Source organism: Pseudomonas triticicola (assembly GCF_019145375.1).
Lineage (GTDB): Bacteria > Pseudomonadota > Gammaproteobacteria > Pseudomonadales > Pseudomonadaceae > Aquipseudomonas > Aquipseudomonas triticicola.
In genome coordinates this window covers 1-56,824 of sequence record NZ_JAHSTX010000003.1, presented here as the reverse complement: position 1 = coordinate 56,824, position 56,824 = coordinate 1, and the positions used below count along the sequence as shown (strand labels likewise).

Below are 56,824 nucleotides of genomic sequence, written 5' to 3'. Positions count from 1 at the left end.
ATATGACTGACAGGCATCTGCTTGGACATGATCAACCCTCCATGAAATCGCGTGGCAGCCGGGGACGGGCTGCGACTGAAGCAAAGATTAAGGGCCGGGGCGGCTGCGCCGTTAGTCGATTCCTGCCTTCGCGTTGCACAATCCTGCGAGACTGCGCAGACGACCTGTAACAACCTGTAAACCCGCGCAACACGTCTGTCATACGCGTTTTGTGTAGGAGTTGCCAAAGGCTGCGATCTTTTGCTTTTGCCTTGAAGATCAACGGATCGCAGCCTTCGGCAGCTCCTACGCAATCGTATGGCGGGAGACCTGCGTGCACCTGCGGGCAGAATCAGGCAAGCATTTGGCAGAATGTGTCTACCGCCGTTGCTTGCACAAACATATGCTCTGCTGCATTCCCCCCCTCACTTGCCGAGGATGCCGTGCATGACGTCATTCGATCCTTTTCAAGCCGAACCCAGCGCCGACATGGAAAAGCAGCGTGCGGAGCTAGCGGCGATCATCCGCCGCAACACCAGCGACGATGGCAGCTACCAGACCGCGATCGGTTCGCTGGTAATGTCGCGCCACACCCAGTCCCATGACTTTGCCCCGGTGCTCGCGCAGCCGGCGCTGTGCATCATGGCGCAGGGGCGCAAAGAGGTCCGCCTGGCCGACGAGTTTTTCAACTACGACCCGCTGAATTATCTGGTGGTGTCGGTTTCGATGCCGCTCAGCGGCCGCGTGGTCAACGTCTCGCCGGAAGAACCGATCCTCGCCGTGCGTCTAGACATTGATCCGACCGAAATCACCGCGCTGATCGCCGACGCCGGCCCGATGGGCGTGCCGACCCGGCCGACCGGACGTGGTCTGTACGTGGAAAAAATCGACAGCGCCATGCTCGACGCGGTGCTGCGTCTGGCGCGGCTGCTCGACGCGCCGAAAGACATCGCCATGCTCGCGCCGCTGATTCGCCGGGAGATTCTCTATCGTCTGCTGCGCAGCCCACAGGGCCATCGTCTGTATGAGATTGCGATTGCCAACAGTCAGAGCCATCGCATCAGCCAGGCCATCAAATGGCTCAACGGCAACTTCGAGCAGCCGCTGCGCATCGATGATCTGGCGCGGGAAGTGAACCTCAGCGTGTCGACGTTGCATCACCGCTTCAAGGCGATGACGGCGATGAGTCCGTTGCAATATCAGAAGCAGCTGCGCCTGCAAGAGGCGCGGCGACTGATGTTGACCGAGGGGCTGGAAGCCTCGGCGGCAGGGTATCGGGTGGGTTATGAAAGTCCGTCGCAGTTCAGCCGCGAATACAGCCGCCTGTTTGGCGCGCCGCCGTTGCGGGATCTGGCGCGGTTGCGGCTTTCGGTGTGACCGTTAAAAGCCCCTCACCCTAGCCCTCTCCCAGAGGGAGAGGGGACAGATTGGGGAATATTGAAGAGGTTCACCGACTTGAACGATTACCTTTGAATCCATAATCGACTCGGTTTTTCAGGTCGACGGAGAACGCAAGACACCTCGGTCAGCTCCCTCTCCCTCCGGGAGAGGGCTGGGGTGAGGGTAGGCTTTTATACCGCTCGAACTACATGCTTGATCTCCTGAAACGCCGCCAACCCCCAAGGCCCCAGTTCGCGGCCGACACTGCTCTGCTTGTAACCACCCCACGCCGTCTGCGGGAAGATCACCTGCGGCGCATTGATCCACACCAGCCCCGCCTGCAAGGCGTTGGCCACGCGATCCGCCGTTGCAGCATCGCGCGTCACCACACTCGCGACCAGGCCGAACTGCGTGTCGTTGGCCAGCGCAATCGCCTCGCTCTCACTGGCGAAACTGCGCACACACACCACCGGGCCGAAAATCTCTTCACGCCATAACGCGCTGTCCAGCGGCACGTCGGTGAACACCGTCGGTTGCAGAAAATAACCGCGCGGCAAATGCGCCGGACGATTGCCGCCGCACACCAACCTCGCCCCGGCGCTCAAACCGCGATCAATATGCCCAAGCACTCGTTGGTACTGCGCCTGATTGACCAGCGCGCCCATCTCCACATCCGCATCAAACGGATCAGCGACTCGGATCGCCTCCGCACGTTTTTGCAGGCGCTGAAGAAATTCGTCCATCAATGCCTCGGCGACCAGCACCCGACTGGTGGCCGAGCACATCTGCCCGGCGTTGAAGAACGCGCCGCCACAGGCCAGTTCCACCGCCAGTTGCAGATCGGCATCCGCCAGCACCAGCAAGGAAGATTTGCCACCCAGCTCCAGGCTCACACCCTTCACGGTTTCGGCTGCGCGTTGCATCACCTGCACGCCAACCGCATTGCTGCCAGTGAAGGAGATCTTGGCAATGCGTGGATCGGCCGACAACGGCGCGCCCACCGCCAGCCCGGTGCCGCAGACCAGATTGAACACGCCGTCGGGCAACCCGCATTCAGCGATGATCGCGGCCAGTTCCAGCTCCGGCAACGGCGTCACTTCAGAAGGTTTCAGCACCACGCAGCAACCGGCGGCGAGCGCTGGCGCCAGTTTCCACGCGGTGGTGACCATGGGGAAATTCCACGGCACGATCAGCCCGACCACGCCGCAGGGTTCACGCCGCAGGCGTGCGCTGAAGTCATCGCTGGGCAGCGGCAAGTTGCTGTCCTGACCGGCGTCGAGGCCTTCGGCGAGTTCGGCGTAATAGTCGAAAGTGGCGATCACGTCATCGACATCGATGGCCGCTTCGAATTGCGGTTTACCGTTGTTGCTCGACTGCAGGTTCATCAAGTGTTCGCGACCATTGCGCACGCCTTTGGCAATGTTGCGCAGGATCGCAGCGCGTTCGGCGCCGGTGGTTTTCGACCAGTCTTCGAACGCCTCGCACGCGGCGCTGATCGCCTGGTCGACGGCCTGTTCGTCACCGCCATTGACGGTGGTCAGCAGCGCTTCGGTAGCGGGATTGATCACCCGTAGATGCTCGCGGCCCGACGACCATTGACCGTTGATGTAGAGCCCGTCGAGTGTGGTTGGAAAACTGATCATTGGGCCACCGCCTGCATCCACTGGTTCTGGTCGATTTCAATCAGCGTCGGGCCTTGCCGGTCCGTCGCTTTACGCAGCGCTGCGCGCAATTCGTCGATGCTGCTGATGGCTTGCGCGGCGCAACCGAGGCCCTTGGCCACGGCGACGAAATCCGGGGTGTAGATGTCCACGCCGACCGGTTCGATGGCGCGGTTGACCATGTACTTTTTGATTTCCTCGTAACCCTGGTTATTCCACAGCAGCACGATCACCGGTACCCGTGCTTCAACGGCGCTGGCCAGTTCCGGCAGAGTGAATTGCAAGCCGCCGTCGCCGATCAGGCACACCACTGGCGGGCGCGCGCCCTTATCGAGTTGGCCGCCGAGCCACGCACCGATCGCCGCCGGCAGCGCATAGCCGAGGGTGCCGTAACCGGTGGATGCGTTGAACCAGCGTCGCGGACGCCCGGGGTTGAACGTGAGGTTGCCGGTGTACACCGGTTGCGTGGAATCGCCGACGAACACCGCTTCGGGCAATTCGTGCAGCACGGTTTCGAGCAAACGCGTCTGCGCCAGCGTCGGCGCATCCCAGCTCGCCGCCAATTCATCACGCAGACGCGCGGCGCGGACCTGGCCCCAATCATTACGACGCTCGGCCAGCGGTTGGTGCGACAAGGCGCTGAGCAAGGCTTGTGCGGCGTTGCGCGAGTCAGCGACCAGTGCGACGTGCGGCGGGTAGTTGCGCACGGTCTGATCGGCATCGATGTCGATGCGCAGCAGCTTGCCGGGAATCTCGAAGCCGCCGGCGAAAGTGACGTCGTAATCGGTCTCGGCCAGCTCGGTGCCGATCGCCAGCACCACGTCGGCTTCAGCGACCAGTGCGCGGGTGGCGACCAGGCTTTGCGTCGAGCCGATCAACAATGGATGGCTGGTCGGCAGCATGCCTTTGGCATTGATGGTCAGCGCCACCGGAGCGTCGAGCAATTCGGCGAGTCGGGTCAGCTCCGGTGCCGCGTCGATAGCACCGCCGCCGGCGAGAATCAGCGGACGTTGCGCGGTGGCGAGCAGTTCGCTCATGCGGGCCACGGCTGCCGGTGCGGCGCCGGCGCGGTCGATATTCACCGGCAGGCTGGTGAGCAACTCATCGGCCTCTTCCACCAGCACGTCCAGCGGAATTTCGATGTGCACCGGACGCGGTCGCCCGGCCTGGAACAGCGCGAAAGCGCGAGCAAGCACCACCGGCAGTTCGGCAGCGGACATCAGCGTGTGCGAGAACGCTGCGACGCCGCCGACCAGTGCGCTCTGGTTCGGCAGCTCATGCAACTTGCCGCGCCCACCACCCAACTGACTGCGCGACTGCACGCTGGAGATCACCAGCATCGGAATCGAATCGGCGTAAGCCTGGCCCATGGCCGTGGTGATATTGGTCATGCCCGGGCCGGTGATGATGAAGCACACACCGGGTTTGCCGCTGGTGCGCGCGTAGCCGTCAGCCATGAACCCGGCGCCCTGTTCGTGACGAGGCGTGACGTGGTTGATGCTTGAACGGGCGAGTCCTCGATACAGCTCAACGGTGTGCACACCGGGAATGCCGAACACCTGCTCGACCGCGTAATTCTCCAACAGCTTGACCAGTACTTCGCCGCACGTTGCCATGTTGATTGCCCTTTCATTCACTGAACACTCCCTGTGGGAGCGAGCCTGCTCGCGAATAAGCGGTCCAGCCAACATCCGTGTCGAACCTTGAACCGTCTTCGCGAGCAGGCTCGCTCCCACAGGGTCCGTGGAGTGCCCATTGGAACGGCGCGCAACTGGCAGCAACAATCGATTAAAAGTCATACTAGCCATGTCCCCACGTCATACCTCGGATCGCCATGAAACGCCTGCCACCCCTTCCCGCTCTGCATACGTTCTGGATCACCGCGCAATGCTGCAATTTCACTCGCGCCGCCGAGCAGTTGCACATCACCCAGGGCGCGGTGAGCCGGCAGATCGCCGGGCTCGAAGAACAGCTCGGTTATCCGCTGTTTATTCGTCTGGCCCGAGGTCTGGCGCTGACGGCCGAAGGCCGCGAATGGCTGCCGCGAGTGGAAAAGGTCTTCGGGCTGATCAGTGAAGCGACCGAGCAGATCGGTCTGACGCGGCAAACCTTGCAACTCAAGGCACCGAGCTGCGTGATGCGCTGGCTGCTGCCGCGTCTGCTGCAATGGCAGAAGGAACGCCCGGACGTGCCGGTCAAATTGACGGCCTCGCTGCAACACGGGGTGGATTTTCAGCGCGAGCAATTCGACGCCGCGGTGATCTACGGCCCGCCGCCGGATCATTCGCCAGGCGCGCTGCATCTGTTCGACGAGCAACTGACACCGGTCTGCTCGCCGCAACTGCTCAAGGGCTCGCCCGCGCTGAATTCACCGCAGGATTTGCAAGAGCATTTGTTATTGCACCCGACCCACGACATTCAGGACTGGTCGGTGTGGCTCGATGCGGCGCGATTGCGACTGGACAACCTTGGCAGCGGGCAGCATTTCGAAACGCTGGATCAGGCGATGTCGATGGCCTCGCATGGGACAGGGGTGGCGATCGGGGACTGGTCGCTGATTGGTGATGATCTGAACGCCGGGCGGCTGGTGATGCCGTTTGCGTTGAAGGTGAAGACGGGGTTGGCGTATTACGTGGTGGTGCCTGCTGGAGCCGAGCCGTCGCCGCAGTTGGAAGAGTTGATGCTTTGGCTGGTTGAGCAGGCCTATTTGCGCTGAAGCCTCTCCCCTCACCCTAGCCCTCTCCCCAGGGAGAGGGAACTGATTGGGGATACTCAAGAAATTCATCGACCTGACACAGCCACGCCGAATCCATAATCGACACGGTCGTTCAGGTCAATGTGTAACGCAAGACAACTCGGTCGGCTCCCTCTCTCCAGGGAGAGGGAACTGATTGGGGATACTCAAGAAATTCATCGACCTGACACAGCCACGCCGAATCCATAATCGACACGCTCGTTCAGGTCAATGTGTGACGCAAGACAACTCGGTCGGCTCCCTCTCCCCCGGGAGAGGGCTGGGGTGAGGGGAAAAGGCTTGACTCAATACCCGACCGTATAACGCTGCCGCGAATGCTTCGGCGTTTCCACTTCGTCAATCAGCGCAATCGCGTAATCGGCAAATGTGATCCAGCTACGTCCTTCGCCACTGACCAACAGATGATCCTTACCCACCCGGAATGTGCCGCTGCGTTCACCCTCGACAAACTCCGCCGACGGCGACAGGAAAGTCCAGTCCAGTTCCTGCTCCTGACGCAACGCATCAAGAAACTCAGCACCTGCGCTCGCCTCGGCTTTGTATTCGGCCGGGAAACCGGCACTGTCGATCACCCGCGTGTCATCCGGCAGCAACAGCGAGCCGGCGCCGCCGACTACCAGCAAGCGCTTCACGCCCGCCTGTTTTACCGGTCCGACAATCGCCGAGGCCGGGACGGTGGCGAAATGCGCTGCGCTGATCACTGCGTCGTGACCGGCCACCGCCGCTTGCAGCGCCGCCGAATCCAGCACGTCGAGGCTCTTGCTGACGACACCGGCGCGATCACCGACCTTTGAGGTATCGCGGGCAATGGCGGTGACGCTGTGGCCGCGACGCAGGGCTTCTTCCAGCAGTTGGCTACCGGCACGGCCGGTGGCACCAATGATTGCGATCTTGCTCATGACATTCTCCAGTTGGCTTGAAAATGCTGCGTGTTCAGGTTCGGCTTACCACTGCATCTCGCCCTTGGCGACTTTCGCGCTGAGCTCCAGCGAACTTTCTTCGCCCAGTTGCGGGTAGCGCTTTTTCATCGCTGCGATCAGTGCAGCAGAATCTTTGGCCTTGGCGGTTTCGGCATCGAAGGCCTTGATGTAATCGGCGGTGAATTTCACGCTGGCCAGCGAGCGGCTGCTGTCACCCAGGTAATGACCGGGCACCACGGTTTGCGGTTTCAGGCTTTCGATGGTGTGCAAGGTGTGCAGCCAGTCGGCGTGGGATTGCGCGGTCTGGGTGTCGGCCATCCACACATGAATGTTCTCGGCGACCACTACGCCACCGACCACTGCTTTGAGCGACGGGATCCAAACGAAGCTGCAATCCGGCTGCTTGCCGTCGAGGCCGATCACCTGCAACTGCTTGCCTTCGAGGGTCAGGCTGTCGCCCTTGAGCACGTCCGGGACGATGGTTTTCGCCGGCACGTCGGCGCCCATTTTCGGTCCCCAGTAGGCCAGTTTGCCGTCGACGGTGTGCTTGATGTGATCGACGGTCGGCTGCGAAGCCAATACTTTCGCCTGCGGGAATGCTTTGGTCAGGGTGTCGAGACCGAAGTAGTAATCCGGGTCGCCGTGACTGATGTAGATGGTGGTCAACTGCTTGCCGCTGGCGCGGATCTTTTCCACCACCTGTTCGGCCTGGGATTTGCCGAATTGCGCATCGACCAGAATCGCTTCTTTCTCACCGCTGACCAGCACCGAGCTGACCGGGAAAATCGCTCGGGTGCCCGGGTTGTAGACATCAAGGCTCAGCTCGGCGGCGGATGCATGGGCGGCAAAGCCGAAAAATGCTGCGGCGAGCAGAACGCGTTTGAAAGGGGTGAAGCCGATCATTTGTTGCTCCGGATTACGAATGCCAGTCTGGCGATGCAACAGAGCTTAGTTGCCAGACTCAGTACAAAAAATGCGATGCTTGGACATAGTTTGTTTCTGAAAGCGGGCAAATCATGGATCGGCTTCAAGCAATGCGGGTATTCGTCACGGTGGTGGACTTGGGCAGTCAGTCGGCGGCGGCCGACCACCTCGACCTGTCGCGGCCCGTAGTGTCGCGCTATCTGGCGGAGCTGGAAGACTGGGTCGGCGCGCGGCTGATGCACCGCACCACGCGCAAATTGAGCCTGACCGCCGCTGGCAGTGAAATGCTCCCGCGCTGTCGGCAGATGCTCGACTTGTCGCACGACATGCAGGCCGCCGTCAGCGAACCCGATGACGCGCCGCGCGGCCTGCTGCGGATCAGCGTCAGCACCTCGTTTGGCCAGGCGCAACTGGCCGATGCGATGGCGGCATACGTCAAGCTTTATCCAGGCGTCAGCATCGATCTGCAAATGCTCGACCGCACGGTGAATCTGGTCGATGAACGCATCGATCTGGCGATTCGCACCAGCAATGATCTTGATCCGAATCTGATCGCCCGGCGCCTGACCGTGTGCCGCTCGGTGGTCTGCGCAGCGCCGGCTTATCTGCTTGAGCATCCGGCGCCGCAGACGGTTGAGGATTTGAGCCGACACAACTGCCTGACCCATTCCTATTTCGGCAAGAGCCTGTGGCATTTCGAAGAGGATGGCGAACCGGTTTCGGTAACGGTGCAGGGCAATATCAGCGCCAACGAGGCCAGCACCCTTCTGCGCGCTACCTTGGCCGGCGCCGGCGTGGCGATGCTGCCGACCTACCAGGCTGGCGTGCATATTCACAACGGCGAACTGCTGCGTTTGCTGCCACACGCAGAACCGCGCCAGATGAATATCTACGCGGTGTACGCCTCACGTAAACACATGCCGGCGGCACTGCGCAGCATGCTCGACTTTCTTGTGCAGCGCTTTCCCGAGGCCCCGGCCTGGGATGCCGGCCTGTAAACCCGATCCCTTGTGGGAGCGAGCCTGCTCGCGAAGAGGCCAGTACCTTCAACATTGATGTCGCTTGCACCACCGCCTTCGCGAGCAGGCTCGCTCCCACATGGGCATCAATTCGCTGAATGGCCGGCTAAATCCTCAAGCGCACTCGCTGGCAAGTGCGCGCCGCTGACCTATGCTCAAAGTAATACCGCAAGGTAGACGTTCAGAGGTCGAACACCATGAACATCAAAACAAAAAGATACGCCGCCATTTTCATCACCTGCGCCGCCACGCTGGCGCTGTACGGCACCGCTGCCTGGCGGGTCGAGCAGTTGCGCCAGCTGCCGCGCGAGTATGCGAGCTGCAACTACGAGCGGTGTATTCCGCACAATGCCACGCTGAACGCATTGCGCTGACAAGACTGACCTGGAATGCATCCCCTGTGGGAGCGAGCCTGCTCGCGAATGCGGTGTGTCAGTCAACCACGATGCTGAATGAAAGACCATATTCGCGAGCAGGCTCGCTCCCACAGGGGCTGGCGGTGTCCTCAGGACTGTTGCTCGGCCTTCAAGCGGTCGCGGAACGCCTTTGGCGAAATCCCCACCCGGCGGCGGAACAGGCGCGTGAAGTTGGTCGGATCGGAAAAACCCAACAACTCCGACATCTCGTAAATCGTCATGCTGGTGTAGGTCAGCAGGCGCTTGGCTTCCAGCAACTGACGCTCGTGCATGATCTGCAAAGCCGGTTGCCCGGCCAGTTCACGGCAGGTGCCGTTGAGGTGCGACACAGAGATGCCCAGGCGATGGGCGAGGTCTTCGACCTTGACGTGTTGGCGGTAAGTCTCTTCCACCAACTGAATGAAACCGTTGAGGTATTCGCGTTGGCGCTGCGGCCGTTGGCTGGCCTTGTGCCGGACGATCGCCTGGCGGCTGACCCAGACCATGATCACGCTGACCAGCGAATGCATGAGCATTTCCCGCGCCGGTTGATGGCCGTTGTACTCGGCCTGCAACGCTGAAAACAGGCTGTTGAGATAATCGCCATCCTTGCCGGCCGGATAGTTTTCCGCCCGAGCCAAGGCATGCACCGAATCGCCCAGTTGCGCCTGCAAATGATTGATCAGCGGTGTGGCCAAGGTGACGATGAAGCCTTCAACATCCTCGGAAAAACGAAAGCCGTGCACCGACAACGGTGGCAGCACCTGTATCGCCGGAGTCTCGAGTTGCGTGCGCTGGCCTTCGATTTCGAGCTCTGCCTGACCTTTGAAAACGAACAGCAGCTGGCACAGATCCGCGTGGCGGTGAGGTTTGATTTCCCATTGATGTTCGCGACTGCGCGAGGAAATGGTTTCACAGTGCAGCAAGTCCGGGGTCGGCCAGTCCAGGCTTTCACCATAGAGCTTGAACACCGGAATCGAAGGCAGGGCAGGCTTGTTCATACTTCAATCCAGGCCTCTGGTTTTTGGGCGATAATCGCACCGATTGGCAGAATGTACAGGTATCGGCTCAGTTTTCACCTTCAATTGACAGACCCGCAAGGGAAAAATGCAAGCACTCGATCCATAAAATCATTCACCGGTTGTTGCTGCGTGAAGCTTGCGAGTCATAAAAACAATGAAAACCCTGAAAACCCAAGTCGCCATTATCGGCGCCGGTCCTTCCGGACTGCTCCTCGGCCAGTTGCTGCACAACGCTGGCATCGACACCCTGATCCTCGAACGCCAGACGCCCGATTACATTCTTGGGCGCATCCGTGCCGGTGTGCTTGAACAAGGCATGGTAGAGCTGCTGCGTGAGGCCGGCGTCGGTCAGCGAATGGATGCCGAAGGACTGGTTCATGGCGGCTTCGATCTGGCGCTGGACGGGCGTCAGGTGCACATTGACCTGCACGCGCTGACCGGCGGCAAAACAGTAATGGTCTACGGCCAGACCGAGGTCACCCGCGACCTGATGGCCGCTCGTCGGGAGGCCGGCGCGCCAACAATTTATCAAGCGAGCAATGTCGTTCCCCATGGCATGAAAAGCGACGAAGCTTTTGTCACCTTCGAAAAGGACGGTGAAAGCTGGCGCGTTGATTGCGATTACATCGCCGGTTGCGATGGTTTCCATGGCGTCGCGCGACAGTCGATTCCGGCCGATTGCCTGAAGATTTTCGAGCGGGTCTACCCGTTCGGCTGGCTGGGCATTCTCGCCGACACACCGCCGGTCCACGATGAATTGGTCTACGCCCGCCACGAACGCGGCTTCGCTTTGTGCAGCATGCGTTCGGCCACGCGTACCCGCTATTACCTGCAAGTGCCGGCGGATGAAAACGTCGATGACTGGAGCGATCAGCGTTTCTGGGATGAGCTGAAAAAACGCCTGCCGGATGCCCTCGCGGAAAAACTGGTGACCGGTCCTTCGATCGAAAAAAGCATCGCGCCGCTGCGCAGTTTTGTCGTCGAGCCAATGCAGTACGGGCGCATGTTTCTCGTCGGCGACGCTGCCCATATCGTACCGCCGACTGGCGCCAAGGGCTTGAACCTGGCCGCCAGCGACGTCAGCACGTTGTTCAATATTCTGCTGAAGGTCTATCGCGAAGATCGCACTGATCTGCTGGAAAAATACTCGGAGATCTGCCTGCGCCGAGTATGGAAAGCCGAGCGGTTTTCCTGGTGGATGACGTCAATGCTGCATCGCTTCGACGAGCACGATGAATTCAGCCAGCGCATCAGCGCGTCGGAACTGGACTATTTTGTCAGCTCGCAAGCCGGGCAAAAAACCATTGCAGAAAATTATGTCGGGCTTCCGTACGAGGCTATCGAATAGCTTCCTACCGACTTACACTGCGAGCATCCACCCGCGCGCGATGGCCGCGCGGGTCCATCACTGCCCGCAGGTTTTCCGTGACCACTCTCAATCAGCCTGAAACGCCCAAACCGGCCATTCGCAGCGTGCTGGTCGCCTTGATGATGGCGATCTTCCTCGGTGCGCTGGACCAGACCATCGTCGCCGTGTCGATGCCGGCGATCTCCGAGCAATTCAAGGACGTCAGCCTGCTGGCCTGGGTGATTTCCGGATACATGGTGGCGATGACCGTGGCGGTGCCGATCTACGGCAAACTAGGCGATCTGTACGGGCGGCGCAAACTGATGCTGTTCGGTATGGGCCTGTTCACCCTCGCCTCGCTGTTCTGCGGCATGGCGCAGAGCATGGAACAACTGGTGCTGGCGCGAATCCTTCAGGGCATCGGGGCCGGCGGCATGATCTCGGTGAGTCAGGCGATCATCGGCGACATCGTCCCGCCGCGTGAACGCGGGCGCTATCAGGGTTATTTCAGCAGCATGTACGCCGTGGCCAGCGTTGCCGGTCCGGTGCTCGGCGGCTACATGACCGAATACCTGTCGTGGCGCTGGGTGTTTCTGATCAACCTGCCGCTGGGCCTCGGCGCCTGGTGGGTGGCGCGACGTAATCTGCGCGGCTTGCCGATTCCGCAGCGTAAACCGGTGATCGATTATCTCGGCACGGTGCTGATGATCATCGGCCTGACCGCGTTGCTGCTCGGCATCACCGAGGTCGGCCAGGGTCATTCATGGCGCAGCAGCGAAGTGCTCGGCCTGTTCGCCTGTGCCGTGGTGGTATTGGCGCTGTTCGTCTGGCATGAACGCCGGGCGCGCGAGCCGTTGTTGCCGATGCACCTGTTCGCCAACCGCAATGCCCTGTTGTGCTGGTGCACGATCTTCTTCACCAGTTTCCAGGCCATCTCGCTGATCGTGCTGATGCCGCTGCGCTTTCAAAGCGTCACCGGCGCTGGCGCTGACAGCGCGGCGTTGCACTTGCTGCCTCTGGCGATGGGCTTGCCGATCGGTGCCTATTTCGCCGGCCGCCGCACCTCGATCACCGGACGCTACAAACCGCAGATTCTCACCGGGGCGATCCTCATGCCGATCTCGATTCTCGGCATGGCCTTCAGTCCGCCACAAGCAACGCTGCTCAGCGGTCTGTTCATGCTGCTCAGCGGCATCGCCGGCGGCATGCAGTTCCCGACCTCGCTGGTCGGCACGCAAAACTCGGTGGAACAACGCGACATCGGCGTCGCCACCAGCACCACCAACCTGTTCCGCTCACTGGGCGGCGCGGTGGGCGTGGCGTTGATGTCGGCGCTGCTGCTGGCGTTGTTGCACGACTCCAGTTTCGCCCATCTGGCGAACAGTTCGCTGATCAGCGAGGGGCATTCGGGCAACGTCCTGCTCGATGGCCTGAACGCAGCCCCAGGCGAAGCGCAGAACGCTTTGCGCGCGGAGCTGCTGGTGACCTTCCGCCATTTACTCTGGGTCAGCACAGCGGTATCGCTGCTGGGGCTGGCAGCGGCGATTGCCATGCCGAACAACCTGCTGCGCGGGCGGGAGCACGGCGCGAAATAATTGCCGCAACAAATACCACTGTGGGAGCGAGCCTGCTCGCGAAGGCGGTGTGTCATTAACCAATGAATTTGGCTGACACGACGCTTTCGCGAGCAGGCTCGCTCCCACAAGGGAACGGTGTTCGCTCAAGGGCTGTAGTAGCCCACCGCGACGAGGAAATGCCCGACCTTTTTCAGGTACGCATGCTTGTCCTCGATCTTGCCGGTCACCGGGTTTTTCCAGCGGTATTCATATTCGCCTTCATCCTGCTTGCCGATCAGCGCCAGAATCGGCTCGCCCACCGGTTTGCCTTCCGGGTCCTTGACCTTGCCGAAATCAGTGTTGATCAAGCGCAGGTTGGTGCCGTGGGCGACATACCGCTGATTGTTCAGATCGACCACAAATACATACAGGTCATCCTGCAGATATCCACCCTTGAGCGAGTTGATCGCTACCAGCGTGCCCTTCTCGTCCTTGGTCAGATCCGTCGCGGCTTTGTCGAGCAAGGCCTTGGCCTGCTCAGCCGAGGCCCGTGGCAGGTAGTAACCCACCGCGAGAATGCGCTGCCCGACGCGCTGATAGAACACATGCTTGCGCTCGACCTTGCCGTCGGCCCAGTTCTGCCAGCGGTATTCGGCCTGCTGGATACCGTTGCCTTCCGGCACTTTCAGCGCATCCTTGAACGCCTTCTGCAGATCCGGCCCGAGCACTTCGCTGACATCACGACCGATCAGCGCCGACGACGGCCCGCCACTGGCAAGCATGACGCCTTTGGTGTCGAGGACGAACACGTAGCGATCCTTGTCGACGAACTCACCCTGGCGGCTGAAGGCGGCGAACGCCTTGTCACCATTGTCGTGGTAGTAGGCCAAGGCTTTTTCCAGCAGGGCAATGGCGGCCTGACTGTCATCCTTGGCGGCAGTGGCGGCGCTGGCCTGACCGAAGCCGGCCAACAACATCAGGCCGAGCCAGGCCACTTTATGCAAAAACCCCATAGCGCATCCCTCGTTCTTTTTGGTGTTTCAAGAGCGTAGACGGCTTGGGCTGATGTACGAGTATTCAGAATGATGCAGGGGATTACAGGCCCCTGTGGTGAGGGTATTTATTCCCGTTCGGCGGCGCATCCGGCTGACGCGTTTTACCTGAAGATCAGGACTGCCAGCCTTGGGGCTGCTTCGCAGCCCAGCGGGGATAAATCCCCTCGCCACAAAGCACTCCAGGCAACAGATCAGTCGCTACGGGCGGGAATTGATCTGCTGCTGGAGATTCTGGATCTGCGCCTGCAAGGTGTTGAGGTTGCGGGTCATCTGCGCGCGGAACGCATCGAACTCGGCGGTGTTGCCGCCACCCTGTGGCGCTGCCGGGCGGTTGTCCTGCTGACTTTTCAGCACCACGATGTCCTGCTCCAGACGATCGATCGCCGCGCTCGGGTTGCCCTGCTTCTTCAGCGCGGCGATATCGGCACCGAGGCTTTTGAACTGAGCGTCGAACGCTTTCAACTGGGCATCGACCTTGCTGGTATCGGCGGGTGTGCTTTTGATTGTCGCCAGCTCGGCACTCAAGGCTTTGACCTGCGCCTGCAACTGCGTATTGGCGTTCTGTTGTTCGGTGGTCTGCGCGGTCATCTGCGCCAGCCGCTTGTCCAGTTCGCTGGCCTGCCCGGCCACGCCTTGCTGCTGCTTGCTCTGGTCGAGCAACTTGCCTTCGAGTTGCTTGATTTGCAGCTTCAGCGCTTCGCTGTCGCTGCTGACGTTGCTCTGGCTGGCGACGACCTTGCCGGAAATATCCTGCAGGCGCCCTGCCGCCTCTTCGCTGATCCGCGCGAAGCTTTCCTGGGTGGCGACCAGTTGCTGCTCCATCAGCGAGATCTGCTGGAAGCTCCACCAGGCCAGACCGATGAAGGCAAAAAACAACGCGCCGACCAGCGCCCACAGCGGCCCGGTGCTGGCGGCCTTGACCTTGACCACTGGCGCGCTGCGCGAATGCACGGAAGTGCGGGGGCCGGGCGCGATGTCATCGTCATCGAACGGGTCGGCGCGCAGGCTTGGCACGTTGTCGAAATCGTCGTCGTGGGCATCGTTTCGCATGGACATTGAGGCAACCTTTGGCAAACGCGGTGATGGCTAAATGCTGCGAAGTATAACCGCCGCAGCCGCAGGCATTGACCCTCAACCCGCAAGGCGGTTCATTGCCGCCCGGCCGAATCGTTTCAACGGATGTCCTGGGCTTTCCACCACGCACAGAACTCATCGAGGGCCGCCCACAGGCTGACTTTCGGATCGTAGTCGAGATAATGCCGGGCGCGGCTGATGTCGAGGGTGAAATTTTTTTTCATGACCTGCATGCCCAGGCGCGACAGGGTCGGCTCAGGGCGTCCGGGCCAGAGCATGCACGCGCCTTCGTTGAGCGCCGCGACGCTGTAGGCCAGACCGTAGGAGCGATATTTGCGCACCTGATCGACGTCCATCCGCCGCATCACGTAATTGACCACATCCCACAGCGGCACCGGCGTGCCGTTGCTGATGTTGTAGGCCTTGCCCAGCGCCGAACCTTGCGCCAACAGGCTGCTGAGCATGGCTTCGTTGAGATTTTGCACGCTGGTGAAATCGACCTTGTTCAAGCCATTGCCGATGATCGCCAGGCGGCCCTTGCGCTGCATCTTCAGCAGGCGCGGGAAGATGCTCATGTCGCCGGCACCGGTGACGAAACGCGGGCGCAGTGCGATGGTTTCCAGACCGAATTCCTGGGCACCGAAGACCTTTTGCTCGGCCAGATACTTGGTCGCGGCGTAGGGATGCTTGAAGCGCTTGGGCACTTGCTCTTCGGTCAGGCCGAGATGGTCGCGGCCATCGAAATAGATCGACGGCGACGACAGATGCACCAGCCGCCGCACCCGCTGCTTGAGGCACGCTTCGACAACGTTTTCGGTGACTTCGACATTGCCCTGATGAAAGTCCTGATAACGCCCCCACACACCGACGGCACCGGCGCAATGCACCACCGCTTCAACGTCGCGGCACAGGTCGCGCACCAGGTCGGCGTCGGTCAGATCGCCCGGCACGAACTCCGCGCCCCGGCGCACCAGATGCTCGACGCTCTCGGCCCGGCGACCGTTGACCCGCACTTCAAGGCCCTGCTCCAGGGCGAAACGCGCAAAGCGCCCGCCAATAAAGCCGCTGGCGCCGGTAACCAAAATCTTCATCAAAAACTCCAGGGAAGCAGCTGCAAGCTTCGAGCTTTCAGCTGCAAGTTGAAACGGTGCGTGTTCTTGCCGCTTGCAGCTTGACGCTTGCAGCTGCGTTCAAGCCACTAGCCATTGCTTTGAGGAGCGCAGCAGTTGTTCGGTAAGCAGGTTCAGCAACTGGCCGCCATTGCGCCAATGATGCCAGTACAGCGGCACGTCGATCGGTTTATCTGGCAGCAATTCGCGCAGCACCCCGCGTTGCAACTGTTCGCGCACTTGCAGTTCCGGCACCAGCCCCCACCCCAGGCCGGCTTCGGTCAGGCGAATGAAGCCTTCGGAAGACGGGCATAAGTGATGCTCGAACGCGCCGTCGACGCCCAACAGCGCCAGATAGCGATGCTGGAGAAAATCGTCCGGACCGAACACCAGCGCCGGGGTGCGCGGCAATTGTTCGGCGCGCACGCCTTCGGGAAAATGCCGAGCGATGAAGGCCGGGCTGGCCAAGGCGCGATAACGCATGGCGCCGAGCAATACGCTGCGTGCGCCGGCCACCGGGCGCTCGCTGGCGCACAGGCACGCAGCCACTTCACCGGCACGCATGCGCTTGAGGCCGACGGTCTGGTCTTCGACGATCAGGTCGAGCAACAAATGCTGCTCGGCGCAGAAATCGCCGACGGCCGCGGCCCACCATGTGGCGAGGCTGTCGGCGTTGAGGGCGATGCGCAGGCGATCGGGCAGGCCTTCTTCGTCCAGCGCCGGCACAACTGATTGCAAATCGCGCTCAAGCAACCGCACCTGTTGCACATGGTTGAGCAAGCGCCGGCCAATTTCGGTCGGCGATGGCGGCGTTCCGCGCACCAGCACTGGCTGGCCGACCCGCGCTTCAAGCAATTTGATGCGCTGGGAGATCGCCGACTGCGACAGGCCGAGCACCTGTGCGGCGCGATCGAATCCGGCCTGCTCGACCACAGCGGCCAGCGCGGAAAGCAATTTATAGTCGAACATCAATTTTCCTAATGGGCGATCAGCACTATTGGTTTTTCTTATACAGCGTCACACCGGAGAATAGCCAGCAAGCACTCTCTTTCAAGGATCTCTCCCATGTGGCAAAGCTACGTAAACGGCCTGTTGGTGGCGTTCGGCCTGATCATGGCGATCGGCACGCAGAACGCTTTTGTCTTGGCGCAAAGCCTGCGCCGCGAACACCATTTGCCGGTGGCGGCATTATGCGTGGTGTGTGACGCAATTCTGGTCGCGGCCGGGGTGTTCGGCCTGGCGACGATCCTCGCGCAGAACCCGACCCTGCTGGCGATTGCCCGTTGGGGCGGCGCGACGTTTCTGATCTGGTACGGCAGCCAGGCGCTGCGCCGCGCCTGCTCGAAACAGAGCCTTGAGCAAGGCGAAAACCAGACCGTGCGTTCGCTGCGCGCAGTGATGCTCAGCGCTCTGGCGGTGACCTTGCTCAACCCCCACGTTTATCTCGATACGGTATTGCTGATCGGCTCGCTGGGCGCGCAGCAATCGGTGCCGGGCGCCTATGTGGTCGGCGCGGCGAGTGCATCGTTGCTGTGGTTTTTCACCCTGGCCCTTGGCGCGGCATGGCTGGCACCGTGGCTGGCCCGCCCGAGCACCTGGCGCATTCTCGATCTGGTGGTGGCGTTAATGATGTTCGCCGTGGCCGCGCAGTTGATCATCGCCGGATGAATAATTGCCAAAGGCTCTGGAACCTCTATCCCACACAGTTGTTGCGTGGTTAAGGCGCGACCCCGGTGCTATGATCCGAACCCTGCGCCGCAAAGAGTAAAAACTCGCCGGTGCATTTCCGGCCGCCCGTGATCGGCCTTGCGCTCACCGCAACAGACCTGATTAGGAGAATCATCATGGCTTTCGAATTGCCGCCGCTGCCTTACGCACACGATGCCCTGCAGCCGCACATCTCCAAGGAAACCCTGGAGTTCCACCACGACAAGCACCACAACACCTACGTCGTGAACCTGAACAACCTGGTGCCAGGCACCGAGTTTGAAGGCAAGACCCTGGAAGAAATCGTCAAGACCTCTTCGGGCGGCATCTTCAACAACGCCGCTCAGGTCTGGAACCACACTTTCTACTGGAACTGCCTGGCGCCAAACGCCGGCGGTCAACCAACTGGCGCCCTGGCAGATGCCATCAACGCAGCGTTCGGTTCGTTCGACAAGTTCAAGGAAGAATTCAGCAAAACCTCGATCGGCACCTTCGGTTCCGGCTGGGGCTGGCTGGTGAAAAAGGCTGACGGTTCCCTGGCCCTGGCCAGCACCATCGGCGCCGGCAACCCGCTGACCAGCGGCGACACCCCGCTGCTGACCTGCGACGTCTGGGAACACGCTTACTACATCGACTACCGCAACCTGCGTCCGAAGTACGTTGAAGCGTTCTGGAACCTGGTCAACTGGAAGTTCGTGGCCGAGCAGTTCGAAGGCAAAACCTTCACCGCTTAAGCTGCGCGCCAGATGAAAAACCCGGCTTCGGCCGGGTTTTTTTATGCCCGGCGCATGGCGTTTCTCGCACGGTAAAAGCAGCCTCGCGCCGTTTGCCGCCAGCCCCCAGCCGTCTACCATCACAGAAAGGAAAAAATCTTTGGCCCAGTGCTCAAGTTGAAGGCAATTGCAACCGACACAGTTAATTCAGAGCTATTACTCAAATGACGACATTGCGGCCAGGATCACGGCGACTTTTCCCGTGCCTGATTGTCCCTTTGACTGCCAACCCGGGATTGCCAATACTCATGGCAACTTGACGCTACCCGCACGGAACAAGGAATAACCCTTTGAAGCTGGAACTCAAGAACAGCTTGTCGGTGAAGTTGCTCCGGGTCGTGCTCCTGTCGGCATTGATCGTAGGCGTAGTCTTGAGCTGCGCGCAGATTGTCTTCGATGCCTACAAGACCCGTCAGGCGGTTGCCAGCGACGCCGAGCGCATCCTCGACATGTTCCGCGATCCATCGACCCAGGCCGTGTACAGCCTGGATCGGGAAATGGGCATGCAGGTGATCGAAGGGCTGTTCCAGGACGACGCCGTGCGTCAGGCCTCCATCGGCCACCCCAACGAGGCCATGCTGGCGCAGAAATCCCGCGAACTGCAGCACTCCAACAGCCGTTGGCTGACCGACCTGATTCTCGGCCAGGAACGCACCTTCACCACGCAATTGGTCGGCCGTGGCCCTTACAGCGAGTATTACGGCGACCTGAGCATCACCCTCGACACCGCCACCTATGGCGAAGGGTTTATCGTCAGCTCGGTGATCATTTTCATCTCCGGCGTACTGCGCGCACTGGCGCTGGGCCTGGTGCTGTATCTGGTCTATCACTGGCTGCTGACCAAACCGCTGTCGCGAATCATCGAGCACCTCACCGAGATCAACCCCGATCGTCCCAGCGAGCACAAAATTCCGCAGATCAAGGGCCACGAAAAAAACGAACTGGGCCTGTGGATCAACACCGCCAACCAGTTGCTCGAGTCCATCGAACGCAACACCCACCTGCGCCACGAAGCGGAAAACAGCCTGCTGCGCATGGCCCAGTACGACTTCCTCACCGGTTTGCCGAACCGCCAGCAATTGCAACAGCAACTGGACAAGATTCTCGTCGATGCCGGCAAATTGCAGCGCCGCGTCGCCGTGTTGTGCGTCGGCCTGGATGACTTCAAGGGCATCAACGAGCAATTCAGCTACCAGACCGGCGACCAATTGCTGCTGGCCCTGGCCGATCGCTTACGTGCCCACAGCGGTCGTCTCGGCGCCCTCGCTCGCCTGGGCGGCGATCAGTTCGCGCTGGTGCAGGCCGACATTGAACAACCTTACGAAGCAGCAGAACTGGCGCAGAGCATTCTCGATGACCTCGAAGCGCCCTTCGCCCTAGACGATCAGGAGATCCGCCTGCGCGCGACCATCGGCATCACCCTGTTTCCGGAGGACGGCGACAGCACCGAGAAGCTGTTGCAGAAAGCCGAGCAGACCATGACCCTGGCCAAGACCCGCTCGCGCAATCGCTATCAGTTCTACATCGCCAGCGTCGACAGCGAGATGCGCCGTCGTCGCGAGCTGGAAAAGGATTTGCGCGATGCGCTGATCCGCGACCAGTTCTACCTCGTCTATCAGCCGCAGATCAGTTATCGCGATCACCGCGTGGTCGGCGTCGAAGCGCTGATTCGCTGGCAGCACCCGGAACACGGTCTGGTGCCGCCGGACCTGTTCATTCCGCTGGCCGAACAGAACGGCACGATCATCGCCATCGGCGAGTGGGTGCTCGATCAAGCGTGCAAGCAATTGCGCGAGTGGCACGATCAGGGTTTCGTCGATCTGCGCATGGCGGTCAATCTGTCCACTGTGCAACTGCACCACGCCGAGCTGCCACGGGTGGTCAACAACCTGTTGCAGATGTACCGCTTGCCGCCGCGCAGTCTGGAACTGGAAGTCACTGAAACCGGCCTGATGGAAGACATCACCACCGCCGCCCAGCATCTGCTCAGCCTGCGCCGCTCCGGTGCGCTGATCGCGATTGATGACTTCGGCACCGGATATTCATCGCTCAGTTATCTGAAAAGCCTGCCGCTGGACAAGATCAAGATCGACAAGAGCTTCGTCCAGGATCTGCTCGACGACGACGATGACGCGACCATCGTTCGCGCGATCATCCAACTGGGCAAGAGCCTGGGCATGCAGGTGATTGCCGAGGGCGTGGAAACCGCCGAGCAGGAAACCTACATCATTTCCGAGGGTTGCCACGAAGGTCAGGGCTACCACTACAGCAAACCGCTGCCGGCGCGGGAGCTGGGGATTTACCTCAAGCAGGCGCAACGCAGCAACGCGGCGATTCTTTAAAGATCAGAAGATCGCAGCCTTTTTATGAAAGCAAAGATCGCAGCCTTCGGCAGCTCCTACATTTGAAATGCGTTCCCCCCGTAGGAGCCGACGAGTGCAACGAGGCTGCGATCTTTTGATCTTCTTGCGCAAATAAGAAATATTTCCACCCACGCCTTTACACATAATGCGAAAGATTTGCATTATGTCGCAGTTTTGCGCGCCCCCGGCGCCAGTCCACTCAACTACCGAAGCAGGATGTTCGCCATGATTCGTATGCCTCTGGCTACCGCCAGTCTGCTGGCCATCGCTATTTCCCTCGCCGGTTGCGGCGAAGGCAAGGACAAAGAAAAAGCCTCCGAAATGACTCCGGCTTCCAGCAGCGCTGCTCCAGCCCCTGCCGCTGCACCTGCTCCTGCCGCCGGTAAAGTTGACGATGCCGCCGCCAAGGCTGTGGTCGCGCACTATGCCGACATGGTCTTCGCCGTTTACAGCGATGCCGAATCCACCGCGAAAACCCTGCAAACCGCCGTCGACGCGTTCCTCGCCAAGCCGAACGCCGACACCCTCAAAGCCGCCAAGGCTGCCTGGGTCGCCGCACGCGTGCCGTACCTGCAGAGCGAAGTATTCCGCTTCGGCAACACCATCATTGACGATTGGGAAGGTCAGGTTAACGCCTGGCCATTGGACGAAGGCTTGATCGACTACGTCGACAAATCCTACGAGCACGCGCTGGGTAACCCGGGCGCCACCGCCAACATCATCGCCAACACCGAAGTGCAGGTCGGCGAAGACAAGGTCGACGTGAAAGAAATCACCCCGGAAAAACTCGCCAGCCTCAACGAGCTGGGCGGTTCCGAGGCGAACGTTGCCACCGGCTACCACGCGATCGAATTCCTGCTCTGGGGCCAGGATCTGAACGGCACCGGCCCGGGCGCTGGCAACCGTCCGGCTTCGGACTATCTGGAAGGCGCCGGCGCCACCGGTGGTCATAACGAGCGTCGTCGTGCCTACCTGAAAGCCGTGACCCAACTGCTGGTGAGCGATCTTGAAGAAATGGTCGGCAACTGGAAGCCGAACGTGGCCGACAACTATCGCGCCACCCTGGAAGCCGAGCCAGGCGAAACCGGCCTGCGCAAAATGCTCTTCGGCATGGGCAGCCTGTCCCTGGGTGAACTGGCGGGCGAGCGCATGAAGGTTTCCCTGGAAGCCAACTCCCCGGAAGACGAGCAGGATTGCTTCAGCGACAACACCCACTACTCGCACTTCTACGACGCCAAAGGCGTGCGTAACGTTTACCTGGGCGAGTACACCCGTGTTGACGGCACCAAGCTGACCGGCGCCAGCCTGTCGTCGCTGGTAGCCAAGGCCGACCCGGCTGCCGACACCGCGCTGAAAGCCGATCTGGCCGCGACCGAAGCGAAGATCCAGGTCATGGTCGATCACGCCAACAAGGGTGAGCACTACGACCAGTTGATCGCCGCCGGCAACACCGCTGGCAATCAGGTCGTTCGCGACGCCATCGCCGCGCTGGTCAAGCAGACCGGTTCGATCGAAGCCGCTGCGGGCAAACTGGGCATCAGCGACCTGAACCCGGACAACGCCGATCACGAATTCTGATCACCGCGTCCGCGTCAAAAAAAGGCGACCTTCGGGCCGCCTTTTTCATTCCCGGCACATCACTATCCCTGTGGGAGCGAGCCTGCTCGCGAAGGCTTTATCCGGCGCGGCATTTTCAACGCATCGGACGTCGCTTTCGCGAGCAGGCTCGCTCCCACAGGGTTGGCATGCGCTTCAAGGCTTGCGCGATATCAAGCAAACGATAATTCCTCTTATTCAAACTCCCCCGCCCTGTTAGACTTTGCGCCTTTGTTTTCGCCCGTTTGCAGGATGTCTGATGCCGTTGTTGCCGCTTCGCTTGTCCGCACTGTTGCTGGCCCTGGGCCTGAGTGCCTGCGATGACGCCCCGCGTTTCACCAAGGCCGAGCCGGGGGAAGCGCGTTCGGGCGGTGCGGCGACTGTGCGCAAGAGCGATCAGAACGCCTTTTCCCTGCCATCGGCCAACCTGCCGCCGTCGCGGCGCGTGGACTTTAGTGTCGGCAACAGTTTCTTTCGCAGCCCGTGGGTGATCGCGCCGTCGACCACCACGGCGCGCGACGGTCTCGGACCGTTGTTCAATACCAACGCCTGCCAGAACTGCCACATCAAGGACGGTCGCGGGCATCCGCCGGCACCTGACGCATCCAATGCGGTGTCAATGCTGGTACGCCTGTCGATTCCCGACGCGCCGCCCTACGCCAAAGTCATCGAACAGCTCGGCGTAGTGCCGGAGCCGGTGTATGGCGGGCAATTCCAGGACATGGCCGTGCCCGGCGTCGCCCCGGAAGGCAAAGTGCGTGTCGACTACACGCCAGTGCCGGTGCGTTTCAAGGACGGCACCGAGGTCGAGTTGCGCAAACCGACCCTGCAGATCACTCAACTCGGTTACGGCCCAATGCATCCGGACACGCGTTTTTCCGCGCGGGTGGCGCCGCCGATGATTGGTCTGGGCCTGCTCGAAGCCATCCCTGAGCAAGCGATCCTCGCCAACGCCGCCGCCCAGGCGAAAGAGAACAATGGCATCAACGGCCGGCCCAACCGTGTCTGGGATGACCAGTTGCAGAAAACCGTCATCGGCCGGTTCGGCTGGAAAGCCGGGCAGCCGAATCTCAATCAACAGAATGTTCATGCGTTCTCGGGTGACATGGGCCTGACCACCAGCCTGCGGCCGTTCGACGATTGCACCGAGGCGCAAACCGCCTGCAAACAGGCGCCGAACGGCAATGGCCCGGACGGCGAACCGGAAGTCAGCGACAACATCCTGCGGCTGGTGCTGTTCTACAGCCGCAATCTGGCAGTGCCAGCGCGCCGTGGCGTCAACGATCCACAGGTGCTGGCCGGCAAGAATCTGTTTTTCCAGGCCGGTTGCCAGTCGTGCCACACGCCGAAATACACCACTGCCGCCGATGCCGCCGAACCGGAATTGGCCAATCAGGTGATTCGTCCGTACAGCGACTTGCTGCTGCATGACATGGGCGAAGGCCTGGCGGACAACCGCACGGAATTTCAGGCCTCCGGCCGCGACTGGCGCACCCCGCCGTTGTGGGGGATTGGTCTGACGCAAGCGGTCAGCGGTCACACCCAGTTTTTGCATGACGGCCGCGCACGCAACCTGCTCGAAGCGGTGCTCTGGCATGGCGGCGAGGCGACGGCGGCGCAGCAACAGGTTTTGTCTTTCAATGCCGAGCAGCGCGCTGCGTTGCTGGCGTTTCTGAACTCACTTTAAATACTGAAAAAACATCGGGAGCCCGACATGTTCCGTCCCAAGTTACTGTTCACCAGCCTTGCCGCGCTCGCCCTCGGCGCCTGCTCGCCGCAGGATCCGCAAGCGGTCACTTCGGCGGCGATCGCCAAATCGGTGATCCTGCCGACCTACACTCGCTGGGTCGAAGCCGACAAGCAACTGGCGGTCAGCGCCCTCGCCTACTGCCAGGGCAAAGAGACCCTGGAAACCGCCCGTGCCGATTTCCTCCACGCGCAAAAAGCCTGGGCCGAACTGCAACCGCTGTTGATCGGTCCGCTGGCCGAGGGCAATCGCTCGTGGCAAGTGCAGTTCTGGCCGGACAAGAAAAATCTGGTCGGCCGTCAGGTCGAGCAACTGGTCGTCGCCCAGCCGCAGATCGATGCCGCTGCGCTGGCCAAATCCAGCGTCGTCGTGCAGGGCCTGTCGGCTTACGAATACATCCTCTTCGACGCCAAGCCTGACGTCGCCAACGATGCGCAGAAAGCCAAATACTGCCCGCTGCTGATCGCCATCGGCGAACGCCAGAAGCAACTGGCCGAAGAGATCCTGCAGGGCTGGAACAACACCGACGGCATGCTCGCGCAAATGAGCAAGTTCCCTAACCAGCGCTACGCCGACTCCCACGAAGCGATCGCCGATCTGCTGCGCGTACAAGTGACGGCACTGGATACCCTGAAGAAAAAACTCGGCACGCCGATGGGCCGTCAGAGCAAGGGCGTACCGCAGCCGTTCCAGGCGGATGCGTGGCGCAGCCAGTCGTCGCTGACCGCACTGGAAGCCAGCCTTGCCGCCGCCAAAACCGTCTGGGAAGGCGTCGACAACAAAGGCCTGCGCGGTCTGCTGCCGACCGAGCAGAAACCGTTGGCGGACAAGATCGATGCTGCCTATGCCGCTTCGCTGAAGCTGTTTGACAGCACCCAGCGCTCGCTCGGCGAAATGCTCGAAGACGACGCCGGTCGCCAGCAACTCAACGATATCTACGACAGCCTCAACGTCGTCCATCGCCTGCATGAAGGTGAGCTGGCCAAGGCGCTGGGCATCCAACTGGGCTTCAACGCCAACGACGGTGACTGATGAGGGCGAGTGCCATGCTGCGACGTCAGGTTCTGACTTTAGGTAGTGCACTGCTGGGAGCAGTGACGCTGGGCGGCTGGACGCTGTTCAAACGCAAGGATCAGAGCCCGCTGCTGCTGTCGGCGCGTGACGATACTGACGGCAAGCATTACGCCGTCGGCTATCGGCTCGACGGTACGCAGGTGTTCGCCACCCACGTCGGCCAGCGTTGTCACGACATCATCAATCATCCGACGCAGCCGCTGGCGCTGTTCGTTGCACGGCGTCCGGGTACCGAGAGTTACCTGATCGACCTGCGCGACGGCAAGCTACTGCAGACCGTGACCTCGCAGCCGAACCGGCACTTCTACGGCCACGCCGTGGTGCACAAGGACGGCGAATACCTGTACGCAACCGAAAACGATACGACCGATCCTGGTCGCGGTTTGCTCGGTGTGTATAAGTTCGAAGGCGAGCGGCTGGTGCACACGGGCGAGATTTCCACTCACGGTCTCGGCCCGCATCAGGTGTCGTGGATGCCCGACGGCGAGACGCTGGTGGTGGCCAACGGCGGCATTCGCACCGAGGCGGAAAGCCGCGTCGACATGAATCTCAACGCCATGGAACCGAGCCTGGTGCTGATGCAGCGCGACGGCACGTTGCTGAGCAAGGAAACCCTCGCCCAGCAGATGAACAGCGTCCGCCACCTGGGCATCGCCAGTGACGGCACCATCGTTGCCGGTCAGCAATTCATGGGCCCGTCCCACGAACGCTCGGAGCTGTTGGCGATCAAGCGCCCCGGGCAAGCGTTCGTGGCGTTCCCGGTAGCGGAAGATCAGTTGCAGGCGATGGGGCACTACACCGCCAGCGTTGCGGTGCACAGCGACCTGCGTCTGGTCGCGTTGACAGCGCCGCGCGGCAACCGCTTCTTTATCTGGGATCTGGACAGCGGCGAACTGCGCCTCGATGCGCCTTTGCCTGATTGCGCCGGCGTTGGTGCGGTGAAGGATGGCTTTGTCGTGACTTCGGGTCAGGGCCGCTGCCGCTACTACGATTGCCGACAGGAACAACTGCTGGCCAAGCCGCTGGAATTGCCGGCGGGGCTCTGGGACAACCATCTGCACTTGATGGCCTGATAACACCCATTTTGAGAGGCCCCATCCTGTGGCGAGGGGATTTATCCCCGTTGGGTGGCGCAGCCGCCCTTAAAACTGCAATTGCGGTATGACTGAAGGATTCAGCGGGCCGCTTCGCAGCCCAACGGGGATAAATCCCCTCACCACAGGATTGTGTCCCGCTGCACCTGTAATAACTGCCAGTTGGAATCCCCACCTGACTCGGAGTAATGTGCCCGCCTGTCTCATGATTTATCCAAGGAACTGGACTTATGCTGCGTCGCCGCATGCTGATCATGTTGGGTGTTGTTTTGCTGCTCGTCCTGGTGCTGGGCGGTTACAAGGCCTTTTCGATCTACACGATGATCCAGGGCTTTTCCAAACCGAAACCACCCATCAGCGTCGCCGTAGCCACCGCCGGCGAACAGCCATGGCAGATGCGCTTGCCCACTGTCGGTTCGCTCAAGGCATTGCAAGGTGTCGACTTGAGTCTGGAAGTCGCCGGCACCGTCACTGAACTCAAATTCGAATCCGGGCAGAAGGTCAAGGCCGGACAGCCGCTGCTGCAACTCGACAGCGCCGTCGAGACCGCTCTGCTGGAAACCGCCCGCGCCGACCTCGGCCTGGCACAACTGGACTTCGGCCGTGGTGCGCAACTGGTCGACAGCCGCGCGATCTCCAAAGGCGAGTACGACCGCCTCTCCGCCGTGCTGCAAAAGAACAAGGCCACGGTCAATCAGCTCAACGCGTCGCTGGCGAAAAAGCGCATCCTCGCGCCATTCAGCGGCACTATCGGCATCCGTCAGGTCGACGTCGGCGACTACCTCGCCAGCGGTACCAAAATCGCCACGTTGCAGGATTTGAGCAGCCTTTACGCTGACTTCTACGTGCCGGAACAAGCGGTGCCGAAACTCGCTATCGGCCAGCCCGTACAGTTCACCGTCGCCGCGTATCCCGGGCAGAACTTTGTCGGCAAGATCAGCGCGATCAACCCGATCGTCGAAAGCACCACGCGCAACATCCTCGTCCGCGCCACCCTGGCCAACCCCGACGGCAAGCTGCTGCCGGGGATGTTCGCCAGCCTTGAAGTGCTGCTGCCTGATCCGCAAAAGCACATCGTCGTGCCGGAGAGCGCGATCACCTACACCCTGTACGGCAACTCGGTTTATGTGGTCGGGCAGAAGAAGGCCGAGGACGGCAGCGTCGCCAAGGATGAAAACGGCCAACCGCTGCTGATCGCCGAACGTCGTTTCGTCGAGACCGGTGAACGCCGCGATGGCCTGGTGATGATCAACAAGGGCGTACAGAGCGGCGAACAAGTGGTAACGGCGGGCCAGATCAAACTGGACAACGGTGCCCACATCGCCATCAGCGACGACAAGACCCTCGGCGAGCAGAACAGTCCGCCTCGCGCCGACTGATCAAGGAATTTCCATGGCTTTTACCGATCCGTTCATCCGCCGCCCGGTGCTCGCCACCGTGGTCAGCCTGCTGATTGTGCTGCTGGGCTTCCAGGCCTGGAGCAAGCTGCCGCTGCGTCAGTATCCGCAAATGGAAAACGCCCTGATCACGGTGACCACGGCTTATCCCGGGGCCAATGCGGAAACCATCCAGGGCTACATCACCCAGCCGATGCAACAGAGCCTGGCCAGTGCCGAGGGCATCGATTACATGACCTCGGTCAGCCGGCAGAACTTCTCGGTGATTTCGATCTACGCGCGCATCGGTGCCAACACCGACCGCTTGTTCACCGAACTGCTGGCCAAGGCCAACGAGGTGAAGAACAAGCTGCCGCAGGACGCCGAAGACCCGGTGCTGAGCAAGGAATCCGCCGACGCTTCGGCGCTGATGTACATCAGTTTCTTCAGCAAGGACCTGAGCAACCCGCAGATCACCGACTACCTGTCGCGGGTCATCCAGCCAAAACTGGCGACGCTGCCGGGCATGGCCGAAGCGGAAATTCTCGGCAATCAGGTGTTCGCCATGCGTCTGTGGCTCGACCCGGTGAAACTCGCCGGCTTCGGCCTCAGCGCCGCCGACGTGACCGCAGCAGTGCGCCAGTACAACTTCCTCTCCGCCGCCGGCGAGGTGAAAGGCGAGTACACCGTCACCAGCATCAACGCCAACACCGAACTGAAATCCGCCGAGGCCTTCGCGGCGATTCCGCTCAAGGTCGATGGTGACAGCCGCGTGTTGCTGCGCGATGTCGCGCGGGTGGAAATGGGCGCGGAAAACTACGATTCGATCAGCTCGTTCGGCGGCACGCCATCGGTATACATCGGCATCAAGGCGACCCCCGGCGCCAACCCGCTGGACGTGATCAAGGAAGTGCGCAAGCTGATGCCCGAGCTGGAAGCGCAGCTGCCACCGAACCTGAAAAGCGAAATCGCCTACGACGCGACACTGTTCATTCAGGCCTCGATCGATGAGGTGGTGAAAACCCTGTTCGAAGCGGTGCTGATCGTCATCGTCGTGGTGTTCCTGTTCCTCGGCGCGCTGCGTTCGGTAGTGATCCCGGTGGTGACCATTCCGCTGTCGATGATCGGCGTGATGTTCTTCATGCAGATGATGGGTTACTCGATGAACCTGCTGACGCTGCTGGCGATGGTGCTGGCCATCGGTCTGGTGGTGGACGATGCGATCGTCGTCGTGGAGAACATCCACCGGCACATCGAGGAAGGCAAGACGCCGTTCGACGCAGCGCTGGAAGGCGCGCGGGAAATTGCCATGCCGGTGGTGTCGATGACCATCACCCTGGCGGCGGTGTATGCGCCGATCGGTTTTCTCACCGGGCTGACCGGGGCGTTGTTCAAGGAGTTCGCCCTGACCCTGGCTGGAGCAGTGGTGATTTCTGGGGTCGTTGCCCTGACGCTGTCGCCGATGATGTGCGCGTTTCTGTTGCGTCACGAAGAGAATCCCAGCGGCCTGGCCCATCGTCTCGACCGCGTCTTTGAAGGCCTCAAGCGCCGTTATCAAAACATGCTGCATGGCACGCTCAATACGCGGCCGGTGGTGCTGGTGTTTGCGGTGATCGTGCTGTGCCTGATTCCGGTGTTTCTCAAGTTCACCAAGTCGGAACTGGCCCCGGACGAAGATCAGGGCATCATTTTCATGATGGCCAGCGCACCGCAGCCGACCAACCTCGACTACCTGAGCACCTACACCGACGAATTCATCACCATCTTCAAGGAGTTTCCCGAGTACTACTCCTCGTTCCAGATCAACGGCTACAACGGCGTGCAGGCCGGTATCGGCGGCTTCCTGCTCAAGCCATGGAACGAGCGCAGCCGCACGCAGATGGAAATCCTCCCCGAGGTGCAGAGCAAACTGGAGAGCATTCCCGGCCTGCAGATCTTCGGTTTCAACCTGCCCTCCCTGCCCGGCACCGGTGAGGGTCTGCCCTTCGAATTCGTGGTCAACACCGCCAATGACTACGAGCTGCTGCTGCAAGTCGCCGAGCGCATCGAGAAACGCGCCATGGAGTCAGGCAAGTTCGCCTTCGTCGACCTCGATCTGGCGTTCGACAAGCCGGAAGTAGTCGTGGATATCGACCGCGACAAGGCTGCGCAGATGGGCGTGTCGATGCTCGACCTCGGCAGCACGCTGGCGACCTTGCTCGGCGAGGCGGAGATCAACCGCTTCACCATCGACGGGCGCAGCTACAAGGTCATCGCCCAGGTCGAACGGGCCTACCGCGACAATCCGGACTGGCTGAACAATTACTACGTGAAAAACACTCAGGGCGAATTGCTGCCGCTGTCGACGCTGATCAAGGTCAGCGACCGCGCACGACCGCGCCAGCTCAATCAGTTCCAGCAACTCAACGCAGCGAAGATTTCCGGTTTCCCGCTGGTGAGCATGGGCGAAGCCATCGACACCGTGCTGCAAATTGCCCGCGAAGAAGCACCGGCGGGGTTTGCCTTCGACTACGGCGGCGCCTCGCGTCAGTACGTGCAGGAAGGCAGCGCATTGTGGGTAACTTTCGCCCTGGCACTGGCGATCATCTTTCTGGTGCTGGCCGCACAGTTCGAAAGCTTCCGTGATCCGCTGGTGATTCTGGTAACGGTGCCGCTGTCGATTTGCGGTGCGCTGATCCCGTTGTTCCTCGGCTGGTCGAGCATGAACATCTACACCCAGGTCGGGCTGGTGACGCTGATCGGCCTGATCAGCAAGCACGGCATCCTGATCGTCGAGTTTGCCAACCAGTTGCGCAAGGACAAGGGTTTGAGCGCCCGTGAAGCGGTGGAGGAAGCAGCGGCGATTCGCTTGCGCCCGGTGCTGATGACAACGGCGGCAATGGTGTTCGGCATGGTGCCGCTGATTCTGGCCACCGGCGCGGGCGCCGTGAGCCGCTTTGATATCGGCATGGTGATTGCCACGGGGATGTCGATTGGCACGTTGTTCACGTTGTTCGTGCTGCCGTGTGTTTATACCTTCCTGGCTAAGCCAGATGCCAGATAACGCACATTTCCCTGTGGGAGCGAGCCTGCTCGCGAAGGTGTGTCAGTCGACATCAATGCAGCTGAACTAGCGCATTCGCGAGCAGGCTCGCTCCCACAGGATGCACCTATATCCATCAAGATTTCGGCAAAAAAAAAGGCCTCGCAATTGCGAGGCCTTTCATTTGGGCTTCAATCGTTTCAACTGGCTGGCCTCATTCCCTGAGACAGTCCGAACATGAACAACAGCAAATCATGATCGGGCTGGGTCGCCACGGAGGCTTTCGCCACCCGTGGAACCGAACAATGAGCGTCGTTCCCGGACGCCCCTATGACCTGCATGCGCGGCTGCTCCCAGGCAGCCACCGCCAGTGAAGCAACTGCCAAGGCCCCGACCAGGAACAAACCTCGTGCAATTTCGAGTTTCATCGCTATAAACCTTTGATAGCGCTGCCAAACGCCGTCTCATAAAAGTAGACGAGTTTTTTCCAGTCGGCATCGCGGAACGACGAATGGCGACGCAGTTGCTTCATGTCATGCTGCGCGGCGCGATAGGGTGTCAGACGCTGACGGCACTTCTCCAGATCGATCAACGCCACTTCAACCTGCGCCGCTTCGCCTTCACCGGTGACCCGAACGAAAACGTGCTTGATGTAGATGCAGCTGTGCTGCCAGCGGCCCTTGTGCATGCGTGCCAGGTTCTCGGCGAGGTCCTTGAGGACTTTCTCGTAAACCAAGTCGCCGCATTGATCGCGACCACCGGAGGCGGCCAGCCAGTGCTCCAGTTCCTGGAAACCGTCGAGGGACTTGGTGACAAGCAGTGCGCGCCACTTGTGTTGTGGATCGGGCTGAGCACCGCAGAAAACGATTTGCGGTACGCGCACGCCGAGTTTGCTCAGGCCGGTCAGCGCGTCGAGTTCGCGCAATACGGTCGGGCGACCGAAGGGGTGCAACCAGCTGCGATAGATGTGCCCGGTCTGGCGCTTGGCGTACAGCAACTGGCCGTCACGGCCGACGATACGCTGCACCCCGCTTTCGCCACCGCGACGTACGTTGGGCTCTTCCACCCATTCGCCACGCTGGGCCCAGTAATAATCGAAACCATCCTGTGGAGCGATATTCGCTTCAACCGCTGCTTGCACTGCCATCCTCTACCTCTTGCGTAATACGTAAACCCGCCACATCGCATAGAGCGGTATAAAGTCCAGTTGTTCCTGGATGCGGAAACCCGCCTGTTCAAATTCTTTTTCGATCGTCGCCGCCGGAATCAGAAAGCGGTTCTGGTAATCACGATTCGGCCGGTCGAGCTCGGCGCGTTTGCGCTTCCAGGCCTTGAAGTTGCCGTCGACCCACAATGAAACAATCACGCTGTCACGGGTGACCCGCTCGAATTCGCGCAGGATAACCTTGCGGTGCTCGGCTTCACCGATATGGTGAAGAAGGCGCATGCAGAAGATGCTGTCGACCGCGTTATCCGGCAAAGCAATATCGAACGCCGAGGTGTGCAGCGGTTGTACACGCTTGACCACATCCGCCGGCTGCCCCTGCAGCGCGGTATTGATCATTGACTCGGAATTGTCCGCACCAATGATTACCCGGTTGGGTTTCTCCGCGAGCATTGGCCAGAAGCGTCCGGCACCGCAGGGCAGATCCAGCACCAGACCGGGATCCCCCGCCAGAGCCAGAGCCTTGCGACCCAATTGCTCGTCGCGCCAGTGCGACAGGCGGCGGCCAAGGCTTTCCTTGTGCTTGCGCAGGTAGCGTTGTGCGTGTTGGTCGTCGTACTTTTCGGAAAAATCGAGCTTGATCGGGCCGGCCATCATCTGGACTCCTGAGTTCTGATGACGCCACCTTAAGCAGCGGCGTGTCAGCGTCAGGTCATCCAATTGTGAAAATTCTGTCAGGTAAATCTGCAAAGTATTACAACGTTATACAGGATTTAGACAGGTGGGCGGGAGTAGCCTCGAGCCACTATTTGCCTGTATTCACGCCAAGATCTACCTCGAATCGGCAGCCATTGGGGTCCATCGTGCTCAGGCTGACCGTCCAGCCCTGGTTTTCGCAGATGCGCTGCACCAGCGACAAGCCAAGGCCCAGCCCCTCGCCCCGCTTCTCGCTGCCGCGCACGAACGGCTCGAACATCGCCTCGCGTTTTTCCTCGGGAATGCCCACCCCCGAGTCCTCGACGACAAAGCCGTTGGCAGTGAGGGTCAGGCGAATGAAGCCCTCTTCGGTGTAATGCAGTGCGTTACGCAGCAAGTTGCCCATCACCGCATTGAGCAAGGTTGCGTTGTAACGAGTGTCAGGTGGGTTACCCGGCTCGAACATCAGCGTCAGGCCCTTGCGCTCGATCGGCTCGCGCCACAGGCACAGCAGGCTCTCGGCCACTTGCGTGAGATTCTGCTGCGGCGCCGCCGCGGCTTCTTCGTTCTGTGTGCGTGCCAGCATCAGGAAAGTCTGTACCAGTTCGCGCATCTCTTCGCTGGCCCGGGCAATGCGCTCGACCTGGGCGCGACCGCGTTGATCGATTCCGGGGTTTTCCATGAGCAATTCACAGGAACTCGCCAGGACCATCAGCGGCGTGCGCAATTCATGGCTGACGTCGCTGGTAAACAGGCGTTCGCGGGTCAACGCCTGACGCAAGCGCCCCAGCGTGGCATCGAACGCCACCGCCAGTTCGCCGACTTCATCCGCTGCGTAATCCGGCGCCAAGGGTGGTGCCAGCCCGAGCAACTGGTCGCGATGCCGGACCTGCCGCGCCAGGCGCACCACCGGCGCCATCACCTTGCGCGCGAGCACCCAGCCAAGAAACACCGCCAGCGCCAGACTGAGCACGAAGCCCACCAGCACCACGGCAAACAGCACGCGCTCGCGCTCTTCGAAATCGCTCTGGTCCTGCAGCAAGACATAACGCCGACCATCCACCACTTCGACCATGGCGTGATAAGACAGCTGCTCGCGAAATACCTCATGGAAACCGGCATCGAGGTGACGCAGATCCTTGGGCAGATCGAAATCCCCCGGCCCGCCGCTGAAATAAAACAGCTGATCCGGCTCGGGGCGATGGCTCCAGTCGGAGACGTTGTCCATCAGCAGCAAACGTTGCAGGTCGCCGCCCAGCCCTGCGGAAATCAGTTTCTCTTCCACCAGGTGCACTGTCGCAACGATGCCCATGGCGAAAGCGCCGGCGACCAGTGCGCTCATCAGTGCGAAGGCGATGATGATCCGCTGGGAAAGACTCTGCTTAAACTCCATCTCGCCCCTCGGCCAAGCGATAACCGACACCGTGCACGGTGTGCAGCAGTGGCTTGGCGAATGGCTTGTCGATCACCTGGCGCAATTGGTGAACATGGCTGCGCAGGCTGTCGCTGTCCGGGCAGTCATCGCCCCACAGCGCTTCCTCGAGAATCTCCCGACGCAGCACGTGCGGGCTCTTCTGCATCAACACCGCGAGCAGCTTGAGACCGACCGGGTTGAGCTTGAGCAGCTTGCCTTCGCGGGTCACTTCCAGGGTGTCGAGGTCGTAGCTCAGATCACCGACCTGCAATGCCCGGCGACCGCCGCCCTGAGCACGACGCATGACCGCTTCGACGCGGGCGGCCAGTTCGGACAGAGCGAACGGCTTGATCAGGTAATCGTCGGCGCCGGACTTGAAGCCTTGCAGCCGGTCATCGAGTTGGTCGCGGGCGGTCAGCATGATCACCGGCGTATCACGCCGTGCGTCTTCACGCAGGCGCTTGCACAAGGTGTAGCCGTCGATGCCGGGCAGCATGATGTCGAGCACGATCAGGTCGTAATGCTCGGTCGCCGCCAGATGCAGACCGGACAAGCCGTCTTGTGCGCAATCGACGGTATAGCCTTTCATGCCCAGGTAATCGGCCAGATTGGCCAGGATGTCACGGTTGTCTTCGACCAGCAGAATTCGCATGGACATCTCCTCCGAACGGGGTAACGGCCGTCTTGGCCCGCGCAGCTTACGGCCAAGTGTGGCTCAGGGCTAGGGGCGTTTTTCGATAAACCTCCCTGCGCGCGCTGCGACGTTTTTTTCACTTTCGGTTAACAAATCGCCGACGCCAGCGCGCGCAGACTCCGCGCGATTACGCTCTCTCCTCCGTTCATCGACCAAGGAACCTGCCATGGTGTCGACCTCTGCCCTTCCCGCTTCAAGACCGCTGAACTGGTGGTTGTGTCTGGGCATTCCCGCAGCGGCGGCGATCATTCTGCTGTTGCTCGAACTGACCGATCTGGACATGGTTCTGGCGCAAATGTTCTACGACCCGGTCGCCGGCGATTTCATCGGACGGCACAGCTATTTTCTTGAAGACATCCTGCATGACCGGGCGAAACAGCTGGTGATCGGCTTCTCGGTGTTTGCCATCCTCGGCTTCATCGGAGCGTTTTTCATCGGAAGACTGAAACCGTTCAAGCGTGAATTGGGCTGTCTGGTGCTGTCGCTGGGGCTGGCGACTTCGTTTGTCACTCCGGTCAAAGCCGTCACCGCCGTGCAATGCCCATGGAGCCTGGAGCAATTCGGCGGCCACGAGACTTACAGCAAACTGATGGAGCATCGACCCGCCACTGACAAGCCGGGACGTTGCTGGCCGGGTGGCCATGCGGCAACCGGGTTTACGTTGTTTGCGTTGTTCTTCGTGTTGCGCGACCGGCGCCCGCGGCTGGCGCGGCAGGCGTTTGTATTTGCCTTCGCACTGGGCTCGGTGTTCTCGATCAGCCGCATGATGCAGGGCGCGCACTTCTTCTCGCACAACGTGTGGACGGCGATTTTCTGCTGGCTGATTTGTCTGGGGGCTTATTACTGGGTGCTGTATCGCCCGGCTGGCAAGACTTCGACGGCGATGAACACACAGCCGATCAATGCCTGAAATAAACAACCTGTGGGAGCGAGCCTGCTCGCGAATTGTCGGTTCAACTGGCTTGCATGTCGGATGACAGACCGCTTTCGCGAGCAGGCTCGCTCCCACAGGGGGATACCAGTGAGCTTCGAAATTGGGGCAATAAAAACCCCCGCTGACTTTCGCCAGCGGGGTTTTGCGTTACAGGGCCAGGGCTGGCTTACATCATGCCGCCCATGCCACCCATGCCGCCCATGTCTGGCATACCGCCGCCAGCTGCACCTTCTTTCTTCGGTGCGTCGGCAACCGCTGCTTCGGTGGTCAGGATCAGACCGCCGATGGAGGCTGCAGCTTGCAGAGCCGAACGGGTTACCTTGGTTGGGTCCAGGATGCCCATTTCGATCATGTCGCCGTATTCGCCGGAAGCAGCGTTGTAACCGAAGTTACCTTTGCCGTTCTTCACTTCGTTGACGACTACGCTTGGCTCGTCACCGGAGTTGGCAGCGATCTGACGCAGCGGCGCTTCAACAGCGCGACGCAGCACAGCGATACCGACGTTCTGGTCAGCGTTGTCGCCGGTCAGCTCGGTCAGTGCTTCCAGAGCACGGATCAGTGCCACGCCACCGCCAGGTACCACGCCTTCTTCAACGGCTGCACGGGTTGCGTGCAGGGCGTCTTCAACGCGGGCTTTCTTCTCTTTCATTTCAACTTCGGAACCAGCGCCAACCTTGATCACTGCAACGCCGCCGGACAGCTTGGCCAGACGCTCTTGCAGTTTTTCACGGTCGTAGTCCGAGGAAGTTTCGGCAACCTGGGCGCGGATCTGAGCGATACGGCCTTCAATGTCTGCCTGCACGCCAGCACCGTCAACGATGATGGTGTTTTCCTTGGACAGGGTCACGCGCTTGGCGTTACCCAGGTGCTCCAGGGTGGTGCTTTCCAGGCTCAGACCGATCTCTTCGGAGATAACGGTACCGCCGGTCAGAACAGCGATGTCCTGCAGCATGGCCTTGCGACGGTCGCCGAAGCCCGGTGCCTTGACGGCAGCGACTTTGACGATGCCACGCATGTTGTTCACAACCAGAGTCGCCAGGGCTTCGCCTTCAACGTCTTCGGCCACGATCAGCAGTGGGCGGCCGGCTTTGGCAACGGCTTCCAGCACTGGCAGCATTTCGCGGATGTTGGAGATCTTCTTGTCGACCAGCAGGATCAGAGGGCCGTCGAGCTCGGCAACCATGGTGTCCGGCTTGTTGACGAAGTATGGCGACAGGTAGCCACGGTCGAACTGCATGCCTTCTACAACCGACAGTTCGTTTTCCAGGCCCGAGCCTTCTTCAACGGTGATCACGCCTTCTTTACCGACTTTTTCCATGGCTTCGGCAATGATGTCGCCGATGGAGTTGTCGGAGTTGGCCGAGATGGTGCCGACCTGAGCGATGGCTTTGAAGTCAGCGCATGGCTTGGACAGGGCTTTGAGCTCTTTGACAATGGCGATGGTCGCCTTGTCGATGCCGCGTTTCAGGTCCATCGGGTTCATGCCGGCAGCGACGGCTTTCAGGCCTTCGTTGACGATCGACTGAGCCAGAACGGTAGCGGTGGTAGTACCGTCACCAGCGTCATCGTTGGCACGGGAGGCAACGTCTTTGACCAGCTGCGCGCCCATGTTTTCGAAGCGATCTTCGAGCTCGATCTCTTTGGCGACGGAAACGCCGTCCTTGGTGATGGTCGGAGCGCCGAAGCTCTTCTCGAGGATCACGTTACGGCCTTTCGGGCCCAGGGTCGCTTTTACCGCGTCAGCCAGAACATTGACGCCTTTGAGCATCTTGGAGCGGGCGGCATCGCCGAACTTAACTTCTTTAGCAGCCATGATCGATATTCCTTAAATACTTTGTAGTAGCGGGAAAATGAACGGGGATATCAGCCTTCGATAACCGCGAGAATTTCGCTCTCGCTCATTACCAGCAGGTCTTCGCCATCGACTTTCACAGTGTTGCTGCCGGAGTAAGGACCGAACACAACCTTGTCGCCTTCCTTCACGGACAGTGCACGCACTTCACCGTTTTCCAGAGCTTTGCCCGGGCCTACAGCGAGAATCACACCGTGGTTGGCTTTTTCAGCAGCCGAACCTGGCAGGACGATACCGCCAGCGGTTTTCTTTTCTTCTTCGCTGCGACGGATGACGACGCGGTCATGCAGAGGACGAAGCTTCATTGTCGATCTCTCCTAATTGTGGTTTTCATCGGCCGGTGTAGTCCCGGCGGGTTTAACGAATCCGGCCTGCGCCGGTTGCGGTCCGTCGAGCGAACCGCGCAAGTCTGTCCGGTTTGAATACCGGAAACCTTTCGGTGACCGATACATAGGGGCGCACAAGCCGATTACAAGGGCTGGCGGAAAAAATTTTTCATTCAGACACACTAAATAACGGCCATAAAAGAGCACGGCACCCGCAGGTGCCGTGTCGATGCTGATGTCACTTGTTGTCGCGGTGTTCGAACTCGCCTTCGATCACGTTCGGCTCTCGACCGAGCGGCTCGCGCGGAGCCGGGCCGCCACGGGGTTGCAGGTCGTCGGCGAAAGCACGCTGGCGCATGGCCTGGTCTTCGGCACGCTGGCGCATCTTGTTCGCCAGCAGACGACGGGTGACCGGCAACAACATCACCAGACCGACCACGTCACTGATGAAGCCGGGGATGATCAACAAGCCGCCGGCCAGTGCCAGCATCAGGCCTTCGAGCATGGTCTGCGCGGGCAATTCGCCGCGGTTCAGGCTTTCCCGGGCACGCAGTGCGGTGGCCAGACCGGCGACGCGCAGGACGAACACACCGAACATCGAGCCGAGAATGATCAGCAGCAGGGCCGGGAAAAACCCGATAGAGCCTGCCACTTTGACGAATACAAACAGCTCCAGCACTGGAAACAGCAGAAAGAGCAACAGAAAAGGGCGCATCAAAGTTTCCTCAACGCAAGAAATGCCTTGCAGTAAGCCTTAGATGACGTCGCCCTTGCGTGAATTCAAGCTTAACTTTGCGCTTTTTTCGGCCAGGACTGGGCGTGAGCCAGAGAAACCAAGGCCTCGCGCACTTGTGTCGGCGTATTACATGGCGCCGCGAAGGGCAACCAATAGACGGCCTGACCAATGCGCAGGTGCATGCCTTCGCTGTCAATCCCGGCCAGTTGCGCCGGCGTGCTGTTGGGCAGCCCGGCCAGCTCGACGTAATGGGCGATGGCCTTGGCGTGATCGCTGTTCATGTGCTCGACCATGCTGATTTCGGCCTTGCCGGCGAACGGGTTGGCCAGGGTCAGATCGTCGATCCAGTGAATCGCGCCAAACCCGCCGATGTAGCGATGGCGCACCGGATCGAGCACCCAGAAATCGAAATCATGGGCTTGATGGTAATTCTGCGAGTCGGGGAAATAGCGGTAATAACGCTCGGCTGCGGCATCAATGGCTGCCGGGTCTTCGAGTTTCTGCGCATGGGCCAGATAAGTCAGCCGCCCGACCGCCTGCACATCGTCGGCCTCGCGCTCGCCCACCAGCATCGAGCACTTCGGATCTTTCTGCAGGTTATGCGTGTGCTGGGCGATGCGGCTGATCAGGATCAGCGGCCGACCCTGCTCGTCCAGGCAATACGGCACAACCGAGCCAAAGGGAAAACCCGGCATCGATTTGGAGTGGGTCGACAGCACTCCACGGTATTCCTTGAGAAGCAATTCTCGGGCATTCTTCGCCACTTCAGCGCTCAATTTGTGACTCCTTAAATGGGTTCCGTCTAGAAAACGGACAGGCGCGCAGCGAAAAGTAACCGGCGCGCATCGGGCAAATGTTCGTGTGCAACCAGGCCTGACCGGTGCCGATCGAGCGTTGCCGACAACAAAAACAACTCAGACCTGCCAGCGGGACATGCGAATGCAACTCAACGACAAAGTAATCATTATCACCGGCGGTTGCCAGGGTTTGGGCCGTTCCATGGCCGAGTATTTCGCCGGCAAGGGCGCGAAGCTGGCCCTGGTCGATCTGAATCAGGAAAAACTCGACGACGCCGTGGCCGCCTGCAAAGCCAAGGGTGTCGAAGCGCGCAGCTATCTGTGCAACGTCGCCAATGAAGAACAGGTCGAGCACATGGTCGCGCAAGTGGCCGAAGACTTCGGTGCCATCCACGGCCTGATCAACAACGCCGGGATCCTGCGCGATGGTCTGCTGCTCAAGGTCAAGGACGGCGAGATGACCAAGATGAGTCTGGCCCAGTGGCAGGCGGTGATCGATGTCAACCTGACCGGCGTGTTCCTCTGCACCCGTGAAGTCGCAGCGAAGATGGTCGAGCTGAAGAACAGCGGCGCGATCATCAACATTTCGTCGATCTCCCGTGCGGGCAATGTCGGCCAGACCAACTATTCCGCAGCCAAGGCTGGCGTCGCGGCGGCGACCGTAACCTGGGCGAAGGAACTGGCGCGTTACGGCATTCGCGTCGCGGGCATTGCACCGGGCTTTATCGAAACCGAGATGACTTTGGGCATGAAACCGGAAGCGCTGGAGAAGATGACGTCGGGCATTCCGCTCAAGCGCATGGGCAAGCCGGAAGAGATTGCCCATTCGGCGGCGTATATCTTCGAGAACGACTACTACACCGGGCGGATTCTGGAGATGGATGGCGGCTTGCGCATCTGACTGTCACCCTGAAACAAATGTGGGAGCGAGCCTGCTCGCGAATGCGGTGTGTCATTCAACCCAATGGTTGTCTGATCTACCGCTTTCGCGAGCAGGCTCGCTCCCACAGGTTTTTCAGCGCTGCCGATGGATCAATCGTCGCTGATGGTGATATTCGGCATCGCTGGCGTGGCCGCTTCCTGCAACACGATTCGCGCACCGACGTGGCGGGCCAGCTCCTGATAGACCATGGCAATCTGGCTGTCCGGCTCGGCAATCACCGTCGGCTTGCCGCCATCGGCCTGTTCGCGGATCAGCATCGACAGCGGCAGCGAGGCCAGCAGTTCGACACCGTACTGGGTGGCCAGTTTCTCGCCGCCACCTTCACCGAACAGATGCTCGGCATGCCCACAGTTCGAGCAGATGTGCACGGCCATGTTTTCCACCACGCCCAACACCGGAATGTTGACCTTGCGGAACATTTCCACGCCTTTGCGCGCGTCGAGCAGCGCCAGATCCTGCGGCGTAGTGACGATCACCGCACCCGCCACCGGGACTTTCTGCGCCAGGGTCAGCTGGATGTCGCCGGTGCCTGGCGGCATGTCGATGACCAGATAATCCAGATCGCCCCAAGCAGTTTGCGTAACCAGTTGCAGCAGCGCCCCGGAAACCATCGGCCCGCGCCAGACCATCGGCGTGTTGTCGTCGGTCAGGAACGCCATCGACATGACTTCCACGCCGTGAGCCTTGAGCGGCACAAACCATTTCTGGTCCTTGACCTCAGGACGGGTGCGCTCGGGGATGCCGAACATGATGCCCTGGCTCGGGCCGTAGATATCGGCGTCGAGGATGCCGACTTTGGCGCCTTCACGGGCCAGCGCCAGCGCGAGGTTGGCAGCGGTAGTGGATTTGCCCACGCCGCCCTTGCCGGACGCGACGGCGACGACGTTCTTGACGTTGGCCAGTCCCGGAATCTGCGCTTGGGCCTTGTGCGGGGCGATCACGCTGGTGACCTCGACGCGGGCGATGACCACGCCGTCGAGGTTTTCGATGGCCAGTTGCAGCAGTTGTGCCCAGCCGCTCTTGAACAGGCCGGCGGCGTAGCCGATTTCCAGCTGCACATTGACGCGGTCACCGATGATCTCGATGTTTTTCACGCACCCGGCGCTGACCGGGTCCTGGTTCAGGTAAGGGTCGGTGTATTGGCTGAGGACGGCTTCCACCGCTGCGCGAGTGACGGCGCTCATGGGCAACTCCGATAACAAGACTGGAAAAGATGGCGGCTATCGTACGCTGGACACCGATTTGAGGCGAACAGATTACTTGCGCTGAAAAGCCACTATGGTGAGGGGATTTAACCCCGTTGGGTGGCGAAGCCGCCCCAAAACCTGCGCCCCCGGTACATCAGGAGCTGCGTGTGTAACGATATCCACGACTGCTGCGCAGCCGAACGGGGATAAATCCCCTCACCACACGAGCGCTCAAAGTACCCAGTGGCGCAGGGGTGAAAAATATGCGCCGGCGCTTTATAGTGGCCGACCTCCGTTTCATCAAGTAGCGAAGCCCCATGTCCGAGCCACGCAAGATCCTCGTCACCAGCGCCCTGCCCTACGCCAACGGTTCGATCCACCTTGGCCACATGCTGGAATACATCCAGACCGATATGTGGGTGCGCTTCCAGAAGCATCGCGGCAACCAATGCATCTATGTCTGCGCCGACGACGCCCACGGTTCGGCGATCATGCTGCGCGCGGAAAAGGAAGACATCACCCCGGAACAACTGATCGCCAACGTGCAGGCTGAACACAGCGCCGACTTTGCCGACTTCCTCGTCGATTTCGACAATTTCCACTCCACTCACGCCGAAGAAAACCGTGAGCTGTCGAGCCAGATCTACCTCAAGCTGCGTGACGCCGGGCACATCGCCCAGCGCTCGATCACCCAGTATTTCGACCCGGAAAAGAAAATGTTCCTGGCCGACCGCTTCATTAAGGGCACCTGCCCGAAATGTGGCACCGAAGACCAGTACGGCGACAACTGCGAAAAATGCGGCGCGACCTACGCACCGACTGACCTGAAGGATCCAAAGTCGGCGATCTCCGGCGCCACCCCGGTGCTCAAGGATTCCCAGCACTTCTTCTTCAAGCTGCCGGATTTCCAGGAAATGCTCCAGGCCTGGACCCGCAGCGGCACCCTGCAGGACGCCGTGGCCAACAAGATCGCCGAATGGCTGGATGCCGGTCTGCAGCAGTGGGACATTTCCCGCGATGCGCCGTATTTCGGCTTCGAGATTCCGGGCGAGCCGGGCAAGTATTTCTACGTCTGGCTGGATGCACCGATCGGCTACATGGCCAGCTTCAAGAACCTCTGCAACCGCACGCCGGAGCTGGACTTCGACGCGTTCTGGGGCAAGGACTCGACTGCCGAGCTGTACCACTTCATCGGCAAGGACATCGTCAATTTCCACGCGCTGTTCTGGCCAGCCATGCTCGAAGGCGCCGGCTACCGCAAGCCGACCGGCATCAACGTGCACGGCTACCTGACCGTCAATGGCCAGAAAATGTCCAAGTCGCGCGGCACCTTCATCAAGGCCCGCACTTATCTCGATCATCTGTCGCCGGAATACCTGCGCTATTACTACGCAGCCAAGCTGGGCCGTGGCGTCGATGACCTCGATCTGAACCTCGAGGACTTCGTGCAGAAGGTCAACTCCGACCTGGTCGGCAAAGTGGTCAACATCGCCAGCCGTTGCGCCGGTTTCATCCACAAGGGCAACGGCGGCCTGCTGGTCGACAACAATGCCGCGCCGGAGCTGACCGAGGCCTTCCTCGCCGCTGCGCCGAGCATTGCCGACGCTTACGAAGCCCGAGATTTTGCCCGCGCGATGCGTGAAATCATGGCCCTGGCTGACCGCGCCAACGCGTGGATCGCCGACAAGGCCCCGTGGTCGCTGAACAAGCAGGAAGGCAAGCAGGATGAAGTCCAGGCAATCTGCGCCACCGGCATCAACCTGTTCCGCCAGTTGGTGATCTTCCTCAAACCGGTACTGCCGCTGCTGGCCGCAGATGCCGAGGCGTTCCTCAACGTCGCGCCGCTGACTTGGAATGACCACACCACCCTGCTGGCCAATCACCAGCTCAACGAATTCAAACCGTTGATGACCCGCATCGACCCGGTAAAAGTGCAAGCCATGACCGACGCCTCCAAGGAAGACCTGACCGCCAGCCAGACCGACACTGGCGCAGCCGCCCCTGCGGGCAACGGCGAACTGGCCAAGGATCCGCTGTCGCCGGAAATCGATTTCGATGCCTTTGCCGCCATCGATTTGCGCGTCGCTTTGATCGTCAAGGCCGAACACGTCGAAGGCGCCGACAAGCTGCTGCGTCTGACCCTCGACATCGGTGACGAGCAACGCAACGTGTTCTCCGGGATCAAGAGCGCGTATCCGGATCCGTCCAAGCTCGACGGTCGCCTGACCATGATGATCGCCAACCTCAAGCCACGGAAAATGAAGTTCGGTATTTCCGAAGGCATGGTGATGGCAGCCGGCCCCGGCGGTGAAGAGATCTACCTGCTGAGCCCGGACAGCGGCGCCAAGCCAGGTCAGCGCATCAAGTAAGACGTTGCCGCAAAACGATCCCACCGACGTGCTCTGCATGCCGGTGGGATTTTTCATATCTGGCCCGATAGTGCCTACCCTTAAGAGACACCCGCCCGTTTCGCTGGCAGAACCATGACCGAACTCGTGTTAACGCTGATCAGTGCTGCGCTGCTCAACAATTTCGTGTTGCACTGGCCGCTGGGCGTCGCTCCGCTGCTGGCGGGCAGCCGACGCCAGGTACATGCGCTGGGATTGGCGACGTTGTGCCTGATGCTGGTAGTCAGCGTTATTGGTCAGGCGATCTGGCAGTGGATACTGCTGCCGTTGCAGCTTGAAGCGCTGCGCCTGTTCGTGTTTCTGCCGTTGAGTGTGTTGTTGATCGCGCCGCTGCTGAAACTGCTGGCGCGCGGGCTGCCGGATTGGCCGTTCGACGGATTGTGGCCGCTGCTGCTGGGCAATGCCGGCGTACTCGGGCTGGCGTTGATCAATGCGCAAAACGATCAAGGCCTGCTGCACGCGACAGCATTGAGTATCGGCGCCGGGCTGGGTTTCTGGCTGGTGTTGAGTGTGTTCTGCGACCTGCGCGAGCGCACGGCCGACAACGATATTCCCCTGCCCTTTCGCGGCCTGCCGATCGACCTGATCAGCGCTGGACTGATCGCAGTGATTTTTCTCGGATTCAGTGGATTGATCAAAACATGAGTCTGCTTCAACGCATCGATGCCCTGCTGCCGCAGACCCAATGCGGCAAGTGCGGCCATCCCGGATGCAAACCCTATGCGCAAGGCATTATTGACGGTGAGCCGATCAACAAATGCCCGCCGGGCGGCGAAGAAACCATCGCTGCGCTGGCCGAGCTGTTGAAAATACCGGTCCTGGAACTGGACATCAGCCGTGGCCCGGCACCGCCGCAAGTCGCCTTCATCCGCGAGGCCGAATGCATCGGCTGCACCAAGTGCATTCAGGCCTGCCCGGTCGACGCCATCGTCGGCGCGGCAAAACTCATGCACACGGTGCTGATCGACGAATGCACCGGTTGTGATCTGTGCGTTGCGCCGTGCCCGGTCGACTGCATCGAAATGCATCCTTTGCCTGCGAACACGATCCCAGTGGTTGGCGGTCTCGCATTTGATCTCGAAGAACAGCGCGCCCGCGCGATCAAACGTGACCATGCGCGCCAGCGTTTCGAGCGCCGCAACCAGCGCCTGCTGCGTGAAGAACAGCAAAAGCAGGCTGAACGTGAAGCGCGAGCCGCGCGTGCGGCACAACCGCAAGTCTCGACCGCCGACCCGGTGCAGGCTGCGCTGGAGCGGGTGCGTGCGCAAAAAGCCGCGAACGCTGATGCGGCGCTGAAGAAGGCCAAGGTCGATGTGGCGATGAGTCGGGCTCAGTTGCATAAATCGCTGAAAGCTTTCGGCCATCCGCCGACGTTCGAACAGCAGTCGCAACTGATCGTCCTGCAGCAACAATTCGAAGCCGCCGAGCAAGCGCTGGCGAAGCTGGAAAGCAGCCAACCGGTGATTCCCGCCGTTTCTGCTCCGAGCAACGACGCGGAGTTGAAACGGGCGAAGATTCAACTGGCCATGCGCCGCGCCGAGTTGAAAAAGGCTCAGGCAGCGGAGGCTGCGCCGGAGCAGATCGCAGCACTGGAGCAAGCCGTGACTGACGCCGAGCGCCAGGTGCAAGACCATGCCACCCCTTGAGGCAGCGGACGATCGCCTGCAACAGGCGATGAATACCGTGCTGCTCGCGGCGCTGCCGGGGCTGCTCGCTTTGTTCTGGCTGTATGGCTGGGGCGTGTTGATCAATTTGCTGTTGGCGGTTGTCAGTGCTTTGCTCGTCGAAGCGAGCGTCGCCCGTCTGCGTCGGCAAGCGGTACAAACGGCACTGCGTGATGGCAGCGCGCTGGTCAGTGCAATGTTGCTGGCCGTTGCGCTGCCGGCCTATTGCCCTTGGTGGCTGACGGTCACCGCGACCGTTTCAGGCTTGTTATTCGGCAAGCACCTGTATGGCGGCGTCGGCAAAAACCCGTTCAACCCGGCGATGCTTGGCTTTGTCCTGAGCATGGCGCTGTTTCCGCATGTGATGACGCATTGGCCCGGTCATGGCCTCGATTTCCTCTCGGCGTTGCAACAGGTTTTCAACCCGGCTCCAGCACCGGACGCTTGGGCGCAGGCCACGGCACTGGACAGTCTGCGCATCAATAAAAGCCTGACCGTCGATGAGCTGTTCGCCAGCAACCCGGCCTTCGGCCGCTTCGGCGGGCGCGGTGTGGAATGGGTGAATCTGGCGTTTCTGCTCGGCGGCCTGCTGCTGTTGCAGCGGCGGATCTTTTCATGGCACGCACCGGTGGGGATGCTCGCCAGCCTGTTTGTCATCAGCCTGTTGTGCTGGAACGGATCGGGGTCGGATTCCCATGGTTCGCCGCTGTTTCATCTGCTCAGCGGCGCGACCATGCTCGGTGCATTTTTTATCGTGACCGAACCTGTGTCCGGCGCGAAAAGCGCCCTCGCCCGCCTGCTGTTCGGCATTGGCGTCGGCTTGCTCACCTATCTGATTCGTACTTGGGGTGGTTACCCGGACGGCGTCGCGTTTGCGGTGTTGCTGATGAATCTGCTGGTGCCGACGCTGGAGCGCTTCGCCGCCAGCCGCCAGTCGAAGGCGACCGCGTGAACGGCCCAGCGAGCGTCGCGACCCTGGTGCTGCTGGCACTCATTGGCGCGAGCGCGACATACGTGTTGCAGCGCAGCAGTGCACCGCAGATTGCCAGCGAGCAGCGCTTGCTCGACAGCCGCCAATTGCTCGATGTCATGCCTGCCGCGCTCTACGATAATCAGCCGCTGGAGCAACCGCTGACGCTCGCCGAGCCTGTTTTGCGCCATAGCACGCTGTCAGGCGGCTATCGAGCGACCCGCTCCGGACAGACAGTCGCGGTGCTGTTGCGCAGTCGCAGCGAAGGTTACGCAGGTACTCTGGAACTGCTGATAGCCATCGATGCAAACGGCAGAGTTCTAGGCGTGAAAACCCTTGAGCAGCGCGAAACGCCGGGATTGGGTGGTCACATCGGTGAATGGCCGAATGCCTGGCTTCAGGCCTTCGTCGGCACATCCCGTACTGAGCCGACAGACGCCGGTTGGGCGCTGAAAAAGGATCAGGGGCAGTTCGATCAAATCGCTGGCGCGACCATAACTTCCCGTGCCGCCATCAACGCGATTCATGACGCACTGCGTTATTTCGATGAGCATCGGGCGCTGCTGTTAGGAACTGGCTCATGAAACCCACGGTGAGTTTATTGATGCTGGTGCCACTATTGGGCGCCACACAAACATTTAGCGCTGCACTGGGGATAACCTTGATGCTCGGCGCGGTACTTGGCGTTTTTGCCGTTTGCATGTCGCCGCTGCGCGAGCGCCTGACGGGCACCCGCGCGTTGCTAGCCAGCCTGATACTTGCCGCGACGTTGACCAGTTGCGCGGATATTGTGGCGCAACTCTGGTTTTTGCCATGGCAGCAAACATCTGGGCTCTACATAGGGCTGATCGCCTTGCACTGCGTCGTGCTTGAATACCACGATGCCTTCCGCGAGCCCGTCGCTGTCAGCTTCAAACGCTGCGCCTTGTTCGGCGCGCTCATGCTGGTGGTCGGCGGGCTGCGCGAGATCATCGGTTATGGCAGCCTTGGCCGAGGTCTTTCGGAGCATTGGCAAGGTCTGGTTTTGTTCCCCGAGGGGCTGCATCTGTTTACGCTGGTCCCCGGCGCTTTCGTTTTACTGGGCCTGCTTCTCGCCGTACGTCAGGCGTGGACACGCCGCAACTCTGTCATCAAGGAAACGCATCGCCCATGAATGCTGCAAAACGTCTTGAGATATTTCGCCGACTGCACGAAGACAATCCCGAGCCGAAAACCGAACTGGCCTACTCTTCGCCGTTCGAGCTGCTGATTGCGGTGATTCTTTCGGCGCAGTCCACCGATGTCGGGGTCAACAAGGCGACGGCCAAACTCTTTCCCGTCGCCAACACACCCGCCGCGATTCATGCGCTGGGTGTCGAGGGGCTGTCGGAGTACATCAAGACCATCGGCCTGTACAACAGCAAGGCGAAAAACGTCATCGAAACCTGCCGTCTGCTGGTTGAACGGCACGGCGGTGAAGTCCCGCAAACCCGAGAAGAACTGGAAGCCCTGCCCGGCGTCGGGCGCAAGACCGCCAACGTGGTGCTCAACACCGCTTTCCGTCAATTGACCATGGCGGTCGACACGCACATTTTCCGCGTCAGCAATCGCACCGGCATCGCGCCGGGGAAAAATGTGGTGGAAGTTGAAATGAAGCTGATGAAGTTTGTACCGAAAGAATTCCTGCTCGACTCCCATCACTGGCTGATTTTGCATGGCCGCTATGTTTGCCTGGCGCGTAAACCGCGCTGTGGCAGCTGCCGCATCGAAGATCTGTGCGAATACAAACATAAAACTTCTGACGATTGAGCCGTCATCGGTTTTTCGTATCCATCGATTGAAAAAATCTTTTTTACCCGCCGCAGTAATGTCGATATAAGGAGCGCCAAAGGCAGTCTTAGCCGGGAGTTGACTTCATGAGTACCGACAAAGAGCAACTGGATGTAGAAGAAGATTTTATTGCCGTCGAGGCCGATGAGGTCGAACCGGTGGTCGAGGTGGCGAAGACCAACCTCAGCAAGCGTCGCACAATCGACAACCTGCTTGAGGAGCGCCGACTGCAAAGGCAATTGGCCGATTACGATTTTGATCTGTGATACCTGAAGGCCTCCCGAAGCGGAGGCTTTTCATTTTCTGCGACAACCGAGCTTGATCGGCCCATGACGTTCTCAGCTGTCGAATCGTTCAAACAAGGCCGTTGCGCTGCGCCAACTCGATCAGATCAACCAGAGACCGCGCATTGAGTTTCAGCAACAGGCGAGTCTTGTAAGTGCTTACAGTCTTGTTGCTCAAAAACATGCCGTCTGCGATTTCCTTGTTGGTCTTGCCGCGCGCCAATTGCTGCAACACCATCATTTCCCGCCCGGACAGACGATCAACCATGTCCGCCTCACTCGCATTGCCCAAACTCGTACGCACGGTGTGCAGGGCCTGATTGGGGAAATAGCTGTAGCCGGACAGAACTGCCTTGATCGCACTCAGCAGTTCGGTCAGGTCCTGCTGCTTGCACACATAACCCGCTGCACCCGATTGCATGCAACGCATTGAAAAATGTCCGGGAGCCTGGGAAGTCAGCACCAGCACTTTCACCGGCATAGCGGTGGAAGTCAGGCGAGCAATAACTTCCAGCCCATCGAGTTTGGGTATTCCAATATCCAGAATGACAAGATCCGGTATTTGTTCACGAGCAATTTGTAGTGCATCAACGCCATTATCCGTTTCTGCAATGACTTCGTAGCCATGCCGTTCCATCAGCATACGTACCGCAAGTCGAATGACGGGGTGGTCATCCACGATCAGCACTTTATTCATGGGCAAGTCCAGTTTTCGCTGTTCGAATTTTTAGAACACGCACGATATCCCAGTCACTTGCTGTAGCGCATAGCAACTTTTACACGCCCTTGCATCGAGAGACATTCCCTACACGTATTGAGGATAATTCCCACAAATAGACCCCGCCACACCTACCGTAATAGCACTGCTTGCTTCAAGACCGCATCGTTTTTCCCCTTGAATGCTTACGAGCCCTACTCCGCGCCAAAGTCATCAGCAACGTGATTTTCCCCGGATTGCTCGTGCTGATTGCCGATTAGACATATGACGTAACGAAGCGGCAGCACCGCGCATTCGACACACCCTCACCCAGTCTATAAAACTTGAAACAACAGTCGAAAAACTTTAATGACCGCTTTTGCTATATATAGAAACAGTCAACACCAACCAAACAACATAGAACTTAATCATGCTCAAGATAAAGAACAAGATAACCAATCCAATGACAGTTATCGCCATATTTGCCATTCTTTCTGAAACATCAGCGGCGGTCTCGCTGCCGTTTCTTGATAATAAAGATCGGGAAATCTATGTGTGGTTTCTGATCAGCTTTCCCTTTTATTTGTTATTTCTTTTTTTCATCACGCTCAACTTCAATCACCGCTCCCTCTACTCACCCTCGGATTTTGGCAAAGACAAAAGCTTCCTCAAGGCGACTGAACATCCGGAACGCGAGAGCGAACGAAAAGTACCGTTGCGCAAAACCGATGAACCGTGCGCTTTCGAGATAACCAGCTGCGTGGTATCCAGCAACATCGCAGGCGGCGGATTTCAGCGTCCATGCAGGATCCACAACGCGCCCGACCCACCGCTCGACCCGGAGAGCCAGACCAGCCCGGTGGTCCAGACGATCAAACTGTCACCACTGATCAGCGAACTGAACATCATCGACGCCAGAGATGTTGACGCGTCCAGAGAGTTCGATGCGATTCTCGACATTCTCCGGAGCGGTGGGAAAAAAAACCCGCGTGTTCTGGTTTTCCTGTCGAATCATGTTTCGGACTCTCCGGCACATACCGCGCTGCAACAGCTCAAACAGGCGAAGAAAAGCTCAGGTACAACGTTGTGTGTCGTTTACAACCTGTGCACTCAGACAGTCACTTTGCTGGGGCGAACAAGCTGACGGGCGACCCGCAAACAGGCAGACAAGAGAAACGGCTTGATGAATTCGATGAAAATTCCGAAAAAAAAGGCGGCCCTGAACTGGCCGCCTTTTTTATTGCGCGTGGGTCTGAGCCGCTTAGAACAACTTGCGGCCCTTGTTGGCAGCAATGCGCATGCGCAGCGCGTTGAGCTTGATGAAGCCCGCCGCATCGGCCTGGTTGTAAGCGCCGCCATCTTCTTCGAAGGTGGCGATGTTGGCGTCGAACAGTGAGTCGTCGGACTTGCGGCCAGTAACGATGACGTTGCCTTTGTACAACTTCAGGCGCACTACGCCGTTCACGTTGACCTGCGAAGCGTCGATCATCTGTTGCAGCATCAGACGCTCAGGGCTCCACCAGTAGCCGGTGTAGATCAGGCTGGCGTACTTGGGCATCAGCTCGTCTTTGAGGTGAGCGACTTCGCGGTCCAGAGTGATCGACTCGATGGCGCGGTGAGCGCGCAGCATGATGGTGCCGCCCGGAGTTTCGTAGCAGCCACGGGACTTCATGCCGACATAACGGTTTTCGACGATGTCGAGACGACCGATGCCGTGCTCGCCGCCGATCTTGTTCAGCGTCGCCAGTACGGTGGCCGGGGTCATTTCGACGCCGTCCAGCGCGACGATGTCGCCGTTGCGGTAGGTCAGTTCCAGGTACTGCGGGGTGTCGGGAGCCTTCTCCGGGGAGACGGTCCAGCGCCACATGTCTTCTTCGTGCTCGGTCCAGGTGTCTTCCAGCACGCCGCCTTCATAAGAGATGTGCAGCAGGTTGGCGTCCATCGAGTACGGAGATTTTTTCTTGCCGTGGCGTTCGATCGGGATCGCGTGCTTCTCGGCGTAGTCCATCAGCTTCTCGCGGGACAGCAAGTCCCACTCGCGCCAAGGGGCGATCACTTTCACGCCTGGCTTGAGCGCGTAGGCGCCCAGTTCGAAGCGCACCTGGTCGTTGCCCTTGCCGGTAGCACCGTGGGAAATCGCGTCGGCGCCGGTTTCGTTGGCGATTTCAATCAGGCGCTTGGCGATCAGCGGACGGGCGATGGAAGTACCCAGCAGGTACTCGCCTTCGTAAACGGTGTTGGCGCGGAACATCGGGAACACGAAATCACGCACGAATTCTTCGCGCAGGTCGTCGATGTAGATTTCTTTGACGCCCATGGCCTGAGCCTTGGCGCGGGCCGGCTCGACCTCTTCGCCTTGACCGAGATCAGCGGTGAAGGTCACCACTTCACAGTTATAAGTATCCTGCAGCCACTTGAGGATCACCGAAGTGTCCAGGCCGCCGGAATACGCCAGAACGACCTTGTTTACGTCCGCCATGCCATCACTCCACGGGGTTCTACGGAAAGCCGGGGAGTCTACCGCTCAAACGCGATAATTTACAGAGGCGCGACAGCTTAAGACGACAAAGCGACAGAATCTGTCGAGAGCGCGACGATGACCGGCGGGTCAGGAAGTCGCTGCGGCCGTGGCCGGCGTACTCGCTTGCGGCGCCGGAGCCGGGGCGGTAGCCGGTGCGACGCGCGACAGTTTCACGTTGACCCGACGGTTCTTCGCACGATTGGCCTTGCTGGTGTTCGGCACGATCGGATACTGCTCGCCGTGGAAACGCACGGTGATCTGCGATTCCTGGATGCCGTTGGCCTTGAAGAAATCCACCACCGCCAGCGCGCGGCGGCGCGACAATTCGCGGTTGGTCAGACGATTGCCGCTGTTGTCTGAGTGACCGTCGAGGTCAATGTGGTTCACCGTCGGGTCGGCCTTCATGTATTCGAGCATCACTTGCAGCTTGGCCTTGGCAGCCGGGTCCAGCTCAACGCCTTCGCCGGGGAAGCCGATCTGCGACTGCTTGATCTGGTCGAAATTCTGCGGCAGCAATTTCGCCACGCAGCCTTGATAGTCGTTGAACGCCTTGCTGAATTTCACCGGCAACAAACGCACTTCGGAGACGCGGCCATCGCCCGACGCGCGGCGTACCACCGGGCTGCGACCGTCCAGCAGACCACTGATCAGACCACCGGCCTGGGATTGCGAGCTGTTGAACAACACGTTGCCGCTGCCCAGCCGTACCGAGCCCAAATTGATATCGCCACGCCCCGGCTGCCACGGTGCAGCGGCAGCGAGCAAAGTCGCCGAACCGCCGCCAAGCATGGCGTTGTGGGCATTCAGGCGAAAGATCGCCTGCTCACCGGCCTTGCGCACGAACTCGCCCGAGCCGAAATCGGTGATCGGCTGGGTCAGGCGGCATTCGAACTGGTCGCCGGCGACCGTCCACTCAATGTTCTCCAGACGGGTCTGGTAGGTCAGCGCCATCGCGGGAAGGCTGGCAAACACACTGAGCAGGGCTAAATAACGCTGGCGCACGGGAGGCTCCATTGGCTTGTGAAACACAAACACCGATTCACACAATGTCTACGGCATACCTTCGGGATATCGGACGCGTGTGGCAAAACTTGATAGCGGGTGCCTGCAAGAGTCTTTTCCGGTAGCATTCGCCTCAGTTTGACCCGCCTGGAATCCCCTCATGTCCGACCGCCTGACCCTGCTGCGTCCCGACGACTGGCACATTCATCTTCGCGATGGTGCCGTGTTGACCAATACCGTTGCCGATGTGGCCCGCACCTTCGGGCGCGCGATCATCATGCCGAACCTGGTACCGCCGGTGCGCAACGCCGCTGAAGCCGACGGCTATCGCCAGCGCATTCTCGCCGCCCGCCCGGCCGGCAGTCAGTTCGAGCCGTTGATGGTGCTGTACCTCACCGATCGCACCCAACCGGAAGAAATTCGTCAGGCCAAGGCCAGCGGTTTCGTCTACGCCGCCAAGCTGTACCCGGCCGGCGCGACCACCAACTCCGACTCCGGCGTGACCAGCATCGACAAGATCTTCCCGGCGCTGGAAGCCATGGCCGAAGTCGGCATGCCGCTGTTGATCCACGGTGAAGTCACGCGTGGCGACGTCGATGTGTTCGACCGCGAAAAGATTTTCATCGACGAGCACATGCGCCGCGTGGTCGAACGCTTCCCGACGCTGAAAGTGGTGTTCGAACACATCACCACCGGTGACGCCGTACAGTTCGTCAACGAGGCTTCGGCCAACGTCGGCGCGACCATCACCGCGCATCACCTGCTGTACAACCGCAACCACATGCTGGTCGGCGGGATTCGGCCGCACTTCTACTGCTTGCCGATTCTCAAGCGCAATACCCATCAGGAAGCCTTGCTCGACGCGGCCACCAGTGGCAGCGCCAAGTTCTTCCTCGGCACCGACTCGGCGCCCCACGCCCAGCACGCCAAGGAAGCTGCCTGCGGTTGCGCCGGTTGCTATACCGCCTACGCCGCCATCGAGATGTATGCCGAAGCGTTCGAACAGCGTAACGCGCTGGACAAACTCGAAGCCTTCGCCAGCCTCAACGGCCCGCGTTTCTACGGCCTGCCGGCAAACACCGATCGCATCACCCTGGTCCGCGAAGAATGGACCGCCCCGACCAGTCTGCCATTTGGCGAGCTGACCGTTATCCCGCTGCGCGCCGGTGAAAAACTGCGCTGGCGCCTGCTGGAGGAACACGCGTGAGTGAAGACAATTTCGACGATGAACTGGACGGTCAAGGTGGCGGCGGGGGTTCCCGTCATCCGATGGCAGCGCGTTTTCGCGGCTACCTGCCGGTTGTCGTCGACGTAGAAACCGGTGGCTTCAACGCAGCCACCGATGCCCTGCTGGAGATTGCCGCGACCACCATCGCCATGGATGAAAAGGGTTTCGTCTACCCTGATCACACCTACTTCTTCCGCGTCGAGCCATTCGAAGGTGCGAACGTTGAAGCGGCAGCGCTGGAGTTCACCGGGATCAAGCTCGATCACCCGCTGCGCATGGCCGTCAGCGAAGAAACCGCGCTGACCGACATCTTCCGTGGGATCCGCAAGGCGCTGAAAGCCAACGGCTGCAAGCGGGCAATTCTGGTCGGGCACAACAGCAGTTTCGACCTGGGCTTCCTCAACGCAGCAGTTGCGCGCCTGGACATGAAGCGCAACCCGTTCCACCCGTTCTCCAGTTTCGACACCGCGACCCTGGCGGGTCTGGCGTACGGTCAGACTGTACTGGCGAAAGCCTGTCAGGCGGCTGGCATCGATTTCGACGGTCGTGAAGCGCACTCGGCACGTTACGACACCGAAAAGACCGCTGAGCTGTTCTGCGGCATCGTCAATCGCTGGAAGCAGATGGGCGGCTGGGAAGACTTCGACGACTGATCGTCGGCGAACAAATCCCGCGCATGAAAAAACCGGCCCACATGGGCCGGTTTTTTTCTACCTCGACGTTGCGCCTTACAGGGCGGCAGCGTTCTCGGTCAGGTAAGCCGCAACGCCTTCCGGCGAAGCGTTCATGCCTTTGTCGCCTTTCTTCCAGTTGGCCGGGCAGACTTCGCCGTGCTCTTCGTGGAATTGCAGTGCGTCGACCAGACGGATCAGCTCTTCCATGTTACGGCCCAGCGGCAGGTCGTTGATGATCTGCGAGCGAACCACCCCTTTGTCGTCGATCAGGAATGCGCCACGGAAAGCCACGCCGCCTTCGGATTCAACGTCGTATGCCTTGGCGATGTCGTGCTTCATGTCGGCAGCCATGGTGTATTTCACCTGGCCGATGCCGCCATTGTTCACTGGAGTGTTGCGCCAGGCGTTGTGGGTGAAGTGCGAGTCGATCGACACAGCGATCACTTCAACGTTGCGCGCCTTGAAGTCAGCCATGCGGTTGTCCAGAGCGATCAGCTCGGACGGGCAGACGAAGGTGAAGTCCAGCGGGTAGAAGAACACCAGGCCGTATTTGCCTTTGATGGCCGAGGACAGGGTGAAGCTGTCAACGATCTCGCCATTGCCGAGTACGGCCGGGACGGTGAAGTCTGGGGCTTGTTTGCCTACGAGTACGCTCATTGATATCTCCTGGTGTAAAAACTTGAAGTTCAGGGTCCGTGCCAGCCTGTCACCCTCAGGCGACAGCCCTGTGACACGAACCCTCTTCGCAAGGGACGACCATCATACACTGCGTGTTTGGCCTGTCCGTAACGGATTTTCCCTGTTCGGTTATCCACTGCGTATTCATGGGGTCAGACGCGCATTTGGAAAATACCGTTCGTCAGTCGCTGGGAAATTGGCTGCGAAGCGTTCCGAAAGCACTTTGACAATCATTCTCGTTAACATTAAGATCCATCGCAATTGAGTCACAACCAGCGACGGTTCTTACTTATGTATGTTTGCCTCTGCACTGGCGTCACCGACGGACAGATCCGCGAAGCGATCTATGAAGGTTGCTGCAGCTACAAAGAAGTTCGCCAGGCCACCGGCGTCGCCAGCCAGTGTGGCAAATGCGCCTGCCTTGCCAAGGAAGTGGTGCGCGAAACCCTGACCAAGCTGCAAACCGCCCAGGCCGCGATCCCTTACCCGGTAGAATTTACTGCTGCGTAAATGCCCCATTTCAAAGAACCGGACTCGATGTCCGGTTTTTTTATGCCTGAAAATCAATTGCTTAGCGTCCAGACGCGGAACACAAACATTCTTATTCCGATTAATTTTCATTTATTATTCAATAACTTAGGTTTGACACTTATAACTGCCAAGCTCAAACTCCGCCTTATATACGGTTAATACAGGGCAGGACTCCGATCATGAAAGGCGACATTACAGTCATCCAGCATCTCAACAAGATCCTCGCCAATGAGCTGGTCGCGATCAATCAATACTTTCTGCATGCGCGCATGTATGAAGATTGGGGTCTGAACAAGCTCGGCAAGCACGAATACCACGAATCCATCGACGAGATGAAACACGCGGACAAGCTGATCAAGCGCATCCTGTTCCTTGAAGGCCTGCCGAACGTCCAGGACCTGGGCAAGCTGCACATCGGCGAACACACCCGCGAGATGCTCGAATGCGACCTGCGCATCGAAAAGACCGGCCATGCCGACCTGAAAGCCGCCATCGCCCACTGCGAAACCGTTGGCGACTTCGGCAGCCGTGAACTGCTCGAAGACATCCTCGAGTCGGAAGAAGAACACATCGACTGGCTGGAAACCCAGCTCGGCCTGATCGACAAGATCGGCCTGGAAAACTATCTGCAGTCGCAGATGGGCGAAGAGTAGGAGCTGTCGAGT

General features: G+C 60.1%; 54 protein-coding genes (1 of these 54 cut by a window edge). 30 read left to right on the top strand and 24 right to left on the bottom strand.

Features of this window, described 5'->3' with window-relative positions:
- Positions 1-29, bottom strand: partial view of a putative quinol monooxygenase gene (locus KVG85_RS25815; protein WP_217865406.1) — the beginning only. 325 nt of this gene lie to the left of the window's left edge; the window shows 29 of its 354 coding nt (coding positions 1-29); it begins with the start codon at positions 27-29; its stop codon lies off the left edge, out of view.
- Between the two features lie 397 nt (positions 30-426).
- Between KVG85_RS25815 and KVG85_RS25810 the strand changes: the two genes are divergently transcribed.
- Positions 427-1,356 (top strand): AraC family transcriptional regulator, encoded by a 930-nt coding sequence (locus KVG85_RS25810; RefSeq protein ID WP_217865405.1) that lies wholly within the window; start codon positions 427-429, stop codon positions 1,354-1,356.
- A 194-nt stretch (positions 1,357-1,550) separates the two neighbouring features.
- Here the strand turns inward: KVG85_RS25810 and KVG85_RS25805 are convergent, their stop codons facing one another.
- Entirely contained in the window at positions 1,551-3,002 is a 1,452-nt protein-coding gene (locus KVG85_RS25805) for an aldehyde dehydrogenase family protein (RefSeq protein WP_217865404.1), read from the bottom strand.
- Positions 2,999-4,636 carry a 5-guanidino-2-oxopentanoate decarboxylase gene (locus KVG85_RS25800; RefSeq protein ID WP_217865403.1) on the bottom strand — a complete coding sequence of 546 codons (1,638 nt, stop codon included), beginning with the start codon at positions 4,634-4,636 and terminating at the stop codon, positions 2,999-3,001. The genes KVG85_RS25805 and KVG85_RS25800 overlap by 4 nt, the downstream gene beginning before the upstream one ends.
- 218 nt (positions 4,637-4,854) lie before the next feature.
- Here KVG85_RS25800 and KVG85_RS25795 point away from each other — a divergent pair, with 218 nt between their 5' ends.
- Positions 4,855-5,736 (top strand): LysR substrate-binding domain-containing protein, encoded by an 882-nt coding sequence (locus KVG85_RS25795; RefSeq protein ID WP_217865402.1) that lies wholly within the window; start codon positions 4,855-4,857, stop codon positions 5,734-5,736.
- Between the two features lie 323 nt (positions 5,737-6,059).
- Here the strand turns inward: KVG85_RS25795 and KVG85_RS25790 are convergent, their stop codons facing one another.
- Positions 6,060-6,674, bottom strand: coding sequence for an NAD(P)-dependent oxidoreductase (locus tag KVG85_RS25790; protein WP_217865401.1), 615 nt, complete (start codon positions 6,672-6,674; stop codon positions 6,060-6,062).
- Between the two features lie 45 nt (positions 6,675-6,719).
- Positions 6,720-7,598 carry an MBL fold metallo-hydrolase gene (locus KVG85_RS25785; RefSeq protein ID WP_217865400.1) on the bottom strand — a complete coding sequence of 293 codons (879 nt, stop codon included), beginning with the start codon at positions 7,596-7,598 and terminating at the stop codon, positions 6,720-6,722.
- Between the two features lie 113 nt (positions 7,599-7,711).
- Here KVG85_RS25785 and KVG85_RS25780 point away from each other — a divergent pair, with 113 nt between their 5' ends.
- Positions 7,712-8,617: a LysR family transcriptional regulator gene (locus KVG85_RS25780; protein WP_217865399.1), complete on the top strand. Its 906-nt coding sequence runs from the start codon at positions 7,712-7,714 to the stop codon at positions 8,615-8,617.
- 218 nt (positions 8,618-8,835) lie between these two features.
- Complete coding sequence (locus KVG85_RS25775) at positions 8,836-9,012, top strand: hypothetical protein (protein WP_016773438.1); 177 nt, start codon at positions 8,836-8,838, stop codon at positions 9,010-9,012.
- A gap of 131 nt (positions 9,013-9,143) precedes the next feature.
- Here the strand turns inward: KVG85_RS25775 and KVG85_RS25770 are convergent, their stop codons facing one another.
- On the bottom strand, positions 9,144-10,034 hold the full coding sequence (locus KVG85_RS25770) for a helix-turn-helix domain-containing protein (RefSeq protein WP_024014136.1): 891 nt from the start codon (positions 10,032-10,034) through the stop codon (positions 9,144-9,146).
- A 175-nt stretch (positions 10,035-10,209) separates the two neighbouring features.
- On the opposite strand from KVG85_RS25770, the gene pobA reads away from it, so the two are divergent.
- Together pobA and KVG85_RS25760 are read left to right on the top strand one after the other, a co-directional pair.
- On the top strand, positions 10,210-11,403 hold the full coding sequence (gene pobA, locus KVG85_RS25765) for a 4-hydroxybenzoate 3-monooxygenase (RefSeq protein ID WP_217865398.1): 1,194 nt from the start codon (positions 10,210-10,212) through the stop codon (positions 11,401-11,403).
- 77 nt (positions 11,404-11,480) lie between these two features.
- Positions 11,481-12,998 (top strand): MDR family MFS transporter, encoded by a 1,518-nt coding sequence (locus KVG85_RS25760; RefSeq protein WP_217865397.1) that lies wholly within the window; start codon positions 11,481-11,483, stop codon positions 12,996-12,998.
- A gap of 125 nt (positions 12,999-13,123) precedes the next feature.
- Here KVG85_RS25760 and KVG85_RS25755 read toward each other — a convergent pair whose 3' ends face one another.
- The 4 genes from KVG85_RS25755 to KVG85_RS25740 all read right to left on the bottom strand — a co-directional run bounded on the left by KVG85_RS25755 (position 13,124) and on the right by KVG85_RS25740 (position 17,166).
- Positions 13,124-13,972: a cache domain-containing protein gene (locus KVG85_RS25755; RefSeq protein WP_217865396.1), complete on the bottom strand. Its 849-nt coding sequence runs from the start codon at positions 13,970-13,972 to the stop codon at positions 13,124-13,126.
- A 240-nt stretch (positions 13,973-14,212) separates the two neighbouring features.
- The gene (locus KVG85_RS25750; RefSeq protein WP_076563987.1) at positions 14,213-15,070 is read right to left on the bottom strand and encodes an ATPase; all 858 of its coding nucleotides are present in this window, start codon (positions 15,068-15,070) and stop codon (positions 14,213-14,215) included.
- A gap of 116 nt (positions 15,071-15,186) precedes the next feature.
- Positions 15,187-16,179 (bottom strand): NAD-dependent epimerase/dehydratase family protein, encoded by a 993-nt coding sequence (locus KVG85_RS25745; protein ID WP_217865395.1) that lies wholly within the window; start codon positions 16,177-16,179, stop codon positions 15,187-15,189.
- A gap of 99 nt (positions 16,180-16,278) precedes the next feature.
- Complete coding sequence (locus tag KVG85_RS25740; RefSeq protein ID WP_130902339.1) at positions 16,279-17,166, bottom strand: LysR family transcriptional regulator ArgP; 888 nt, start codon at positions 17,164-17,166, stop codon at positions 16,279-16,281.
- Positions 17,167-17,262: 96 nt separating this feature from the next.
- Here KVG85_RS25740 and KVG85_RS25735 point away from each other — a divergent pair, with 96 nt between their 5' ends.
- The 9 genes from KVG85_RS25735 to KVG85_RS25695 all read left to right on the top strand — a co-directional run bounded on the left by KVG85_RS25735 (position 17,263) and on the right by KVG85_RS25695 (position 30,970).
- Positions 17,263-17,865 carry a LysE/ArgO family amino acid transporter gene (locus tag KVG85_RS25735; RefSeq protein ID WP_016773432.1) on the top strand — a complete coding sequence of 201 codons (603 nt, stop codon included), beginning with the start codon at positions 17,263-17,265 and terminating at the stop codon, positions 17,863-17,865.
- Between the two features lie 176 nt (positions 17,866-18,041).
- Positions 18,042-18,638, top strand: a complete 597-nt coding sequence (locus tag KVG85_RS25730; RefSeq protein ID WP_016773431.1) for a superoxide dismutase — start codon at positions 18,042-18,044, stop codon at positions 18,636-18,638.
- Between the two features lie 329 nt (positions 18,639-18,967).
- A complete protein-coding gene (locus KVG85_RS25725) occupies positions 18,968-21,019 on the top strand; it encodes a putative bifunctional diguanylate cyclase/phosphodiesterase (protein ID WP_217865394.1) in 2,052 nt (683 codons plus the stop codon).
- Between the two features lie 246 nt (positions 21,020-21,265).
- Complete coding sequence (locus KVG85_RS25720; protein WP_217865393.1) at positions 21,266-22,618, top strand: imelysin family protein; 1,353 nt, start codon at positions 21,266-21,268, stop codon at positions 22,616-22,618.
- 277 nt (positions 22,619-22,895) lie between these two features.
- The gene (locus tag KVG85_RS25715) at positions 22,896-24,323 is read left to right on the top strand and encodes a di-heme oxidoreductase family protein (RefSeq protein ID WP_217865392.1); all 1,428 of its coding nucleotides are present in this window, start codon (positions 22,896-22,898) and stop codon (positions 24,321-24,323) included.
- Between the two features lie 27 nt (positions 24,324-24,350).
- Entirely contained in the window at positions 24,351-25,415 is a 1,065-nt protein-coding gene (locus tag KVG85_RS25710; protein WP_217865391.1) for an imelysin family protein, read from the top strand.
- Positions 25,416-25,429: 14 nt separating this feature from the next.
- Positions 25,430-26,530, top strand: a complete 1,101-nt coding sequence (locus KVG85_RS25705; RefSeq protein ID WP_217865390.1) for a DUF1513 domain-containing protein — start codon at positions 25,430-25,432, stop codon at positions 26,528-26,530.
- Between the two features lie 251 nt (positions 26,531-26,781).
- Positions 26,782-27,930 (top strand): efflux RND transporter periplasmic adaptor subunit, encoded by a 1,149-nt coding sequence (locus KVG85_RS25700; RefSeq protein ID WP_217865389.1) that lies wholly within the window; start codon positions 26,782-26,784, stop codon positions 27,928-27,930.
- 13 nt (positions 27,931-27,943) lie between these two features.
- A complete protein-coding gene (locus tag KVG85_RS25695; protein WP_217865388.1) occupies positions 27,944-30,970 on the top strand; it encodes a multidrug efflux RND transporter permease subunit in 3,027 nt (1,008 codons plus the stop codon).
- A gap of 179 nt (positions 30,971-31,149) precedes the next feature.
- Here the strand turns inward: KVG85_RS25695 and KVG85_RS25690 are convergent, their stop codons facing one another.
- The 5 genes from KVG85_RS25690 to colR form a co-directional block, all read right to left on the bottom strand.
- Entirely contained in the window at positions 31,150-31,377 is a 228-nt protein-coding gene (locus tag KVG85_RS25690; RefSeq protein ID WP_016773424.1) for a hypothetical protein, read from the bottom strand.
- 2 nt (positions 31,378-31,379) lie between these two features.
- Entirely contained in the window at positions 31,380-32,096 is a 717-nt protein-coding gene (locus KVG85_RS25685; protein WP_217865387.1) for a lipopolysaccharide kinase InaA family protein, read from the bottom strand.
- Positions 32,097-32,099: 3 nt separating this feature from the next.
- A complete protein-coding gene (locus KVG85_RS25680; protein ID WP_217865410.1) occupies positions 32,100-32,768 on the bottom strand; it encodes a class I SAM-dependent methyltransferase in 669 nt (222 codons plus the stop codon).
- 151 nt (positions 32,769-32,919) lie between these two features.
- Positions 32,920-34,203: a sensor histidine kinase gene (locus tag KVG85_RS25675; protein ID WP_217865386.1), complete on the bottom strand. Its 1,284-nt coding sequence runs from the start codon at positions 34,201-34,203 to the stop codon at positions 32,920-32,922.
- A complete protein-coding gene (gene colR / locus KVG85_RS25670) occupies positions 34,193-34,876 on the bottom strand; it encodes a two-component system response regulator ColR (protein ID WP_016773421.1) in 684 nt (227 codons plus the stop codon). Before colR ends, KVG85_RS25675 begins: the two co-directional genes overlap by 11 nt.
- Positions 34,877-35,084: 208 nt before the next feature.
- On the opposite strand from colR, the gene KVG85_RS25665 reads away from it, so the two are divergent.
- Entirely contained in the window at positions 35,085-35,828 is a 744-nt protein-coding gene (locus KVG85_RS25665) for a phosphatase PAP2 family protein (protein ID WP_217865385.1), read from the top strand.
- Positions 35,829-36,018: 190 nt separating this feature from the next.
- Here KVG85_RS25665 and groL read toward each other — a convergent pair whose 3' ends face one another.
- From groL to KVG85_RS25645, 4 genes are all read right to left on the bottom strand, one after another.
- Positions 36,019-37,665: a chaperonin GroEL gene (groL, locus tag KVG85_RS25660; RefSeq protein ID WP_064365078.1), complete on the bottom strand. Its 1,647-nt coding sequence runs from the start codon at positions 37,663-37,665 to the stop codon at positions 36,019-36,021.
- A 50-nt stretch (positions 37,666-37,715) separates the two neighbouring features.
- Positions 37,716-38,009: a co-chaperone GroES gene (locus KVG85_RS25655; protein ID WP_217865384.1), complete on the bottom strand. Its 294-nt coding sequence runs from the start codon at positions 38,007-38,009 to the stop codon at positions 37,716-37,718.
- 259 nt (positions 38,010-38,268) lie between these two features.
- Complete coding sequence (locus KVG85_RS25650) at positions 38,269-38,745, bottom strand: FxsA family protein (RefSeq protein WP_016773418.1); 477 nt, start codon at positions 38,743-38,745, stop codon at positions 38,269-38,271.
- A gap of 71 nt (positions 38,746-38,816) precedes the next feature.
- Positions 38,817-39,542, bottom strand: a complete 726-nt coding sequence (locus tag KVG85_RS25645; protein ID WP_217865383.1) for a HugZ family pyridoxamine 5'-phosphate oxidase — start codon at positions 39,540-39,542, stop codon at positions 38,817-38,819.
- Positions 39,543-39,705: 163 nt separating this feature from the next.
- On the opposite strand from KVG85_RS25645, the gene KVG85_RS25640 reads away from it, so the two are divergent.
- Positions 39,706-40,464 (top strand): SDR family oxidoreductase, encoded by a 759-nt coding sequence (locus KVG85_RS25640; protein ID WP_016773416.1) that lies wholly within the window; start codon positions 39,706-39,708, stop codon positions 40,462-40,464.
- Between the two features lie 131 nt (positions 40,465-40,595).
- Here KVG85_RS25640 and apbC read toward each other — a convergent pair whose 3' ends face one another.
- Positions 40,596-41,690, bottom strand: coding sequence for an iron-sulfur cluster carrier protein ApbC (gene apbC, locus KVG85_RS25635; protein WP_217865382.1), 1,095 nt, complete (start codon positions 41,688-41,690; stop codon positions 40,596-40,598).
- A gap of 320 nt (positions 41,691-42,010) precedes the next feature.
- Here apbC and metG point away from each other — a divergent pair, with 320 nt between their 5' ends.
- The 8 genes from metG to KVG85_RS25595 all read left to right on the top strand — a co-directional run bounded on the left by metG (position 42,011) and on the right by KVG85_RS25595 (position 48,810).
- Positions 42,011-44,062 (top strand): methionine--tRNA ligase, encoded by a 2,052-nt coding sequence (gene metG, locus KVG85_RS25630; RefSeq protein WP_217865381.1) that lies wholly within the window; start codon positions 42,011-42,013, stop codon positions 44,060-44,062.
- Positions 44,063-44,176: 114 nt separating this feature from the next.
- A complete protein-coding gene (locus KVG85_RS25625; protein WP_217865380.1) occupies positions 44,177-44,746 on the top strand; it encodes an Rnf-Nqr domain containing protein in 570 nt (189 codons plus the stop codon).
- A complete protein-coding gene (rsxB, locus tag KVG85_RS25620; RefSeq protein WP_122507756.1) occupies positions 44,743-45,747 on the top strand; it encodes an electron transport complex subunit RsxB in 1,005 nt (334 codons plus the stop codon). Before KVG85_RS25625 ends, rsxB begins: the two co-directional genes overlap by 4 nt.
- The gene (locus tag KVG85_RS25615) at positions 45,734-46,717 is read left to right on the top strand and encodes an RnfABCDGE type electron transport complex subunit D (protein ID WP_217865379.1); all 984 of its coding nucleotides are present in this window, start codon (positions 45,734-45,736) and stop codon (positions 46,715-46,717) included. The genes rsxB and KVG85_RS25615 overlap by 14 nt, the downstream gene beginning before the upstream one ends.
- Positions 46,714-47,319, top strand: a complete 606-nt coding sequence (locus KVG85_RS25610) for an RnfABCDGE type electron transport complex subunit G (RefSeq protein WP_217865378.1) — start codon at positions 46,714-46,716, stop codon at positions 47,317-47,319. Before KVG85_RS25615 ends, KVG85_RS25610 begins: the two co-directional genes overlap by 4 nt.
- Positions 47,316-47,888, top strand: coding sequence for an Rnf-Nqr domain containing protein (locus tag KVG85_RS25605; RefSeq protein WP_217865377.1), 573 nt, complete (start codon positions 47,316-47,318; stop codon positions 47,886-47,888). The genes KVG85_RS25610 and KVG85_RS25605 overlap by 4 nt, the downstream gene beginning before the upstream one ends.
- Positions 47,885-48,523 (top strand): endonuclease III, encoded by a 639-nt coding sequence (nth, locus tag KVG85_RS25600; RefSeq protein ID WP_016773410.1) that lies wholly within the window; start codon positions 47,885-47,887, stop codon positions 48,521-48,523. The genes KVG85_RS25605 and nth overlap by 4 nt, the downstream gene beginning before the upstream one ends.
- 107 nt (positions 48,524-48,630) lie before the next feature.
- Positions 48,631-48,810, top strand: coding sequence for a PA3496 family putative envelope integrity protein (locus tag KVG85_RS25595; protein WP_016773409.1), 180 nt, complete (start codon positions 48,631-48,633; stop codon positions 48,808-48,810).
- A gap of 88 nt (positions 48,811-48,898) precedes the next feature.
- On the opposite strand, the gene KVG85_RS25590 is transcribed toward KVG85_RS25595, so the two are convergent.
- Entirely contained in the window at positions 48,899-49,525 is a 627-nt protein-coding gene (locus KVG85_RS25590; protein WP_016773408.1) for a response regulator transcription factor, read from the bottom strand.
- A 430-nt stretch (positions 49,526-49,955) separates the two neighbouring features.
- Here KVG85_RS25590 and KVG85_RS25585 point away from each other — a divergent pair, with 430 nt between their 5' ends.
- The gene (locus tag KVG85_RS25585; RefSeq protein WP_217865376.1) at positions 49,956-50,669 is read left to right on the top strand and encodes a hypothetical protein; all 714 of its coding nucleotides are present in this window, start codon (positions 49,956-49,958) and stop codon (positions 50,667-50,669) included.
- Between the two features lie 117 nt (positions 50,670-50,786).
- On the opposite strand, the gene KVG85_RS25580 is transcribed toward KVG85_RS25585, so the two are convergent.
- Both KVG85_RS25580 and KVG85_RS25575 read right to left on the bottom strand, forming a co-directional pair.
- Positions 50,787-52,004 (bottom strand): argininosuccinate synthase, encoded by a 1,218-nt coding sequence (locus tag KVG85_RS25580; RefSeq protein WP_007953201.1) that lies wholly within the window; start codon positions 52,002-52,004, stop codon positions 50,787-50,789.
- Positions 52,005-52,133: 129 nt separating this feature from the next.
- Positions 52,134-53,048, bottom strand: coding sequence for a flagellar protein MotY (locus KVG85_RS25575; protein ID WP_217865375.1), 915 nt, complete (start codon positions 53,046-53,048; stop codon positions 52,134-52,136).
- Between the two features lie 160 nt (positions 53,049-53,208).
- Here KVG85_RS25575 and pyrC point away from each other — a divergent pair, with 160 nt between their 5' ends.
- Both pyrC and rnt read left to right on the top strand, forming a co-directional pair.
- Positions 53,209-54,255 (top strand): dihydroorotase, encoded by a 1,047-nt coding sequence (pyrC, locus tag KVG85_RS25570; protein WP_016773405.1) that lies wholly within the window; start codon positions 53,209-53,211, stop codon positions 54,253-54,255.
- On the top strand, positions 54,252-54,929 hold the full coding sequence (gene rnt, locus KVG85_RS25565; protein WP_016773404.1) for a ribonuclease T: 678 nt from the start codon (positions 54,252-54,254) through the stop codon (positions 54,927-54,929). The genes pyrC and rnt overlap by 4 nt, the downstream gene beginning before the upstream one ends.
- Positions 54,930-55,004: 75 nt before the next feature.
- Here rnt and KVG85_RS25560 read toward each other — a convergent pair whose 3' ends face one another.
- Positions 55,005-55,607, bottom strand: a complete 603-nt coding sequence (locus tag KVG85_RS25560) for a peroxiredoxin (RefSeq protein WP_003227723.1) — start codon at positions 55,605-55,607, stop codon at positions 55,005-55,007.
- 312 nt (positions 55,608-55,919) lie between these two features.
- Here KVG85_RS25560 and KVG85_RS25555 point away from each other — a divergent pair, with 312 nt between their 5' ends.
- The gene (locus KVG85_RS25555) at positions 55,920-56,138 is read left to right on the top strand and encodes a bacterioferritin-associated ferredoxin (protein WP_003227725.1); all 219 of its coding nucleotides are present in this window, start codon (positions 55,920-55,922) and stop codon (positions 56,136-56,138) included.
- A 200-nt stretch (positions 56,139-56,338) separates the two neighbouring features.
- Entirely contained in the window at positions 56,339-56,812 is a 474-nt protein-coding gene (gene bfr / locus KVG85_RS25550; protein WP_016773403.1) for a bacterioferritin, read from the top strand.
- Positions 56,813-56,824: the final 12 nt, after the last annotated feature.

Excerpts from the sequence above, each read along its gene's own strand:
- KVG85_RS25810 (WP_217865405.1), top strand. The coding sequence starts at position 427 with ATGACGTCATTCGATCCTTTTCAAGCCGAACCCAGCGCCGACATGGAA.
- KVG85_RS25805 (WP_217865404.1), bottom strand. The coding sequence starts at position 3,002 with ATGATCAGTTTTCCAACCACACTCGACGGGCTCTACATCAACGGTCAA.
- KVG85_RS25800 (WP_217865403.1), bottom strand. The coding sequence starts at position 4,636 with ATGGCAACGTGCGGCGAAGTACTGGTCAAGCTGTTGGAGAATTACGCG.
- KVG85_RS25795 (WP_217865402.1), top strand. The coding sequence starts at position 4,855 with ATGAAACGCCTGCCACCCCTTCCCGCTCTGCATACGTTCTGGATCACC.
- KVG85_RS25790 (WP_217865401.1), bottom strand. The coding sequence starts at position 6,674 with ATGAGCAAGATCGCAATCATTGGTGCCACCGGCCGTGCCGGTAGCCAA.
- KVG85_RS25785 (WP_217865400.1), bottom strand. The coding sequence starts at position 7,598 with ATGATCGGCTTCACCCCTTTCAAACGCGTTCTGCTCGCCGCAGCATTT.
- KVG85_RS25780 (WP_217865399.1), top strand. The coding sequence starts at position 7,712 with ATGGATCGGCTTCAAGCAATGCGGGTATTCGTCACGGTGGTGGACTTG.
- KVG85_RS25775 (WP_016773438.1), top strand. The coding sequence starts at position 8,836 with ATGAACATCAAAACAAAAAGATACGCCGCCATTTTCATCACCTGCGCC.
- KVG85_RS25770 (WP_024014136.1), bottom strand. The coding sequence starts at position 10,034 with ATGAACAAGCCTGCCCTGCCTTCGATTCCGGTGTTCAAGCTCTATGGT.
- pobA (WP_217865398.1), top strand. The coding sequence starts at position 10,210 with ATGAAAACCCTGAAAACCCAAGTCGCCATTATCGGCGCCGGTCCTTCC.
- KVG85_RS25755 (WP_217865396.1), bottom strand. The coding sequence starts at position 13,972 with ATGGGGTTTTTGCATAAAGTGGCCTGGCTCGGCCTGATGTTGTTGGCC.
- KVG85_RS25750 (WP_076563987.1), bottom strand. The coding sequence starts at position 15,070 with ATGTCCATGCGAAACGATGCCCACGACGACGATTTCGACAACGTGCCA.
- KVG85_RS25745 (WP_217865395.1), bottom strand. The coding sequence starts at position 16,179 with ATGAAGATTTTGGTTACCGGCGCCAGCGGCTTTATTGGCGGGCGCTTT.
- KVG85_RS25740 (WP_130902339.1), bottom strand. The coding sequence starts at position 17,166 with ATGTTCGACTATAAATTGCTTTCCGCGCTGGCCGCTGTGGTCGAGCAG.
- KVG85_RS25735 (WP_016773432.1), top strand. The coding sequence starts at position 17,263 with ATGTGGCAAAGCTACGTAAACGGCCTGTTGGTGGCGTTCGGCCTGATC.
- KVG85_RS25730 (WP_016773431.1), top strand. The coding sequence starts at position 18,042 with ATGGCTTTCGAATTGCCGCCGCTGCCTTACGCACACGATGCCCTGCAG.
- KVG85_RS25720 (WP_217865393.1), top strand. The coding sequence starts at position 21,266 with ATGATTCGTATGCCTCTGGCTACCGCCAGTCTGCTGGCCATCGCTATT.
- KVG85_RS25715 (WP_217865392.1), top strand. The coding sequence starts at position 22,896 with ATGCCGTTGTTGCCGCTTCGCTTGTCCGCACTGTTGCTGGCCCTGGGC.
- KVG85_RS25710 (WP_217865391.1), top strand. The coding sequence starts at position 24,351 with ATGTTCCGTCCCAAGTTACTGTTCACCAGCCTTGCCGCGCTCGCCCTC.
- KVG85_RS25705 (WP_217865390.1), top strand. The coding sequence starts at position 25,430 with ATGCTGCGACGTCAGGTTCTGACTTTAGGTAGTGCACTGCTGGGAGCA.
- KVG85_RS25700 (WP_217865389.1), top strand. The coding sequence starts at position 26,782 with ATGCTGCGTCGCCGCATGCTGATCATGTTGGGTGTTGTTTTGCTGCTC.
- KVG85_RS25695 (WP_217865388.1), top strand. The coding sequence starts at position 27,944 with ATGGCTTTTACCGATCCGTTCATCCGCCGCCCGGTGCTCGCCACCGTG.
- KVG85_RS25690 (WP_016773424.1), bottom strand. The coding sequence starts at position 31,377 with ATGAAACTCGAAATTGCACGAGGTTTGTTCCTGGTCGGGGCCTTGGCA.
- KVG85_RS25685 (WP_217865387.1), bottom strand. The coding sequence starts at position 32,096 with ATGGCAGTGCAAGCAGCGGTTGAAGCGAATATCGCTCCACAGGATGGT.
- KVG85_RS25680 (WP_217865410.1), bottom strand. The coding sequence starts at position 32,768 with ATGGCCGGCCCGATCAAGCTCGATTTTTCCGAAAAGTACGACGACCAA.
- KVG85_RS25675 (WP_217865386.1), bottom strand. The coding sequence starts at position 34,203 with ATGGAGTTTAAGCAGAGTCTTTCCCAGCGGATCATCATCGCCTTCGCA.
- colR (WP_016773421.1), bottom strand. The coding sequence starts at position 34,876 with ATGCGAATTCTGCTGGTCGAAGACAACCGTGACATCCTGGCCAATCTG.
- KVG85_RS25665 (WP_217865385.1), top strand. The coding sequence starts at position 35,085 with ATGGTGTCGACCTCTGCCCTTCCCGCTTCAAGACCGCTGAACTGGTGG.
- groL (WP_064365078.1), bottom strand. The coding sequence starts at position 37,665 with ATGGCTGCTAAAGAAGTTAAGTTCGGCGATGCCGCCCGCTCCAAGATG.
- KVG85_RS25655 (WP_217865384.1), bottom strand. The coding sequence starts at position 38,009 with ATGAAGCTTCGTCCTCTGCATGACCGCGTCGTCATCCGTCGCAGCGAA.
- KVG85_RS25650 (WP_016773418.1), bottom strand. The coding sequence starts at position 38,745 with ATGCGCCCTTTTCTGTTGCTCTTTCTGCTGTTTCCAGTGCTGGAGCTG.
- KVG85_RS25640 (WP_016773416.1), top strand. The coding sequence starts at position 39,706 with ATGCAACTCAACGACAAAGTAATCATTATCACCGGCGGTTGCCAGGGT.
- apbC (WP_217865382.1), bottom strand. The coding sequence starts at position 41,690 with ATGAGCGCCGTCACTCGCGCAGCGGTGGAAGCCGTCCTCAGCCAATAC.
- metG (WP_217865381.1), top strand. The coding sequence starts at position 42,011 with ATGTCCGAGCCACGCAAGATCCTCGTCACCAGCGCCCTGCCCTACGCC.
- KVG85_RS25625 (WP_217865380.1), top strand. The coding sequence starts at position 44,177 with ATGACCGAACTCGTGTTAACGCTGATCAGTGCTGCGCTGCTCAACAAT.
- rsxB (WP_122507756.1), top strand. The coding sequence starts at position 44,743 with ATGAGTCTGCTTCAACGCATCGATGCCCTGCTGCCGCAGACCCAATGC.
- KVG85_RS25615 (WP_217865379.1), top strand. The coding sequence starts at position 45,734 with ATGCCACCCCTTGAGGCAGCGGACGATCGCCTGCAACAGGCGATGAAT.
- KVG85_RS25605 (WP_217865377.1), top strand. The coding sequence starts at position 47,316 with ATGAAACCCACGGTGAGTTTATTGATGCTGGTGCCACTATTGGGCGCC.
- nth (WP_016773410.1), top strand. The coding sequence starts at position 47,885 with ATGAATGCTGCAAAACGTCTTGAGATATTTCGCCGACTGCACGAAGAC.
- KVG85_RS25595 (WP_016773409.1), top strand. The coding sequence starts at position 48,631 with ATGAGTACCGACAAAGAGCAACTGGATGTAGAAGAAGATTTTATTGCC.
- KVG85_RS25590 (WP_016773408.1), bottom strand. The coding sequence starts at position 49,525 with ATGAATAAAGTGCTGATCGTGGATGACCACCCCGTCATTCGACTTGCG.
- KVG85_RS25585 (WP_217865376.1), top strand. The coding sequence starts at position 49,956 with ATGCTCAAGATAAAGAACAAGATAACCAATCCAATGACAGTTATCGCC.
- KVG85_RS25580 (WP_007953201.1), bottom strand. The coding sequence starts at position 52,004 with ATGGCGGACGTAAACAAGGTCGTTCTGGCGTATTCCGGCGGCCTGGAC.
- pyrC (WP_016773405.1), top strand. The coding sequence starts at position 53,209 with ATGTCCGACCGCCTGACCCTGCTGCGTCCCGACGACTGGCACATTCAT.
- KVG85_RS25560 (WP_003227723.1), bottom strand. The coding sequence starts at position 55,607 with ATGAGCGTACTCGTAGGCAAACAAGCCCCAGACTTCACCGTCCCGGCC.
- KVG85_RS25555 (WP_003227725.1), top strand. The coding sequence starts at position 55,920 with ATGTATGTTTGCCTCTGCACTGGCGTCACCGACGGACAGATCCGCGAA.
- bfr (WP_016773403.1), top strand. The coding sequence starts at position 56,339 with ATGAAAGGCGACATTACAGTCATCCAGCATCTCAACAAGATCCTCGCC.